This is a genomic window from Microcella sp. (genome assembly GCF_025808395.1).
GTDB lineage: Bacteria > Actinomycetota > Actinomycetes > Actinomycetales > Microbacteriaceae > Microcella.
Map to the genome: position 1 here is coordinate 1,595,108 of NZ_CP075524.1, position 56,737 is coordinate 1,651,844.

Sequence of the window (56,737 nt, forward strand, 5' to 3'; positions counted from 1 at the left end):
CAGGTCGGGTGCGTGCTGCTGGCGCCGTCGGGCGAGATCGTCGCCGAGGGCTGGCATCGCGGCGCGGGCTCCGATCACGCTGAAGTGGATGCTCTCGCGCAGCTGCCCGACGCCCGAGGCCTCACGGCTGTGGTCACGCTCGAGCCGTGCAACCACACGGGCCGCACGGGGCCGTGCGCGCAGGCGCTCATCGAGGCGGGGGTCGCTCGCGTGGTCTATGCGATCGACGACCCGAACCCGGTGGCCGGCGGCGGCGCCGACCGTCTGCGTGCCGCAGGCGTCGAGGTGCTGGGCGGGGTGCTGGCCGATGAGGCCGCCGAGCTGCTGCTGCCCTGGCTGACGAGCATGCGCTTGGGGCGCCCGTGGGTGACCGTCAAGTGGGCGTCGAGTCTTGACGGCCGCGCGGCCGCCGCCGACGGCTCGAGCCAGTGGATCACCGGCACGGCCTCGCGGCAGCACGTGCACGAGCAGCGCGCGGCCCACGACGCGATCGCCGTGGGCACGGGCACCGTGCTCGCCGACGACCCGAGCCTCACCGCGCGCGGCGACGGCGGCGAGCTGCTGCCGCACCAGCCGGTGCCGGTCGTGTTCGGCGCGACCCCGGTGCCCGAGACTGCTCGGCTGCGGCAGCACCCGGCCGGGCTCATCGAGCTCGCGCACCGCGACCTCGCGGCGGGGCTCGCCGAGCTCGACGCGCGTGAGATCCGTCGACTCTTCGTCGAGGGCGGCCCCACGCTCGCGAGCGCCTTCATCAGGGCAGGCCTCGTCGACGAAGTGCTCATCTATCTCGCACCGATGCTGCTGGGCGGGCCGCGCACCGCCCTCGACGATGTGGGGGTGACCACGATGAGCGAGGCGCTCGGGCTGAGCATCCGTCGCATCGACACTCTCGGCAACGACCTACTCGTGGTCGCTCGCCCGACCGCAGGAGGCCACTGACCATGTTCACCGGATTGATCGAAGAGCTCGGCGAGATCGTGCGCTGGCAGCAGATCGGCGACGCTGGGCGGCTGACCGTGCGCGGCCCGCTCGCCGTGAGCGATGCCGCCCACGGCGACTCGATCAGCGTCAACGGCGTGTGCCTCACCGTGACCGAGCAGGGTGACGACTGGTTCACGGCCGACGTCATGGGGCAGACGCTCGCGATGTCGACGATCGGGCAGTGGGCGGTGGGCGATGCCGTCAACCTCGAGCGGGCCGCCTCGGTGGGCGACCGGCTGGGCGGGCACATCGTGCAGGGGCACATCGACGGCACGACGACCGTGCTCGAGCGCCGTGAGCACGACGACTGGCGGGTTCTGCGGTTCTCACTCGACGCCGCGCACGCCCCGCTCGTGGTCGACAAGGGCTCGATCGCGATCGACGGCGTGAGCCTCACCGTGAGCGCGGCGGGCGACGACTGGTTCGAGGTGTCGCTCATTCCTGAAACGCTCGAGAAGACCACGCTCGGCCGCAAGCAGGTGGGCGGCACCGCCAACATCGAGACCGACATTCTTGCTCGCCATGTGGCTCGGCTGGTGCGCTTCGGCGCGGCCTCCGAGGGAAGGACAGACTCATGAGCATCGCCACCATTCCCGAGGCCCTCGAAGCCTTGCGCGCTGGCCGCCCCGTGCTCGTCGCCGATGACGAGAGCCGCGAGAACGAGGGCGATGTCATCATCTCGGCGCAGCTCGCGACCGCCGAGTGGGTGGCCTGGTCGATCCGCCACACGAGCGGCTTCTTGTGCGCCCCCATGACCGACGAGATCGCCGACGCGCTCGAACTGCCGCTCATGGTGGTCAACAATCAAGACCCCAAGAAGACGGCGTACACGGTGACGGTGGATGCTGCTGCCGGGGTCACCACAGGAATCAGCGCAGCCGATCGTGCCCGCACCCTTCGCGTGCTCGCCGACGCGCAGTCGACGCCCGACAGCCTGATCCGCCCCGGTCACATCGTGCCGCTGCGCGCCAAGCCGGGAGGCGTGCGCGAGCGCGCCGGGCACACCGAAGCGGCCGTCGAGCTCATGCGGCTGGCCGGGCTGCGCCCCGTCGCCGCGATCGGCGAGGTGATCGACGAGACGGGCGAGATGATGCGACTGCCCGAGCTGATCAGGTTCGGCGAGCACGAAGGGCTGCCCGTCATCACGATCGCCGGCCTGCTCGCCTACCTTGAGGCGGGTGCACCCGGAGCGTTCACCGACAACCCCACGACCGAGGTCGTCAGCCTGCCGTCGAAGCCGAGCAGCGTGACCTTCGAGGTCGAGACGACGGTGCCGACCTCGCATGGGCCGTTCTCGATGCGCGCCTACCGCGACCGCAAGACCGGGGCCGATCACGTGGCCATCGTGAGCGGAATGCCCCATGACGACATGATCGTGCGGGTGCACTCCGAGTGCCTGACCGGTGAGGCTTTCGGCTCGCTCAAGTGCGAGTGCGGGCCGCAGCTCGATGCCGCCCTCGACGTCATCCAGCGGCACGGCGGTGCTGTGCTCTACCTGCGCGGTCACGAGGGTCGCGGCATCGGCCTCATCAACAAGCTCAAGGCCTACCGCCTGCAGGAAGACGGCTACGACACGCTCGACGCGAACCTCGCGCTCGGGCTGCCCGCCGACGCGCGCGACTACGAGTCGGCCGTCGACATGCTGCGCGACCTGGGGGTAAGCAGCGTGCGGCTGCTCACGAACAACCCCGAGAAGCAGCGGCAGCTCGTCGCCTACGGCATGCGGGTGAGTTCGCTCGTGCCCCTCGTGGTCGGCGTCGGCGCCGACAACGAGGGCTACCTCAGCGCCAAGCGCGACCGCATGGGTCATCGGCTGCCCGATAGCATCACGAGCGCACCCGTGTATACGACTCTCGAAGGGAAGACCGCATGAGCGGCGCTGGATCACCCGAACTCTCCGTCGACGGCAAGGGCCTCACGGTGGCGATCGTCGCCGGTCAGTGGCACACCGAGATCACCGAGGGGCTCAAGGCCGGAGCCCGGCGCGTGCTCGACGCGGCCGGGGCGACGATCGTCGAGTATGCGGTGCCGGGCTCGTTTGAGCTGCCCGTGGTGAGCAAGGCCGCCCTCGAGGCGGGGGCCGATGCCGTGGTCGCGCTCGGCGTGATCATCCGGGGCGGCACGCCCCACTTCGAATACGTGAGCGCGGCCGCGACCGATGGTCTCACGAGGGTCGCGCTCGACACGGGCAAGCCCGTCGGTTTCGGCGTGCTGACCCTCGACGATGAGCAGCAGGGCCTCGACCGGGCCGGCCTGCCCGGTTCGCACGAAGACAAGGGTGCCGAAGCGGCCGAGGCGGCCATCGCGACGGCCAGGGTGTTGCAGGTGATTCGAGGGCACTAGTGTCGCACCTGTGAGCACGCTGCCGCCCCCGCCCGCCTTCACTCCGTTCGCTGATCCGACCCGGCGGGTGACCGCACGGTGGATCGCGCTGTTCGCCACCGCGTGGCTCGGCATCTGGATGGCGCAGCTGACTCCCATCCAGCTGCTGCTGCCGCAGCAGATCGAGAGCCTGCGCGAAGAGACCGACTGGGTGTCGAGCGTGGTCGCTTTCGGCGTCATCTCGGCGATCGCGGGCGCCTGTGCACTCGTCGTCTTTCCGCTCACGGGTGCGCTGAGCGACCGCACGACGTCGCGGTTCGGCCGACGCAAGCCGTGGATCGCCGGCGGCACCGCCCTCTTCGCCGTCGCGCTCGTGGTGCTCGGGCTGCAGACGACGATGCTCGGCGTCGGCATCTTCTGGTCGCTGGCGCTCAGCGGCTTCAGCATGACCTCGGCCGCGGTGACGGCGACGATCGCCGACCGCGTGCCGGTCGGTCAGCGCGGCATCGTGTCTGGCTGGGTCTCGGCCCCGCAGGCGATCGGCACTGTGCTCGGCCTCATTCTGGTGCTCGCCCTCGGCCTGACTCTCTTCGGCGGGTACGCCCTCGTCGCCGGCCTGCTCATCGTCTTCGTCATGCCGTTCTTGCTCGCCTCGCCCGACGAGACCCTGCCCCGAGTGCTGCGTCCGCCGTTTCGATTGCAGATGCTCGTCACGGGCCTCTGGGTCAGCCCGCGCCAGCACCCCGACTTCGCCTGGACCCTCGTCGGCCGCGTGCTCGTCAACATCGGCAACGCTCTCGGCACGACCCTGCTGCTCTACTTCATCGCCTTCGGGCTCGAGCGAGCCGACACCGCAGAGGTCGACCTGCTCGTGCTGACGATGATCTATCTCGTCTTCTTCACCATCTCGGCTCTCACCTTCGGGCGGCTGAGCGACTACTTCGGTCAGCGCAAGCCCTTCGTCTATGTCGCCGCCTACCTGCAGGCACTCGCGGCGCTGCTGCTCGCGATCGCTCCCGACTACACGATCGCCATGGTCGCGGCGGCCTTTCTCGGCATCGGGTACGGCAGCTTCATGTCGGTCGACCAGGCACTGGCAACGCAAGTGCTGCCCGACCGTCACACGCGCGGCAAAGACCTCGGCATCATGAACGTAGCCCTCGCGGTGCCGCAGGCGATCGGCCCGCTGCTCGGCGCGTTCGTGGTCGCCTCATTCGGCGGCTTCACCGCGCTGTTCATCGCTGCGGCGGTCGCCGCGACCCTCGGCGGGCTCGCCGTGCTGCCCATCAAGTCGGTGCGGTAGGGCTACTTCAAGAACAGCGCGCGCAATCGGCTCGTCGTGAAGACGATTCCGATGGCGATCATGACGAGGTAGTAGCCGATGTGCACGAACATCATGGCGCTGAGCGCGCCCGTCGTGAGGCCCCGCACGAGCTCGACTGCGTGCCAGAGCGGCAGCGCCTGAATCATCCACTGAATGGCCTCGGGGTAGACCGTGATGGGGTAGAAGGTCGCCGAGAACAAGAACATCGGCAGCATGATGAACGTGACCCACTCGATCTGCTGGAAGGTCTTCATGTAGCTCGTGATCGCCATGCCGAGGCTTGCGAAGCCGAAGGCGATGAGCAGCACGGCCGGCAGGGCGAGCACGGCAGTCCAGGCCAGGTTGAGGCCGAAGGCCTGCATGATCAGCATGAACCCGAGGGCGTACATCGCTCCGCGCAGCAGCGCCAAGAAGATCTCGCCCAGGGCCACGTCGAGAGGGCCGAGCGAGGTCGTGAGCATGCCCTGGTAGAGCTTCGAGTAGTTGAGCTTGAAGAAGACGTTCCAGGTCGAGTCGTAGACCGCGCCGTTCATGGCTGAGACGGCGAGCAGTGCGGGCGCGATGTAGGCCGCGTATGGCACCTCCATGCCCGTCGAGGTCTGCACCGAGCCGACGAGCGCCCCGAAGCCGATGCCGAGCGAGAGCAGGTAGAACACGGGCTCGAAGAAGCCGCTGAGCACGACCAGGTAGTTGGTGCTCTTGGTCGCCAGCAGGCCTCGACGGATGACCGCCCCGGTGTTGCCCGCGTAGAGCGCGCTTCGCCGAGGCAGCAGCGCGACCTCTGTGGTCGCCGCTGGCGTGGGCAGAGGTGCGGCGCTCACTTGTTGAGCCTCTTCGTGAAGTGCTTGCGCGTCGCCCACAGCCCGACGACGATGAGCGTCGTCAGGTAGCCCACGTGGGTCGCCGTGAGCCACATCGGCTCATCGTGGCCGTAGGTCGCCACTCTTCCGAGCTCGGTGCCGTGCCACAGCGGCGACACCCAGCCGATGGGCTGCAGGTAGACGGGCAGCTGCTCAAGCGGAAAGAACGTGCCCGAGAACAAGAACATGGGCATGATGCCGAACCGCTGCAGCATGGCCATCTGGCCCTTGTCGTCGGTGATGGTCGAGGTGTAGGTCGAGATCACGACGCCGATCGCCATGCCGGTGAGGGTCGCGGCGATGATCGCGAGCCACCCGTGGGGCGAGGGCACGGCCCCGAAGAGCACGATGATGCCGAAGTAGATCGACACTGTGACGACCACGCGCAGCGCGATGTGAATCATCATGCCGTTGACGATCTGCGCCCCCGTGATCGGCGATGCGTTCATGCCGAAGAAGATGGGGTTCCACTTGAACCCCATGAGCACCGGGTAGCTCGTCTCGTTCGCGGTGACGGTCATCGCCGCCGTGGCCATGAGGGCGGGCGCCACGAACTGCAGGTAGGTCACGTCGCCGATGCCCTGCGGCACGAGGCTCGCAAGCCCCACGCCGAGCGCGAAGAGGTAGATGAGGGGGTTGCCGAAGCTCTGGAAGATCGCGTCGCCCGCATAGCCCTTCATGGCCCGGATGCGGTGCTCGGCGATGTACCACGAGCCCCAGCGCCGGGGGGCGACGCCGGCGGCGAGTGCGCGTGCGGTCTCGGGATGCTCGGCTCCGGCATCCCGCATCGAATCGGCGGGCGGTGGCGAGATCATTCGATCAGACTCCGGCCGGTGAGCCGCAAGAAGACGTCTTCGAGGCTCGAGCGCCGCACGAGCGACGTGATCGGCTGCAGGCCGCGCTGCGTGATGCGCTCGAGCTCTGCCTCACCGTTCTCGGTGTAGATGAGGATGCGGTCTGGCAGCACCTCATGCCGCTCGCCGATGTCGGTGATGCTCGCCGCGATCTCGGCGTTCTTCTCGCTGCCGAAGCGCACTTCGAGCACTTCACGGCTCGAGTGCTCGCGAATGAGCGCAGCGGGCGACCCTTCGGCCATGATGCGCCCCTTGTCGACGACGACGAGGCGGTCGCAGAGCTGCTCGGCCTCGTCCATGTAGTGCGTGGTGAGCACGAGAGTCGTGCCCTGCTCTTTGAGCCGGAACAGGCGATCCCACAGAATGTGCCGCGCCTGCGGGTCGAGCCCCGTCGTCGGCTCGTCGAGCAGCAGGATGCGAGGTTCGTTGATGAGTGCGCGGGCGATCGTGAGTCGGCGCTTCATGCCGCCCGAAAGGTCGTCAACCTTCGACGTGCGACGGTCGGTCAATTGCGCGAACTCGAGCAGGGCATCCGCCCGCTCAGCGACGACCGCGCGCGGCAGGCCGAAGTAGCGGCCATAGACGAGCAAGTTGTCGCGCACCCGCAGCTCTTGGTCGAGATTGTCTTGCTGCGGCACAACGCCGAGCTGCGAACGGATGTCGGGGCCGTGCTGGTTCGGGTCGAGACCCAAGATCGACAGCTCGCCGCTCGTGCGCGTCGACACCGCACCGACCATGCGCATCGTGGTCGACTTGCCGGCACCGTTCGGGCCGAGCAGGCCGAACGACTCGCCGGGAGCCACCTCGAAGTCGATCGCGTCGACGGCCGTGAAGTCGCCGTACGTCTTGGTGAGCTGCGAGGCAGAGATGACGGGCTGGGACACGAGAGAAGAGCCTAGACCCGCGCACCGACGATGGCCCACCTCGAGGCGCGGACTGCGCGCACGCGCACAGCGAACACGCGGATGCCGCGGCGGCGACTCCGGCAGACTGGTGCTCACCACACTTCTGCGAAGGGCACCATGAGCGCGAGCACTCCCGCACCCCGCCGCCGCGGCAGCCAGACCGGCCGCGATGCCGAGGCCGAGGGGCCGCGCGCGTCGTTCAGTCAGCTCATGCCATTCTTGCTCGCCCACCGCGGCGTGCTCTCGATCGTCGTCGTCTTGAGCATCGTGGCCGCCGCGGCCACGCTCGCCCAGCCACTGCTCGTCGGGCAGGTCATCACCGCCGTCGAGCGGGGTGAGTCGTTCGCCCTGCTCGCCGGCGTCTTGGTGGCACTCGTCGTCGCCTCGGCCCTGCTCTCGGGCCTGCAGCACTTCCTGCTGCAGCGCACCGGAACCACCATCGTGCTCGACGCCCGGCGGCAGCTCGTCGCCCGCATACTGCGCCTGCCGATCTCCGCATTCGATCAGCGCCGCACGGGCGATCTCGTCTCACGAGTGGGCACCGACACGACGCTGCTCTACGCCGTGATGACGCAGGGTCTCGTCGACGCGGTCGGCGGAGTGCTCATCTTCGTGGGCGCACTCATCGCGATGCTGTTCATCGATGCGATTCTGCTCGCACTCACCGTGCTCATCATCAGCGTCTCCCTCGTGACGGTCGTCACCCTCTCGCGAGGCATTCGCCGGGCCAGTGCCGAGCAGCAGCGACGCGTCGGCGAACTCTCGTCGGCGGTCGAGCGGGCCATCTCGTCGATTCGCACGATCCGCGCCGCGAACGCCACGCAGCGCGAGACAGAGTCGATCGAGTCGAGTGCGCGCTCTGCGTGGAAGGCGGGGCTGCGGGTCGCGCGCATCTCGGCGCTCGTCGTGCCCGTCGCCGGCATCGCCCTGCAGCTCTCGCTGCTCGTCGTGCTCGGGGTCGGAGGGTTTCGCGTCGCCACGGGTGCGATCGAGGTCGCGAGCCTCATCATGTTCATCATCTTCCTGTTTCTGCTGATCTCTCCGCTCGGCCAGGCCTTCGGCGCCATCAGCTCGGTCAACCAGGCACTCGGCGCTCTCGGGCGCATTCAAGAGGTTCTCGACCTGCCCGAAGAGGGCGCGACCGACGATGCCGCCGCAGTCACACCCCGCTCAGATGACGCGCAGAGCGACGCTGCGGCGCTGAGCTTCGACCGGGTGACCTTCCGCTACGCCACAGCGAGCCCGACCGACGATGCGTCGCCCGACGATCAGTCGCCCGAGGCCCCGCTCGCCGAGACAGAGTCGAATCGCGACGTGCTGCGCAGCGTGAGCTTCACGGTGCCGGTCGGGTCGCGCACGGCGCTCGTCGGGCCGAGCGGCGCCGGCAAGAGCACGGTGCTGTCGCTCATCGAGCGCTTCTACGAACCGACCGAGGGCGTCATCAGAATGGGCGCAGACGACATTCGATCGATCGACCGCGAGACCCTGCGCGGGCGCATCGGCTATGTCGAGCAAGATGCACCGGTGCTCGCCGGCACCCTGCGCGAGAACCTGCTGCTGGGCACGCCAGACGCGACAGACGAGCAGTGCGCGGCCGTGCTGCGCAGCGTCAACCTCGGCGAGGTGCTCGACCGCGATGAGCGCGGGCTCGACGCTCAAGTGGGTGAAGACGGCGTCATGCTCTCGGGCGGTGAGCGTCAGCGGCTCGCGATCGCCCGAGCGCTGCTCGCGGCCCACCCGATTCTGCTGCTCGACGAGTCGACGTCATCGCTCGACGGAGTCAACGAGCAGCGCATGCGCGACGCCATCGACGCCGTCGCCGAAGACCGCACGCTCATCGTCATCGCGCACCGGTTGTCGACCGTCGTCGACAGCGATCAGATCATTGTGCTCGACCGCGGCGAGGTCGTCGGCGTCGGCACCCACAGCGAGCTCGTTCGCAGTGTGCCGCTCTACCGCGACCTCGCGAAGCACCAGCTGCTGGTCTGACCCTCAGGCGGCGGAGGGTTCGACGAGCACCCCTGCGTCGGCCAGCTCGACCAGTGCCGCTGCGCTCGACTCGGGCGCCACACCGGCGACCAGATCGCTCAGCACCCTCACCCGGCGCCCCGCCGTGATTGCGTCGAGCGCCGACGCGCGCACGCAGTAGTCGGTCGCGATGCCGACCACGTCAATGTCGGTCACACCGAGCTCGTCGAGAGCAGTCACGAGCCGTCGCCCATCGTCTGTCGTGCCCTCGAAGATCGAGTACGCGGGCACACCCTGCCCTTTGCGCACGTGAATGTCGATGAGCCCCGTATCGATCGAGGGGTGATACTCGGCGCCGTCGGTTCCCGCCATGCAGTGTTGCGGCCACGTGTTGACGAAGTCGGGATCGCCCTCGAGGGCGAAGTGCCCGCCGTTGTCGTTGTCGGGGTCGTGCCAGTCTCGAGAGGCGATCACGACGTCGTAGTCATCGGGATGCTCGCGCACGTGCTGCGTGATCGCCGCAGCCACCGCGGCGCCACCCTCGACGCCGAGCGCACCACCCTCGGTGAAGTCGTTCTGCACGTCGATGATCAACAGCGCACGAGCCATGCCGCCTCCGATGCCGAATCGAATCAGTTGTTCGAGAGGTTATCGCCACAGTTGAAGATCGCGGCAGCCAATGTGTCTTGCGCGGTCTTGGCCGACTCGGGAATGCCGTCGCGCACCGAGTAGAACGCGAAGGTCAGCGGGGTGCCGTCGGCCGCACGAATGACACCCGAGAGCGAATAGGCCGACCTCAGCCAGCCGGTCTTCGCGATGACGTTGCCTCGGGCGACGGCGTTCGACCCGGTGAAGCGGCTCGCGAGGGTGCCGCTCTGCCCGGCGACCGGAAGAGCATCCATGATGTAGCCCAGGTTGCGCTCGCGCGTGTTGATCACGGCGAAGAGCTGGGCCATGTATCGCGCAGGAACGGCGTTGTCGGTCGCGAGGCCCGAGCCGTCTTTGATGACGAGGCCCGCGGTCGAGACGCCGTAGGTGTTGAGCGAGCCGGTGATGGCCTGCGTGAGCGACGAGGTCGAGCCGTCGAGGCCGATCACCCGCGAGGTCACTCGGGCCAGCATCTCGCCGAGCGTGTTGTCGCTGTTGGGCAGCATCTGGCCGATGAGCACCGACACCGGCTGCGACTGCACCTGCCCGAGCAGGGTTCCGCCGACCGCTGCGCCCGTGCTGATGGTCGGCACCCCTGCGGGGTTTCCGGCGTCGGCGAGCGCTTGCGCGAACCACTGGCCGGCACGGGCGATCGGGTCGTTCGACCGAGCACTGGTCTGCGCACGCGGGTCGTTGCGATCACCGTCGACCATGAGGGCCGTGGCCGGTGCCTGGAACCCCGCCGAGATGCGGTCGCGGTTCCAGGTGTCGTGCCAGTTGTCTGCGGGGTTCCAGTAGGTCGAGTCGAGCACGAGGTTCGTGATGCCCGGCTCGTCTGGGTTGGCCGCTGCGTAGGCCGCCACGGTCTGCGCCGCGAGGTCTGCCAGCTTGGGGGCGCCCCGGTAGATGCTCTCTTGACCCGGCCCCACCCGGCTCAGCGTCGCGTCACCGCCGCCGATGAGCACGACCGTGCCGGGCGTCGAGCCTGCGACGACTCGAGTCGTCATGCGGTAGTCGGGGCCGAGCGTCGCGAGTGCCGCGGCCGCGGTGATGACCTTCAGCACGCTGCCCGTGCGCACGGCGGTGTCTGCCCGGCGATCCCAGAGCACTTCGCCGGTCGACGCGTTGACGACCGAGCCGTAGAACTCGACGAGGCGCTCGTCGACGGCGAGCTGCGAGATCGAGCAGGTGCGCAGGCGGCTGGGGTCTGCCATCGCCGTCGGCATCGGGCGAGGGTCGGGTTCTGCCGTCTCGATGATCGTCGGCACCGGCACCGGCGTCGCCTGGGCCGAGCCCACCGCGATTCCCGCGAAGACGGCTGCTGAGCCGAGCAGCAGGAAGGCCACCGAGAGCGCTGTCGTCAGCACTGCTCTCGGGTGCTGGCGCACGAAGGCGCCGATGCCCTTCTTGGCGGCCGGGGCTTCTGCGTCGGGTGCGGCTGCCGTGTCGCCGAGCGGGGCAGTCGCGCCGAGCACCTCGGTGGGTGCCGCGCCCAGCGCCTCGGTGGGTGCCGCACCCATGAGCTGCGTCGGGGCGGCGCCCATCAGCTGCGTCGGAACCTCGCTCGCAGGGGAATCGTCGGGCGTCGGCGTGCTCTGAGGAGAACGGCGTCGAGCTGCTGCCTCAGCTTCGCGCGCGGCGCGACGGCTCAGCGGCTGCTCCGGATCGATCATCCGGCCATGATACCCAGCCGACCTGGTGGCTACTCGCCCGGATACCGCAGCCCGATGATGCGGCGCACCTCGTCGAGCACGCCCATGATCGCGACCGACTCGTCGATCGGCAGCGCCGTCGGCGCGTGCCCGGCGACGCGACGTTCGAGCTCGAGGGCCTGGAAGTGCATGCCTCGTGTCGCGACCTCCTCATCGAAGGTCTCGAGCAGATTCCAGTCGCGGTCGTACCGCCTGATGGCAGTCGGCGTGTACCACACGCGGTCGATCTCGATGGCTCCCTCGGTGCCGATGACCACGGCTCGGTTCGAGCCCGCGGTGTCGAGAGCGCAGTGCAGCACGGCCTGGCGGCCGTCGTCGTAGCTGAAGATCATGGCTGTCTGACGATCGACTCCGGTCGGCGTCATCGCTGCGTGCGCCTGCACCCCGGTCGGCAGTCCGAGAATGTCGACCGCGAACGACACCGGGTAGATGCCGAGGTCGAGCAGTGCTCCACCGCCGAGCGCCGGGTTCTGCAGTCGGTGCTCGGGATCAGTCGGCAGCGACTGCGTGTGGTCGGCGATGACCGTGCGCACCTCGCCGAGGGCACCTTCGGCGACGAGCTGGCGCACCCGCACCATGTGCGGCAAGAATCGAGTCCACATCGCCTCCATCACCACGACGCCCTGCGAGGCCGCACGTTCGGCGATGACCTGGGCGTCTGGCTGCGACAGCGTGAACGGCTTCTCGACGAGCACGTGCTTGCCCGCATCGATGGCGAGCAGTGCCGCCTCGAGGTGCATCGGGTGCGGAGTCGCGACATAGATGGCGTCGACGTCGGGGGCGGCGACCAGGTGCTCATAGCTGCCGTGCGCTGTGGCGATGCCGAACTCGGCGGCGAACGCTGCTGCTGACTCCGACCGCCGTGACCCGACTGCGGTCATGGTGATGCCCGCATCGCGCAGGTCTCCGGCGAACGACCGCGCGATGTTGCCGGTCGCGAGAATTCCCCACCGCAGTGTCGACTGCACGTTCACGCTCCTTCTGCGGGAGCCTCGGTGCTGCCCGACTGCGGCGAACCGCTGCCGTCAAGACTAGCCAGTCGAGTGCGCTCGCCTCAGCAGGTCGTCCAGCGGGCGGCGGCGCGGGTGAACGAGTACGGCTCGTTCGGGATGCCGCCGTGAGTCATGGCGAAGAGGATGCAGACTCCGCTCGTGCTGCCGGTGAAGGTCGGCTTGTAGAGCGACGTGCGGTGCCCAGACGAGTCCCACCACTTCTGCGCGACCGTCACGCCGGTGTTGTTGCTGCCACCGGCCAGGTTGCCGTCGCAGCCCACGCTCGGCACACCGTCGCTGCGCTGCGAGCCGATGTGACCCCACGCGCTCATCGGGTCTTCTGAGGGGTCTTCAGCCATCCAGAACAGGCGGTCTTCCATGCATGCGTCGTACCGGATGTTCGCGAACGGCACGGGAGGCAAGCAGTTCGCCACCCGAATCTCGTTGTAGCGCACGGCGAACGACTGCAGGTCGCTTGAAGTCGTGCCGGGGACGCCCAGCGCCGATGAGCGACTGGGAGCGCCCGGTGTCGAGCCCGTGATTGCGGCCGGACAGGAGGGTGCCGCGGGTTCTTGGACGTCTTTGACGACAGGCAAGGTGATGACGTCGTCTTGAGTACTGGTTGTTGTTGCCCCTGCTGAGCTGGTCGAGACTGAGGACGATCCATTATTGGCGCCAGAACCCGTACTCGATACGGAGGAATCGGCGTTGGCGTCGATCGCGCCTTCTGCCGACGCGCTGGCCTGCGCCTGTTCCTCGTTAGCTGACGGCGCCTCGGTAAAGACGAGACCCGTCGTGGGCGAAGGAGTAGGTTGAACTGCTGTCGCGCTCGTTTCAGCATGCGAACTGTCGGCGTGAGCGTTGACGGCAGCGACGACTTCTGCGCCCGCGTTCGGTGAACTCAAGAAAGGTAGTGCGACAAGCATGACCGTGGTCAGTGCGGTGCCGAGATATACCGGGTGCTTCACGATGATCTCCCCCCAGAGATTCGTTGATAGCGGCCCCCCAGCCGCTGATAACACGGTATGCCTCAGTGGTCGATGCGCCAAGTGGAGATGGTCGAAAAGCGAACGATTGTGCCGCGAAAGGGGGGCATAAACGCCCGTTCTGGAGCGAATCAGAGCCGACTGCGGGCGTGACGCAGCGCGTCACGCTGGGCACGGCTCGCGCATAGAGCGAGTGAGGGGTACATGAAACAGAGCCGACTAGGGGACTCGAACCCCTAACCGCCCGATTACAAGTCGGGTGCGCTACCAGTTGCGCCAAGTCGGCATGGCCCCTGCGGGCCGACGGGCTCAGGGCCCGGCATCAGCCTACCGCCGCTACGGCGTGGGGCTCGGAGTCGGTGACGGGCTCGGGTTGGTCGAGTACTCATCACCGGCGGCCTGCAGCACGAACTGCTGAAACTCGCCTGCCTCGAACGGGTAGCGATACTCGAACACCTGCCCGTTGACGAGCACCGTCGGGGTTCCGGCGATCGAGTCGATCTCGGCGCCGCGAATCGCGAGGGGCCCGTTCGTGGCGCGGTCGGTCGCCGCCTGCACCCACGACTTGAAGGTGCGGTCGATGATGCACTGCTCGATCTGCGGAGCGGTCGCCCCAGCCGAGCGCACCGTGGCGAGCAGCTCTGCATCGTCGGGGCCCACGGTGCCTTCTTCACGCTGGATGGAGAAGAGGGCTTCGTTGACGTCGAAGAAGGAGTCGGGGTTGTAGTTCGCGACGCAGGCGGCCGCGTTCGCCGATCGCAGCGAATACTGCGAACCGGCAGACCGGTTGATGAGGATGGCGATCGGCCGGTATTCGACCGTCGCCGCCCCCGACTCGACGAGCGTGCGGATGATGGGGCCGTTGACCTCTTCGAATTCGGCGCAGATCGGGCACAGGTAGTCGATGAAGATCTGGATGTCGACGACACCTGCCGGGTTGGGCTCTGACTCGACGGGCGTCGCCTCGGGGCTCAGCGCGGGTGTGGTGAAGGCGACGAGGCCTTCACCGATCTTGATGCCGTCGCTCGCCATGTTGCGAGGCCCGGGGCCGGCGGGGCGAACAGAGTTGACGAGCACGAGCGCGATGACGGCGATGATGGCGAGCGCGGCGAGCGCCACGCCGCCCTGCAGCAGCCAGCGGTTTCGACGCTCTCGCTTCTGCTGCTCTGCACGCAGTTGACGAGCCTTCTCGCGCGCCTCTGCGCGACGTTCATTCTTCGACAAGCGCGTGCTCGCCGACCCACTGTCGTTCATACAACCCCGTTCAGATGGATGCCGCGGCTCCCCTGGCACAGACAAGGGCGCTCTCAGCGCCCCGCACGATAGTACGCGCTCGGCCTGTCTGACCGCCAAGCGAGCACCCCGAATGGGCGGTGTGCGTGAGAAGTGGCATACTGACTGCAGGTGCCCGATGGAGTGCGCCTTGCCTTTCGGCATCATCCATTCACTACGGATCGTCCGGCACGTACCTGCCGGTGAAGGAGAAGATCACTATGGCAACTGTGACCTTTGATAAGGCCACCCGCCTCTACCCGGGCTCGACCGTTCCCGCGGTCGACTCGCTCGACCTGCACGTCGGCGACGGAGAGTTTCTCGTGCTCGTCGGCCCCTCGGGGTGCGGCAAGTCGACCTCGCTGCGCATGCTCGCCGGCCTCGAAGAGGTCAACGACGGCAACATCTTCATCGGTGAGCGCAACGTCACCGATGTTCCTCCGAAAGACCGCGACATCGCGATGGTCTTCCAGAACTACGCGCTGTACCCGCACATGACCGTGGCCGAGAACATGGGCTTCGCGCTCAAGATCGCCGGCGTCAACAAAGACGAGCGCGCGAGCCGAGTGCTCGAGGCGGCGAAGCTGCTCGACCTCGAGCCCTACCTCGACCGCAAGCCGAAGGCGCTCTCGGGCGGCCAGCGTCAGCGCGTCGCCATGGGCCGCGCCATCGTGCGTCAGCCCCAGGTGTTCTTGATGGACGAGCCGCTGTCGAACCTCGACGCCAAGCTGCGCGTGCAGACGCGCACGCAGATCGCGTCGCTGCAGCGTCGACTCGGCGTCACCACCGTCTACGTCACGCACGACCAGACCGAGGCCCTCACCATGGGTGACCGCATCTGCGTTCTGAAAGACGGCGTGCTGCAGCAGGTGGGCACCCCGCGCGACCTGTATGAGACGCCGACGAACGTCTTCGTCGCCGGCTTCATCGGCTCGCCCGCGATGAACCTCTTCCCGGCGGATGTCGCAGACGGCGGCGTCAAGTTCGGCACGGCCATTGCTCCGGTGGCCCGCGATGTGCTCTCGACCACGAGCGAGAAGGTCGTCACCGTCGGCGTGCGCCCCGAAGACATGATCGTCAAGACGAGCGGCGAAGGCCTGCCGGTCACGGTCGACATCGTCGAAGAGCTCGGTGCAGACGGCTACCTCTACGGCAACACCGAGGTCGCCGGTCAGCGCGTCGACATCGTCGCGCGCGTCGACGGACGCGTGCACCCGCACAGCGGAGACACGGTCTTCATCACTCCCGAGCCGAAGCACGTGCACGTCTTCGACACCGCGTCGGGCCTGCGCCTGAACAAGGAACCCATCTCCAGCTGATCGACTGATCACGACTGACGAAGGATCCGCCGACGGGGGCGGGGTGCGCCGAGCCGGCCGCCCCGCCCCCGTCGCCCTTTCGCCCCGCCTGGCCCTCTCGGCCACCTGGTACAGGAGCCCCGTGCGATGACAGCGTCACTCACCATCACCTCAGCCGTCACCGATGCGGCCCTGCTCGACCTGCCGTGGCACCTGCCGCTCGAGGTGTGGCCCGATGACGCCATCGCCTCGCTGCCGAAGGGCATCTCGCGCCACCTCGTGCGCTTCGTGCACATGGGCGACTTCGTCGTCGCCGTGAAAGAGACCACGGAGGAGATGGCGCGCCGTGAGTACGAGATGCTGCGCACGCTGCAGCGCCTCGACATTCCGTGCGTCGAGCCTGTCGCGGTGATCACCGGCCGTGTCGACGCCGACGATGAACCCCTCTTGCCCGTGCTCGTCACGCGGCACTTGCGGTTCTCGCTGCCCTACCGCGCTCTCTACTCGCAGACGCTGCGCCCAGACACGGCGACCCGACTCGTCGACGCGCTCGCGCTGCTGCTCGTGAGGCTGCACATCATCGGCTTCTTCTGGGGTGATGTCTCGCTCTCGAACACCCTGTTCCGTCGCGACGCAGGTGCTTTCGCCGCCTACCTGGTCGACGCCGAGACCGGTCAGCTCTACGAGGGCGGTCTCTCGAACGGGCAGCGCGAGAACGACCTCGAGATCGCGCGAGTGAACATCGCCGGCGAGCTTCTCGATCTCGAGGCCGGCGGGCGTCTCGACGAGAACGTCGACGCCATCGAGACGAGCAACGGCATCATCGAGTCGTACCGCTCGCTCTGGAAAGAGCTCACCGGCTGGGAGTCTTTCGACCGCTCAGAACGGTGGCGCATCAATCAGAGAGTCGAGCGCCTCAACGCGCTCGGCTTCGACATCGAAGAGCTCGCGATCACGACTGACGGCGCCAGCACCGAAGTGCGCATCAGGCCCAAGGTCGTCGATGCGGGCCACCACACTCGCCGCCTGCTGCGCCTGACCGGCATCGACGCGCAAGAGAATCAGGCCCGCCGCCTGCTCAACGACCTCGACGCCTACACGGCATCGACGTATCCCGACAAAGAGGTCGACGACGAGGTCGTCGCGCACGAGTGGCTCGTGCGCGTGTTCGAACCGGTGGTGCGCGCGATTCCGAAAGACCTGCGCGGCAAGCTCGAGACTCCTGAGATGTACCACCAGCTGCTCGAGCACCGCTGGTATCTCTCGCAGAACGAGGGCAGGGCGATTCCGCTCGCTGAAGCATTGAGCTCGTACATCGACACGGTGCTGCGCCATCGACGCGACGAGGCGACGGTGATCACCCCGCCGACCGAGACCCTCTCGCTGCCGGCCCTGCTCACGAGCGAGATCGAGATCGTCGAGGGCGACGACGCCCCGACGGGCAGCTGGCGCGACAAGGTGTGACCCCGAGAGCTACAGGCCCTTCACCGCACTGAGCACCTTCGTGAGCGAGTCTTTCGCGTCGCCGAACAGCAGAGTGGTCTGCGGCTCGTAGAGCAGATCGTTCTCGATGCCCGCGAAACCCGGCCGCATCGACCGCTTGAGAAACACCACTTGACGTGCCGCTGCGACATCGAGAATCGGCATGCCGTAGATGGGCGAGCCCGGCGAGGTCTTCGCGGCGGGGTTGACCACGTCGTTGGCGCCGACGACGAGGGCGACGTCTGCGTTCTTGAACTGCGGGTTCACCTCGTCCATCTCGCTCAGCACCTCGTAGGGCACATTCGCCTCGGCGAGCAGCACGTTCATGTGCCCTGGCATGCGCCCCGCCACCGGGTGAATGCCGAACACCACCTCGATGCCTTTGGCTTCGAGGGTGCTGGCGAGTTCGGCCATGGTGTGTTGGGCCTGCGCGACGGCGAGCCCGTAGCCGGGCACGACGATGACGCGCTGGGCGTAGCCGAGCAGAATCGCCACGTCTTCTGCGCTCGAGCTGCGCACCGGGCGATCGCTCACCGCGGTCGATCCCGCCGTCGACCCGCCCTTGAACGCTCCGAACAGAATGCCGGTGACGCTGCGGCCCATCGCCTTCGCCATCTCGTGGGTCAGAATCGAACCGGATGCTCCGACGAGGGTGCCCGCGACGAGCAAGAGCGTGTTGCTGAGCACGAGCCCCGAGGCGGCCACGGCGAGGCCGGTGCCGGCGTTGAGCAGCGAGATGACGATGGGCACGTCGGCGCCGCCGACCGGCAGCACGAGCAGCACGCCGAGCGCGAGACCGATGACGAGCCCGGCGACGGCCGCGGCGCCCCTGGCATCAGCGAGACCGGCGTTGGCGAGCACCGCGTCGTCGAGCACGATGATCGTCGCGGCCGCCAGCCCCGCGATGAGCAGGGCGATGATGACGATGGCGTGACCGCCGAAGATGATGGGCCGAGTCGGCATGAGCTCTTGCAACTTCAAGAAGGTGACGACCGAGCCCGAGAAGGCGATGCCGCCCACGAGCACCGTGAAGGCCACCGCGATGTAGGCGCCGACAGTGGTGCTGTGCTCGAGCTCGAGCAGTGCGACGAGACCTGCGGCACCGCCACCCACGCCGTTGAAGAGGGCGACGAGCTGGGGCATCTGGGTCATCTTCACCAGGCGTGAGGCCGGCACGGCGATGATCGTGCCGACCGCGATGACTGCGAGAATCCACGCGAGGTTGTCGAGCTCGGTCGACAAGAACACGACGACCATGGCCAGCAGGGCTCCGAAGGCACCGATGAGGTTGCCCCGTCGGGCGGTCTTCGGCGACCCGAGGCCTTTGAGCGCCAGAATGAAGCAGACTGCGGCGACGAGGTAGAGCAGCGCCGTGAGTTCGGGGCTCAGCACGATCACTTCGACTCCTCCTTCGTCGCGCTCGCGCCGGTGGCGCGGCGGCCGCCGAACATCGTGAGCATGCGGTCGGTGACGACGAACCCGCCGACGAGGTTGATCGTGGCCATGAGCACGGCCACGAGGGCGACGACGAGCACGAGCGTGCTCTCGGCCTGCCCGGCGACGATCACGGCGCCGACCAGGATGATGCCGTGAATGGCATTGGCCCCCGACATGAGGGGAGTGTGCAGCGTGCTCGACACCTTCGACACGACTTCGAAGCCGATGAACACCGACAGCACGAAGAAGGTGAGCAGGGTGATGGCATCCATCAGTTCGCGCCCTTTCGTTCGGCGAGGGCCGCGGCGGTGGGCTCGTGCCGCACCTCTCCCCCGTGGGTCAGACACGACGATGCGACCACGTCGTCGTCGAAGTCGGCGACGATCGCACCGTCGACCGTCATGAGCGCGATGAGGTTCGCGATGTTCTGGGCGAGAAGACGTGAGGCGTCTGCGGGCATCGTCGAGGGGGCATCCTTCATGCCGACGATCGTGACGGTTCCGCCGGTGACCGGCACCGAGACGTCGCTGCCGGCGACAGCACCCTCGACGTTGCCGCCGGTCTCGGCGGCTAGGTCGACGATCACCGAGCCGGGCCGCATGGCGCGCACCATGTCGGCCGTCACCAGCCGAGGTGCGGGGCGGCCGGGAATCGCGGCCGTCGTGATGATCAGGTCGGCCTCGGCGATGTGCGGTGCCAGCAGTTGCCGCTGCCGGTCAGCACGGTCGGCGGCGAGCTCTTTCGCGTAGCCGCCCGCAGCGTCGGCATCAGCATCGAGCTCGAGGTGGATGAAGGTGCCGCCCATCGACTGCACTTCGTCGGCCGAGGCCGAGCGCACGTCGTAGGCAGACACCTTCGCCCCGAGCCGCTTGGCGGTGGCGATCGCCTGCAGACCGGCGACTCCGGCGCCCAGCACGAGCACTTTGGCGGGCGGAACGGTGCCGGCCGCCATCATGTAGAGGGGAAGAAACCGGTCGAATCGCATCGCGGCCTCGAGCACGCAGCGGTAGCCGGCCACGAGCGACTGCGACGTGAGGGCATCCATCGACTGCGCGCGCGAGATGCGCGGAATCAGCTCGAGCGAGAACGCCGTGATCCCGCGCTGGGCGAGCGCGGCCACCGCGTCGAGCTCACTGGCCGGCGAGGCGAAGCCGATCGTGATCGCACCCTTCGGCAGCTTCGCGATCGTGCCGGAATCGAGCGGGCGCACATGAGCGAGCACCTGCACCTTCGACAGCGGGATGCTCGCCACGAGCTGCGCGCCCGCGTCGACGTAGGCCGCATCGGCATGCCCGGCCGCGACGCCCGCGCCCTTCTCGATGGTGACCGCGAACCCCGCGGCGATGTACTGGCTGACGGTCGCAGGGGTTGCGGCGACTCGCCGTTCTCCCTCGATCGGTTCACGCCGGATGGCGATCTGCATAGCTCGCTCCTTCAGGTCATCATCGACCAGGGGAACACTATCTCCCGGCCGCGGCCGACAAGCACCAGCCGCGACCGCGAGTGGTGAAAGTTCTGCAGTTCTTCAGCGCTGCGAAGGTTGCGGCGCTCAGGCGAGAATCGACACCGGGTTCTCGATGCGGGTGACGAAGGCGGCGAGCCAGCGCGCGGCCAGAGCGCCATCCATCACCCGGTGATCGGCCGAGAGCGTCACCGTCATGACCGTGCCCACCTCGAGCGCGCCGTCGACCACGACGGGTGCCTGGCGCGCAGCGCCCACGGCGAGAATGCCGGCATGCGGCGGGTTGATGATGGCGCTGAACTCTTGCGTGCCGAACATGCCGAGATTCGAGACGGCGAAGCTGCCGCCCTCGATCTCATGCTGCTTGAGCGCGCCCGCGCGAGCTCGCGCGGCGAGGTCGGTGATCGCTGCATTCAGCGCCGTGACCGTGAGCGACTCGACGCCGCGCACGACGGGCGTCACGAGACCGTCGTCGAGCGACACGGCGATGGCGATGTCGGCCGTGCGGTGACGCAGCCGGCCCTCGTCGCTCCACGTGGTGTTGGCCTCAGGCACATCGCCGAACGCGGCGGCCACGGCCTTCACGACGAGGTCGTTGACCGAGATCTTGACCCCGTCGATCGCGTTGATCTCGGCCCGTAGCGCCAGCAGGCGATCGACGCGGCACTCTGCCGTGAGGTAGAAGTGCGGCACCGTGCTCTTGCTCTCGGTGAGCCGCCGAGCGATCGTTCGGCGCATGCGGCTGTGCGGGATCAGCTCGGGCTCAGCGGTCGTGCTGGGTGCTGTCGCGACCGTGGTGGCAGCGTTCGCCTTCGGCGCTGAGACAGAAGCCGACGGGCGCTCGCCGCTCAGCAACGCCGTGATGTCGGCCCTCACGATGCGGCCGTCGGGGCCCGAACCGCGCACTGTGCTCAAGTCGAGTTCGTGCTCACGGGCCAGTCGCCGCACGAGCGGGCTGATGAAGCGGCGGCCAGTGCTCTCACTCGACGCTTCGCTTGACCCTTCTTCAGCGCTCTCCTCACCGGTGTCAGCGAGAGCGGGCGGCTGCGGAGCCTCTGCGACGGCCTGCTCTTCGACCTCGCCTTCTGCGGGGCCCGCCGTGTCGGGCTCGGCGGCGTTCGCGGCCAGTTCGGCCGCAGGAGAGGCGGGGGCCACCTCCCCCGCCTCCCCCACGATCGCGATGGGGGCGCCGACGTCGACGTTGTCGCCCTCCTTGATGAGCAGCTCGAGCACGGTGCCCGCCGTCTCGGCGGTGTACTCGACGACGGCCTTCTCGGTCTCGATCTCAGCGAACGGCTGACCGACGGCGATCGCATCGCCGGGGGCGACGAGCCACTTCTGCACGGCCGCCTCGGTGACGTTCGCGAGCACCTCGGGCATGCGGATCGTGGTGGCCATCAGGCTGCCCCTCCCGCGTTGCGCCGCACGGCTTCGAGAGCGGCGACCACTTCTTCGGTGCGGGCGATCGCCGCCCGCTCGAGCACGCGCGAGATCGACGGCGACGACTCGGTGCCCGTCACGCGCTGCACCGGCTGATCGAGCCAGTCGAAGAACCGGCGCTGAATCTCGTCGGCGAGCCAGCCGCCGTAGCTCGTGCCGAGGGCTCCCTGCTCGACGATGAGCACCGCGTTCGTCTTCTTGACGCTCGACTCGATCGTCGCCCAGTCGATCGACGCGCGGTCGAGCCAGCGCAGGTCGATGAGCTCAGCATCCACCCCCGTCTGCTCAATCGCCTCGATGCAGTGCCGCACCATCGAGAGGTAGCTGATGACCGTCACCTCGCCGCCCTCGCGACGCACCGCCGCGGTGCCGGGCGGAATGATGTAGTCGAGGTTGTCGGCGAGAACCTCGTCTTTCTCGCCATACAGGTCGACATGCTCGATGACGAGCACAGGATCTTGCAGCGCCAGGGCCGCGTTCATGAGGCCGACGTAGTCGGCGGCGGTCGACGGGGCGACGATGCGCCAGCCCGGGCTCGTCGCGAAGATGCCAGCTGGGTCCATGAGGTGCTGCGAGCCGTAGCCAGACCCCATGGCGACTTTGGTGCGCAGCACGAGCGGCACGGGGTTGTCGCCGCCGAACATGTGCCTGGCCTTGCCCACCTGGTTGAACACCTGGTCGGCGGCCACCCACATGAAGTCGGGGTACATGAACTCGATGACGGGGCGGTAGCGGCCGTCGAGGGCGAGCCCGCCGCCGAGGCCCATGAAGGCGTTCTCGCTGATCGGGGTGCCGAGCACCCGGTCGGGAAAAGCGTCGGCAAGACCCTTCGTCGCGCCGTTCGTGCCGCCCTTGAGCCGGTGGATGTCCTCCCCCAGCACCACGATGCGGTCGTCTTGCGACATCCGGCGCTCCATGACGCCCGCGACGGCGTCGACGAACTTCGACTCCTCGCGCGCGGCGTCTGAGGTGCTCGGGTCGAGCACGGTGAGCCCCTCGAGCTCGCTTGCGTCACCCCGCACCCCGACGTCGACGAAGGTCGGGTCTGGCCAGAGCTCGGGGCGGATGCGCCGACGGCCCTGCTTCTCGGGGTCGGCCTCGAGCAGAGGCTCGGTGGCCGCATCCAACGCCGCGATCGCCTGGGCGCGCACGCTCTCGACGCCCGCCTCGTCGATGTGACCGAGCTTGATCATCTCGCGCGCGACACGGTCGAGCGGGTCGCGCTTCTTCCACTCGGCCTCTTCTTCTTTCGTGCGATAGCCGAAAGCGCTGCCCGGGTACGGCCCGTTCTGGTGGAAGAAGCGGTAGACCTCGGCCTCGACGACCGCGGGGCCGCCGCCAGAGCGCATGACCTCGGCGGCCTGCTGCATCGCGAGGTGCACGGCGAGAGGGTCCATGCCGTCGACCCGCCACGACGGAATTCCGAAGCCCTGCCCGCGCACCGACAACCGGGTGTCGGCGACGCTCTCGTCGATGCGCGTGGCGACGGCGTACTGGTTGTTCTCGACGAAGAAGCAGACCGGAAGCTTCCACGCCGCGGCAAGGTTCATCGATTCGAGCACCGAGCCGATCTGAGCGGCGCCGTCGCCGAAGTAGTTGATCGTGAGGTCGGTCGTGCCCGAGCGCTTCTGCGCCCACGCGTTGCCGGTGGCCATGGGTGCGCCGCCGCCGACGATCGCGTTCGTGCCGAGAGCACCGGCCTCGAACCACTGCAGGTGCATCGAGCCGCCGCGACCGCGGCAGTAGCCCTGCGCGAGGCCGAGAATCTCGGCGAGGGTCTTCTGCAGCACGGTCTGAATCTCGGGCGTGACGAGAGCGTCGAGCGCGAGCCCATTCTGGGCGACGTGCGTGAGAGCCTTGGCCAGAAACTGGTGGTGGCCGCGGTGCGAGCCGTTCACGGCGTCGGTCGAGCGCAGGCCCACGATCGAGCCGACCGCGCCCCCCTCTTGACCGATCGACGAGTGGGCGGGGCCGTGCACGAGGCCCTCGGCAGCGAGGTCGAGCACGCGTTCTTCGAAGGCGCGGATGAGGTGCAGCTGGCCGAGCATCGTCGCGAGCAGTGCGGGGTCGGCGGCCTTCCAATCGGCGGCCGTCGTGCTCAGCTCGACCCACGGAGCGGTGGTTTCCAAACGTCGTTGTTTCGGCATGGCGGCCACTGTACGCGTGATTGCATCCAATCTCAAGAGTTTCGCGCCGTTCACTGGCCCGCTTGTGCACGATGGGGCTAGGATTGCATCCAGTCGTCGCAAAGGAGGGATGTCGACATGGCTCTTCCCGGGTTGAGAGGAACCGAGCACATCGGGTTCACGGTGCCCGACCTCGATGAAGCGCACAGATTCTTCGTCGACGTCATCGGCTGCGAGTATGTGTACACCCTCGGCCCCTTCGAACGAGACGACGACTGGATGCGCGAGCACCTGGGCGTGCATCCGCGCTCGGTCATGCGCGAGCTGCGGTTCTTCCGCTGCGGGCACGGCCCCAACTTCGAGATCTTTCAGTGGGAGCCCGCCGACGGCCAGCTCGGTCAACCGCGCAACAGCGACATCGGCGGCCACCACCTGGCCTTCTACGTCGACGACCTCGACTCGGCCGCCGAGTACCTGCGCGAGCAGGGCGTGCGGCTGCTCGGTGAGCCCACCGCGAGCCGCAACGCGAGCGAAGGCCAGCGCTGGCTCTACTTCTTGAGCCCGTGGGGCATGCAGCTCGAGCTCGTGAGCTTTCCGAACGGCAAGGCCTACGAGCGCGAGAGTGACGTCGTACTCTGGCATCCTGCCCGACCACAGGAGTGACCATGACCCAGGCGCCCGAGCATGGTGCCGCTGCAGCGCATGTCGCCGAGGCTGTTCGCGAAGCGATCGTGCGCGGCGAGTACGCACCCGGCGCTCGCATCAGGCAAGAGGTGATTGCGGCCCAGACTGGCGCAAGCCGCGTGCCGGTGCGTGAGGCTCTGCGTATGCTCGCCGCCGACGGGCTGGTCACTCTGGTCGCGAACACCGGCGCATGGGTCTCGTCGTTGAGCCTCGCCGAGTGTCAAGAGATCTACCGGGTGCGCGAACGCGTCGAGCCGCTGCTGCTGCGCATGAGCGCGCCCTTGCTCGACGCGTCAGTCATCGACCACCTCGACGGCCTCGCCGATGCGATGTCGAGCTCGACCGACCCCGAGCAGTTTCTGGCGCTCGACCGGGAGTTTCACCTCACCACCTACTCGGGCGCGCGCACGGTCGTGCTCACTGAGCTCGTCCACCGACTGTGGAACCGCACCCAGGCCTACCGTCGCGTGTACACCCGCCTGATGGATGCCCGCTCACGTCAGACGGTGCACGATGAGCATCGCCTCATCGTCTCGGCGTTGCGCGATCACGACATCGACGCCGCCGAGTCGTTGCTCGCGACACACATCAGACGCACGCGTCGACAGCTCTCGAGTCACCCTGAAGTCTTCGCCGCGCCTCACGGTGAGCAGACCCCGCACTGACCCGTCGGCCTACGTGGTCGCCCCGGGCTTCATCGACTTCATCGCCTGCAAGACGTCGACGGCCGAGGCGATCGGCCTGGCCTCTGCGTCGTCGTCGTGACCGAGATCGGCGAGCGACTGATACGCCATCTCGCGGCGGCCGATGACGAACCAGATGCCGCGCGCGGGCTCATCGCCCTGATTCGTGTAGAGGTGCGGTCGCTGCGCGTCGAAGCAGAACGAGTCTCCGGGTGTGAGCTCGTAGGTCTCGAAGTCGATGCGCAGAGTGAGTCGACCCTCGAGCAGCACTCCGTATTCGAGTGCGGCGTGGCGCATCATCTTTCCTTCGACCGACGACGAACCGGCGGGAGCGTAGGTGACGATGAGCGGATCAGCGACCGCCGAGTCGCCGACAGCCAGGCGCTCCCAGGTGACCCCGTTCTCCATCTCGATCACGGGGTTGTCTTCACGGCGCTGCACGACCGAGTCACTCTCGCGCGAGCCCGCCCCGTGCGCACTCGCGTCGGAGTCGCCGAGCGCGAGAGATGCCGCGGTCGACCGATTGTGGCCCATGAGGCCATCGAGCGAGATGCCCAGGTAGTTGACCAGCGCGTAGAGCGTGCTGACCGAGGGCTGGGTCTTGCCGGTCTCCACTTGCGAGAGCAGGCTCGCCGAGACTCCCACGGCTGAGGCGACAGCCCGCAGACTGAGCTTGCGAGATTCACGAACGCGCCGCAACTCCGCGCCTACATCTAGCTGCATCGTCGCACCTTTCGCGTTCGTCCGCCGACCCCCGAGGGAATGTCACATCGTCAGTGTTGGTGAACAGTTCCGTGGCGCAAGCCTAGTCGAACTCCTTCGCAGTACGCGCATTTCACGTGACGAATGCTGACATCCTGGCGAGAGTGGCCCGGCTCGCTGTAAAGTATTACTGTACATTCCGCGCGCACGGCTCGACGGTGAGGACGACCCCCATGCAGAACGCAGCGACTGACACGACGCGTACCCGCGCGGTGAACTCGTGACGACCACGCGGCCTGCCGTCGGATTCATCGGCCTCGGCGCCATGGGCTCGGCGATGGCGACACGGCTGCTCGACCAAGCGTTCGCCGTCACTGCGTGGAATCGTAGTGAACGCGCGGTGCTCGAGCTCACGCAGCACGAACGGGCGACGGCGGCCGAGACTCCCGCAGCGGTCTTCGCGGCGGCACCGGTCGTTCACTCGATGCTCGCCGATGATGAGGCGCTGCTGACGCTGTTCAGCGATGAACTGCTCGCGAGCATCCCCACGGGACGGGTGCACGTCAACCACGCGACCATCAGCCCAGCGGCGGCCCGAGAGCTCGCCGATCGGCATGAGCGGCACGCCGTCGGCTATGTGCAGGCACCGGTGCTCGGTCGTTCGACGATCGCCGCCACCGGCGGCCTGCTGGTCGTCGCCTCAGGAGACCCCGAGTCGGTCGCGGCGGCGATGCCGTCTCTCGAGGCGCTCGGGCAGCGAACCTGGAATCTCGGCGCAGACGTCACGATGGCGAGCGTCGTCAAGATCGCCGTGAACTACAGCCTCATCAGCGCCATGCAGTCGATCGCCGAGTCGGTGGCGCTCGTCGAAGCCGCCGGCATCGACTCGAGCGAGTTCGTGCAGATTCTCACGCACACCGCGTTCAGCGGCGCAGCACACAAGGGCTACGCTCCGATCATCGCCGAGCAGCGCTACCAGCCCGTGGGCTTCGCCATGAGCCTCGGGCTCAAAGACCTCGGCCTCGCCGAGCAGGCAGCCGCCGATCGCGGAGTATCGCTGCCGATCGCTCCGGTGCTGCACGAGCTCTTCGAGGCAGCGGCCGCCGACCCCGAGCTGCGAGAGCTCGACTGGTCGGCCGTCGCCGAGGTCACTCGACGACGCAGCGGCCTGACCCCCGAACGCTGAGTCTGGCCGCACGCGCCGGGGTCAGGCCCCGCCGCGGCCGTCGACGGTGTTGAGGTGCGACTGCGAATCGCGCAGCGTGCTCAGCTCGCCGCCCACCGAGTAGTAGCGCTTGCCGGCGACGAGCAGTTCTTCGGCCGGAAACTTGGTGATGACCTCGCACCCGGTGGCCGTCACGACGACCTCTTCTTCGATGCGCGCGGCGCCCCAGCCGTCGGCCGCCGGCCAGTAGGTCTCGAGCGCGAACACCATGCCCTCTTCGATCACTTCGGGGTGGTCGAACGAGGTCAGCCGCGAGAAGATCGGCTTCTCCCAGATCGACAACCCGACTCCGTGACCGTACTGGAGGGCGAACGCCGCTTCTTCGTCGGCGAACCCGAACTCTTGAGCCTTCGGCCACACCGCCACGATGTCGGCCGTCGTGGCGCCGGGCTTCACGAGGGCGATCGCGCGATCCATGTACTCCCGGGCGCGCGTGTATGCGTCTTTCTGAGCCTGGCTCGCCGAGCCCACCGCGAAGGTGCGGTAGTAGCAGGTGCGGTACCCGTTGAAGCTGTGCAGAATGTCGAAGAACGCCGGGTCTCCTGGGCGAATCAGTCGGTCGCTGAACACGTGCGGGTGCGGCGAGCAGCGCTCGCCCGAGATCGCGTTGACGCCTTCGACATACTCAGAGCCGAGGTCGTAGAGGGTCTTGGCGACGAGCCCGACGGTCTCGTTCTCGCGCACACCGGGTCGCAGAAATTCGTACAGGTTCTCGTAGGCCGCATCCACCATCGAGGCGGCTTGCGTCAGCAGGCGAATCTCGTCACCGGTCTTGATGCGGCGAGCTTCCATGAACACCTGCTGGCCGTCGACGACCTGGATGCCCTCCTTCTGCAGCGCGAACAGAATGGGCAGCTCGATCACGTCGACGCCGAGCGGCTCGTTCGCGAGACCGAATTTGTCGAGCTCGCGCTTGATCTTGCGAGCCACCTCTTCAGCGATGCCGGCGTCTGGCGGAAACGCTCCGCGAAGCGTCGAGATGCCAGCACGCGAGCCGCTCTCGAGTCGAGGGCGCGTCGCACCATGGTGGGGCGCATGCGGGTCGGCGTCTGCCTCGGCGTGGGTCTGATCGAGCCACGGGTTGTAGAGCGAGTGGTGCTTCGCCGCCGAGCCGAAGTCCCACATGATCGGGTCGGTCTTGCGAGTGATGAGTGAGAAGCGAATGAGCTTGTCCATCGCCCACGTACCGATATGGGTCGACGTCATGTACCGGATGTTCGAGAAGTCGAACGCGAGCAGCGCCCCCACCTCAGACTTCTCGAGCTGCGCCTTGAGCCGCAGAAGCCGATCAGTGCGCAAGCGGTCGAAGTCGACGCGTGCCTCCCAGTCGACGGCGTTCATGCCGGTGGTTCCGGTGCTCTTCATGGTCTCTTCGTGTCCAATCGTGATGGGTCGTTGGTCGAGTCTCTGACACTGGGTGGTCGAAGCTCGGGAGGTCTACGGGAGCGCCGCTCTCTTGCGCCTCCACGTCGCGACGATGGGAATCAAGGCGGCGAGGATGACGAAGATGCCCTGCAGCCAGTACTGCCACGAGAGTCCCAGCGACAAGAAGCTCAGAGCGCTCGTGATCGTCTGCAAGAGCAATCCGGCGGCCGCCACCGCGATCGCCGAGCCCGAGCCGCCGAAGATGCTGGCGCCCGCGATGACGATCGCCGTCACCGACGTCAGGGTGAGAGCCTGGCCCGTGTTCGCGTCACCGATGCCGGTGCGCGTGTAGAGGATGAGGCCGGCGATCGATGCCAGTACGCCCGCACCGACGGCGGCGTAGAAGCGCATGCGGTCGACATTGACGCCCATTCGGTTCGCCTTGACCGGGTCAGACCCGGCGGCTCGCAGGCCGCGACCCAGGTTGGTGCGCTCGATCACGAACCAGAGCGCGACGGCGAGGATGACCGCGATCATCAGCACGACCGGAATGCCGGCGATGACTGTTCCGATGGCCGCCATGATGTCGCCAGTCGCCGAACCGCCCGGGGCACGGCGCAGCACTTGAGCGACGCCGACGACGGCGATCGATGTCACGAGTGTCGCGATCACCGGGGGCAGCCCGAGTCTCGTGACCAGCAGACCGTTCACGACGCCCACTGCGAGACCGGCGAGTATCGCCAGCAGCACCCCGAGCGCGAAGAAGCCTGGCCCGGCCTGGCCGAAGAACGAGATCACCACAGTCGACAGTGCGACGACTGAACCGATGCTGAGGTCGATGCCGCCCGTCATGACCACCAAGAGCTGAGCGAGGCCGACGAGAATGATGACCGACGACGCAGCGAGCAGCTGGCTCAGGTTGAGCGGGCTCAAGAAGGCCGAAGAGACGAGTGTGGTCGCGAGGCTCAACGTCAGGGCGAGGCCCAGCAAGACTGTCGCCTGGGTTCCCCCGGGGCCGAGCGGCGATCGCCGGCGGCGCATTCCCGTCTCTGCGGTGATGGTGGTCGACTCAGAGGTGTCGGTCGACAAGACCGCGGCACCGGTGATCGCACGCTCGGTGACGTCGTCTCCGTTGAGCACGGCCTGCACCCGCCCGCGCGAGAAGACCACGACTCTGTCGCATAGGCCCTCGAGCTCGACCGCATCGGTCGACAGCACGACCACAGCGGTGCCCGATTCGGCCATTGCTCGAAGAAAGGAGTAGATCTCGACGCGAGCACCGGCGTCGACGCCCTGAGTGGGGTCTTCTACCAGCAAGACCCGGGGGTTGCCGAGGCGCGCCCGTGCGAGCAGCACCTTCTGCTGGCTGCCGCCCGAGAGCGAGACGATCGACGTCTCGAGCGTGGGGGTCTTGACGGCAAGGCCCTCGATGGCCTGGCGGGTCAGGCGGTACTCGGCAGATCGATTCACGAAGCCGAACGGCATCGCCTCGCGCAGTGACGGCGCGACGACGTTCTCGCGAATCGTCATCTTGCCGAACATGGCTTCACCGATTCGGTCGCCGGGCAGATAGACGACTCCGGCACGTTTGGCTGAGCGCGGTGATCGCACTGAGATCTCGTGCCCGTCGAGCTCGACGACACCCGTCGTCGTGCCGTGGCCTCCGAGAGCGCGCAGCACTTCGCGCTGACCGTTGCCCTCGACTCCGGCGAGCCCGATGATCTCGCCCGGCTTGGCCGTGAAGCTCACATCGCTGAAGCCGGCCGACGAGAGCGACGCCACGGCGAGCAAGGGCTCGGCGTCGGCCGCCACGGTCGCTTTGTCGGGAAAGGTGGTCTCGAGCGATCGCCCGACGATGAGCTCGACGATCTGCTCTTCGTCGTAGTCGGCGACGAGGCCACGACCGACCACTTTGCCGTCACGAAGAACGGTGAGGTCGTCGCCGATCTCGATGACCTCGGGAATCCGGTGGGTGATGTACACGATCGCCGTGCCGTCGGCAAGAAGCTCGGCGATGCGATCGAAGAGCCACCGAGTCTCTTCAGGGCCGAGCGCTTCAGTAGGCTCGTCGAGCACGAGCACACGCGGTTCGCTCGCGAGCGCGGCGGCGATCTCGACGAGGTGCGCGTCGCGCAGCGACAGGTTCGAGACCAGTGCAGAGGGGTCGACCTTCAACCCGAGACTGGCGAAGTGCGTTGAGAGCCACGCCGCTGCCTCGCTGCGACGAGGTCGGCGAGACTCGGGCAAGAGCAAGAGCACCGAGTCGAGCACGCTCAGCGCGGGCGCGAGCGCCGGGGTCTGGTACACGATCGCGAGCCCGCTCTCGCGCGCGTCGCGCGGCTGCATGCGGGCGAGAGACTCGCCGGCAAGGCCGATCGTGCCGGAATCCGGCACGACCGACCCTGCGGCGACTCCGACGAGCGTGGACTTGCCCGCACCGTTCTCACCGAGAATCGCGTGAACCTTTCCAGGCGCGATCGACACACTGACATCGTCGAGCGCGCGAACGCCTGGGTAGGTCTTGGTGATACCCGTGAGGGTGAGGGCGGAGTCCATGGTCATCGGTGCTTTCGTGATTAGTTGAACAGCGCGGCGATCTCGTCTGCGGTCAGCAGAGTCGACGGAGTCGCGTCCGGCGGAGCGTCAGGCAGGCAGGCCTGGCCGGGCTTGATCGAACCGGGCGCGGTTCCCGTCGAGTCTTCGACGATCGCCAGGTTGTAGATCGACGGCTCAGGGTTCGAACCGCCGTAGAACGCGGCAACCGCCTTGCGGAGGGCGACGCGACCGATCCACGTGCGCGACGAGACGGTCGCCAGCTCGTAGGCCGGGTTGGTCTCTTTGAGTGCGTCGAAGTTGCAGCTCAGCGAGTTGTCATCCGTGGTCGCCAGCAGCGGAAGCGACAGGCCAGCCGCTTCGTAGGCGCGGATGACGCCAGCCGCAGCTGCACCGTAGTCAGCAATGATCGCGTCGATCTGCGGGAACTGCGAGAGCAGGCCGGCCATGGCCTGCTGCGCCTGTGCAGGGTCCCAGTTCGTCACGACGGGCTCAGGGGTGAGCAGGGTGATCTGCGGGTTCTCGGCGAGAACCTTCTCGAGGCCGTCGAACTCCTGCGTCGACACGAGCGCGCCAGCGGGGCCACCGAGGAACACCAGGTTGCCGCCCTCCGGGCCGAGCTGATCGACGATCCACTCGCCCTTCGAGATGCCCACGAACTCAGGAGACTGGTCGGCGTAGTCGAGGTAGTCGACTCCGGCCTGTCCCTGCGGGTCGGCGGCGAAGTTGACGACGATCGATCCGGCCTGGGTTGCCTGACGGATGGCGGGAAGGTGTGCCTCACCGGGACCGGCATCCGGGATCACCAGGATGATGTCGGTGCCCTTGGCCGCGAGGCTCGTGATGCCGCTCGTGGTCGCTTCGAGATCGAAGAGTCCTGCGACGAATTCAACGCTCTCGATGAGGGGGCACTGTGCCGCCTCGCTCTCGATCTCAGCCAGCACCGTCTTCGACCAGCTGTTCGTTCCGATGCCGTCGACGACGCCGACCGTGATCGGGTCGCCTTCGGTCGGGCAGACCTGGTCCATGGTGATGAACTGGTCGACCGTTCCCACTGACCCGGCGGCGATGTCTGCCACCAGGTTGTTGGGAGCTTCTCCGTCGGTTGGTGCTTCAGCATTGGTCGACGTGCAGCCGGTCAGGATCAGCGCGGCCACACCGACGGCAGACGCCGTTGATATGAGCTTCTTGCTCATCAATGTCATGCTCATTGCACAACTCCTCGTTGAGTAGGTGGTGCTAGGGATGGGTGTTTCTCGAGATCCGGAACAGGCTCTTGAGCCTTCCCGGGTTGCCGCCCAGTTGAAGCTGAGCAACGATCCCGACGCCGATGATGAGCGCCTGGACGATGTTCTGCACGGCCGTTGCCTGAGTGAAGGTCTGAACCAACTGGCTGAGCTGTGCAAGAAAGAGGGCTCCGAGGGCCGTGCCGACGATGCTGCCTCGGCCTCCCGTGAGCGCGGTGCCGCCGAGGACGACGGCAGCGATAGAGGGAAGCAGGTAGTCGTTGCCCGCCGTGAGAGTGGGCGACCGCAGCAACCCGGCGAGCAGCACGCCGCCCGCGGCGGCCAGGGCCGTCGAGAGCCAGTAGGCCGAGATGATGTAGCCGCGCGTCGCCACCCCGATGTTCGCAGCGCTGCGAGGGTTCTCGCCGACGAGCTCGAACCGGCGGCCGATGCGAGTGCCCTTGAGCACGACGTGCACCGCGATCACGATCACGAGAGCGAACCACGCCAAGACCGGCACGCCCCACACCCGAGTCAGCGCGAAGCTGCTGAGCTCATCGGTGGTCTGGGCATTGAACCCTCCTGAGATCGCCTGCACGGCGCCGATCATGAGGGCGTTGCTCGCGATTGTGACGACCAGCGGTGGAAGCCCGAAGACGGCGATGACGACGCCGCTCAGCAGCCCGAAGAGCGACGTGGCGATGACGGCGACGACGATGGCGGTGCCGAGCCCCCAGTCTTCGTCGCCACCGAACTTGGCGACGATGAGAGCGCCTAGCGTGATGGCGCCGGGCACCGAGAGGTCGAGCCCTCCCTGCTGAATCACCAGGGTCTGCCCCACCGCGACGATGGCGGTCAACGCCGCGAAGGGAAGCATCGAGACGATCGCCGTCTCGCTGACGCTTCCGATGGCGATCAGGGGGCTCACGGCGAACAGCACCGCGACGGCGACGAAGGCTCGGGTTCCGGGCCACGACCAGATCGTGCGAGCGAGCGAGGCCCGATCGATGATGTCTGGCCTGCCCTGCGGTCGTTCGTGAACGGCAGTCATGGCCGATCAGCCCTGAGACGCAAGCTCGGGGTGCCAGGTGCCGTCGAGCTTGGCCTCGGGCATCTCCCCCACGATGTAGTCGCGCGACGCTTCGGCGCGTGCCCGCAGCGCCGCGATGTCGACCCCGACGAGCGCTCCATCTTTCTTGACCTGGCGACCCTGCACGAAGACGTCTCGCACGAGACCGGGGTGGGCAGAGTAGACGACTGCTCCGATCGGGTTGTTCATCGGGGTCAGGGCCAGCGAGCGATCGTCGAGCACGACGATGTCAGCGGCCTTGCCGACCTCGAGCGAACCCGTGCGCGCGCCGAGACCGGCCGCGTTCGCACCGTCGATCGTGGCGAACTGCATGACCTCGGTGACGCTGAGCCCGATGCGCTGCAGCACTTCACCGGTGTCGACGCTCGGCGCGTTGTCGAGGGCGCGCTGCATGCCGATCGCAGTGCGCATCGTGCCGAACATGTCGCCGCCGTTCGAGCTGCACACGTCGATCGAGAAGGTCGGCCGAATGCCTGCCTTGAGCAGCCGCCCCGTGGCCGGGTAGCCGTGACCCATCTGCATCTCGACGTCGGGCGAGACGGATGCTGTGCCGCCCGATTCGGCGATCATGTCGAGCTCGTCATCACCGAGGGTGCAGCAGTGCACGTACGTGATCTTGTCTGAGAGCAGGCCCTCGTCTTTGAGCTTGCGGATCGGCCCCGATTTGCCCCAGTAGCCGTCGCCGACGTGCATCGTGACGCGGAGGTCGAGGTCTTTCGCCAGCTGGAAGTCGTGCGTGTTGACCTCGGGCACGACGAACTGCGGGCCGCGCAGCGCGAGCGCCATCGTGACGAGCTGGTCGTCCGAGCTGAAGTACTGGTCGCGCACGCGGCGGGCGTCGTCGGCCGGGTGGTTGTTCGTCGAGGGAAGCGCACCCCACTGCTGAGATCCACCGCCGTGGGCGAAGACCGCACGCATGCCGGTGTCGATGAGCGCCTGCACGGCAGCATCGGCGTGTGCCGGCGTGGCCAGGTTGTGCGACCAGTCGACGAGGGTCGTGATGCCCGAGTCGAGTGCTTCGAGAGCCCCGAGGTAGTTGCCGGTGTACGTGTCTTCTGGGCGGAAGTACTTGCTGAGGCCCGTGTGCAGGCCGGCGAGGTACTCGGTCAACGACCAGTCTGAGGCGACGTGCCTCACGACCGACTGCCACGTGTGCCGGTGCGTGTCGACGAATCCGGGGTGCACGATGCGACCGGAGACATCGACGACGACCGCGTCTGCAGCCTCGAGCCCGTGGCCGATGGCTTCGATGTTGCCGTCGGCGCCGATGAGGATGTCGGTGTTGGTGAGAACCTCGCCGGCACGGGCCGACGTGATCACGGTGCCGCCACGCAGCAGGGTTCGAGTACTCATGTCGTCTTTGACTCCTGGATCGGGCGAGACAACGCCCTGGGGCGCCGCATCGCGTCGTGGTGTACTGCGGTCATAGTAGGAGTGTGACTGAACGCTCGTCAAGCCTGACTGACGATTTTGTTCATCACAGTTGAACAACAGCGCGCGCAGCTCGCGGAGTGTTCACCCACGGCGCGTCACGCGCGCTCGCGGTACAGCGGAATGTCGATCGGAGGCTGGGGAATGAAGCCCCCGTGCTGCTCCATCTGGTCATAGAGGTACTCGTGCGACTCATCGAGCGTGCGCAGGGCCCCCGGCAGGTCGACGTGCACCAGCACACCGCCACGCTTGACGACCTTGCCGTCGACGAGCACGGTGTCGACGCAGCCGGCGTGCGCCTGCGCGATGATGGCGCCCGCGGGGTCATTGCGGTTCCACCCGGCCTGGCTGATGCCCCCCATCTCGAGCAGCACGATGTCTGCCCGCTTGCCGGGGGTCAGTGAGCCGACGAGGTCGCCGACACCCGCCGCGTGGGCCCCGTTGATGGTCAACCAGCGGAGGGCATCCCGAGTCGTCCATGCCATCGTCTGCGGGGCGACCCACTGCTGATACCCGGGCTCATCGGCGCGATACCTGCTGGCCTGCAGCACGAGACGGGCGTGCGAGATCATGTCGCCGCTGTCGCCGCTCACGCAGTCGATGCCGAGGCTCGGGCCAGGCGTGTGGCGAGTGACCTCCGCGATCGCGGGATACCCCATGCCCATCTGCATCTCGGTCTCGGCGCAGACCGACACCATCGTGCCGGTGCCCTCGAGCATGCGCCACTCTTCGTCGGTGTTGAACGTGCAGTGCACGAGCAGCAGGTCGTCGCCGAGCAGCGAGTGCTCGTGCAGCACCTCGACATCTTTGAAGAGCTGCCGCACCATGACCTGGTTGGCGTGCATCGTGATGCGCGCGCCGAGCTCGCGCGCGAGCGCGAACTCTTTCTGCACGGTCGCCACCGGCGCGATCGCCAGTTCTTGAGGAGCGATGCCGAATCGCAGCAGGCCGTCTGACGAGAAGTACTCATCACGGATGCTGCGCGCGAGTCGAGCGCGCGTCTCAAGATCTGCGGGGTCGGAGTCGGCGTCTGAGCCGCCCTTGCTCTCGCTCCAGGTGTTGGTCGTGATCGGCGTGAGCCCGTGCCCGTAGAGACCACGGATTCCCGCATCGCGCAGCCCCGTCACCGCGGCGTGCGCGCAATCGGGGTCGAGAATGTTGTGGCAGTAGTCGACGATGGAGGTCACGCCGCAGTTCAGGGCGTCCAGCGCCCCGGCGTAGTTGCCCGCGTACATGTCGTCTACTCGATAGCGCGGTGCCATCTGCAGGCGGATGCCACGGAGATAGTCGGGAATGTTGCCGTCGGCGAGGATGCCGCGCAGGGCCGTCTGCCAGGTGTGCCGGTGGGTGTCGACCATGCCGGGCATCGCGATCATCGTCGACGCGTCGATGACCTCGGCGTCAGCGGCGTCGATCGACTCACCCACGGCGACGATCACGCCGTCGTCGATCAAGATGTCTCCGCGAGACAGGTCTCCGATGCTGTCGTCCATCGAGACGATGGCGGCATTCGTGATGAGAGTGCGCATGGTTTAGCTCCTTCTGTGATCGGCTGCCCTGGCGGCCTGGATCGATGGGTCGATGAGGGTCTTGATGCGGTGGGCAGAGCCCGTGCGGATCGGCTCGATGCCCTCGGCCACTGCCTGGTCGAGGGGGAGGACGAGCGGCGCGACATCGCTCCAGTCGTCGCGCGTCGCGAGCAGACGCACGGCATCGGGAAGGTCGTCGGCGAAGACGTGCGCGTTGGTGCCGACCACGGTGTACTCGCGCACCGTCCACTGCGCCAAGGGCACGGCGACCTCGTCTCGCTGAATGCCGACCGGAACGATCGTCGAACCCGGGCGGGCCGCCGAGAGCACCGAGTCGAGCCCGGCTCGAGTGCCACTGACTTCGAACAGCACGTCGGGGTGAAGACCGAGAGCCTCGATGCGCTCTGCCAGTGAGCCTTCACGAGCGTTCATGACGTGATGAGCGCCGAGCTTCAATGCGAGGTCGAGCCGATCGGGGTCGATGTCGACGACGAGCACCCGTGCAGCGATCGCCGAGGCCGCGACGGTCAAGAACGCCCCGATGCCGCCGACACCGACGATGATCGCGTCATCGACCGCGCTCACGCCGCTGCGGCGCACTGCATGCACGGCGATCGACATCGGCTGCGCGAGCCCGAGCGTGTCGAGCGAGAGCCCAGAACTGGTCACGTCGAGAAGAGTCGTCGCCGGCACGACGGTGTACTCGGCCAATCCCCCGTTGATCTGCAGACCCGCGGTGCGGTAGTCGACGCACAGGTTGGTGCGGCCTCGACGGCAGGGCCGGCATGCACCGCATGAGATGCCGGCGCCGCTGACGACATGGTCGCCCGCCTTGAGCGTCGTGACGTCAGTGCCGACCGCCTCGACCACGCCCGAGAACTCGTGCCCGAGCACGACGGGTGCAGTCGTGAGAATCGGCCCGTGATCGAGCTCTGCCGCATCGCTGCCGCACACCCCGCAGACGGCGACACGGACGAGCACCTCGGTGGGCCCGGGTTCGGGAACCTCGAGGTTCTCGACCGTCGCATCTGCTGCACCCCGGAAGACGAGCGCCTTCACGATCGCTCGAGTCGACTGAGCCGCGATGCGGTGCGGGCGCCGTCGCCCTGCACGGGGCGATCTCGACGCACGGGCTGAAGGTCGATAGTGTTCACGCAGACTCTCCTTCGAGTTTCAGCCATACTTTACACACGGGGCATGCGGCCCCCGCAAGTGCCGCAAGTACCAGTGCTCGTCTCGCATGGGAGAGAGCGATGTGCTGCAGTATGTTTCACTGAACTGCACACGTGACGCTCCGCAGGTGGGCGTGCTGCCCAGAGCAAGGAGGCTCATCCATGACCAGACCTCGCATCGCCGTGCTCGGAACCGGCGCCCAGGGCGCCGGCATCGCGGCCGACATCATCAGGGCTGGGCACGACGTGACGCTCATCGAGCAGTGGCCCGCCAACGTCGACGCCATGCGCGAGCGCGGCATCGAAGTGCGGATGCCCCGAGAGACGGTCATCACCCCTGCGCAGCCGATCCACTTCTGCGACGTCGCCACGCTGCGCGAGCCCTTCGACATCGTGCTCGTCTTGGTCAAGGCATACGACACCCGCTGGGCAGTCGAGCTGATCTCACCCCTGCTCGCCGACGACGGCGTGGTGGTCGGGGTGCAGAACGGCATGACGATGGACGACATCGCCGCCGTCGTCGGGCCGCATCGCACGCTGGGTGCCGTCATCGAGATGGCGTCGAACCTGTTCGACCCTGGCATCGTCAACCGCCAGAACGCCCCCGCCGACTCATGGTTCGCCGTCGGAGGCGTCGACGCTCGAGCGCACTCACGGGCAGAGGTCGTGCGCGACATCATGAGCTGCACCGGCACTGTCGAGATCTCAGACGACATCCGGTCGTCGAAGTGGATGAAGCTCGTGGCCAATGCGGGCGAGCTCGTGCCCTCGGCGATTCTCGACCTGCCCCTCGCCGATGCCGTGCGGCTGCCCGGGGTGCACGAGTTCATGATCCGCGCCGGTGCGGAGGCCGCGCGAGCCGCCCTCGCAGACGGCAGTCGACTCGTCAGCATCTTCGGCCTGAGTGACGACGAGCTGACCGACCCCGAGTCGTATGCAGCGCGACTGCTCGGCGAGGTGCTCGACAAGTACTCGCTGCCCGACACCCGCACCACCGTGCTGCAAGACTGGATGAAGGGCCGCCGCTCAGAGTTCCGCGAGCTCAACGGGCTCGTCGCCGACGTACTCGCCCGAAGCGGTGAGGGCGCGCCCGTCAACGCCCACGTGGTCGACCTCGCCGAGCGCATCGAGCGCGGTGAGCTTCAGCGGGGCATCCATCTGCTCGACACGCTGCTCGCAGGCGGCGCGTGATGGCGGGTGATGGCGAGCGCAATCTGCGCATCGCCGTGCTCGGTGCCGGAGCCAACGGTGGCGGCATCGGCGCCGATCTTGCTCGCGCCGGAGTCGACGTCACGCTCATCGAGCAGTGGCCGGCGCACGTCGAGGCCATTCGCCGTGACGGACTGAGGGTCGTGATGCCCGACCGCGAGACGGTGACGCGCATTCCCGTACTGCACCTGTGCGAGGTGGCGACCCTGCGTGAGCCCTTCGACATCGTGTTCATGCTCATGAAGGCCTACGACGCTGGCTGGGCCGCCCGCCTCATCGAGCCGCACCTCGCTCACGATGGTCTACTGATCGGCGTGCAGAACGGCATGACTGCCGGCACGATCGCCGACGTCGTCGGTGTCGGTCGCACGCTCGGGTGCGTCATCGAAGTGTCGAGCGAGCTGGAGGTTCCCGGCGTCGTCATGCGCCATACCCCCGCCGAGCGGTCGTGGTTCGCCCTCGGCTCGCTCGCACCCGGCGGGCATCCGAGACTCGCGGAGGCCGCGGCCGTGCTCGGCCAGGCGGGCACGGTCGCCCTCGTCGACGACATCCTCTCGGCCAAGTGGATGAAGCTCGTCAGCAACTGCACCACGCTCGTCTCGACCGCGGCCCTCGGCCTGCCGATGATGGCGGCCCTCGACACACCGGGCATGCGCGACGTGATGGTGCGCGCGGGCAACGAAGCTCTCGAGGTGGGGTCGCGCGACGGCCGCACCATCCTGCCGATCTTCGGTCTCAGTGACGACGACATCGCCAGGGTCGACTCACTGGTCGAGGTGCTGCTGGATGCTCTCTATCGGGGTTTCGTGCTGCCGAGCACGACGACCACTGTCTTGCACGACTGGCGCAAGGGCCGCCGCAGCGAAGCTGAGCAGCTCAACGGCTTCGTGGCCCGTCGCGGAGTCGAGCTCGGGGTCGCCACCCCGGCGAACGACGCCCTCGTCGAGGTGGCTCGTCGCATCGAACGCGGCGAGCTCGCTCCCCAGCCCGGCAACGCAGAACTGCTGATGGCTCTCGCGGCACGCTGAGCCCGCGCACTTCTCCTCCCACGCGCATCGGGGGCGTGCCGACTCCGGCACGCCCCCGACAGCACGCGTCGCGACTACTTCTCGTCGTCGAGGTACAGGTAGGGGTTGGCGATGGGCTCGTCCTCGGGAAGAGCGGGGTTCATCCACTCCTTCCAGGCGTCTTCGCCCAGTTCGCCTCGCACGTGCTCGACCGAGGCCGCGACGCGGTCGGCGACGGGCTTCAGCGGCAGCCCGATGCGCTCGCCGTCGTACTTGACGACCTTGCCGTTCACGACGACCGTGTGCACGTCGGCGGTGCCGGCCTGGTAGACGACGTGGGCGTACGGGTTGAGAATCGGCGTCATCGCGGGCGACTCGTCGTTCTTCAGCAGCACGAGGTCTGCCTTCTTGCCGACCGTGATCGAGCCGAGCTTGTCGGCCATGCCCAGCGTGTGCGCACCGCCCATGGTCGCCTGCCAGACAGCGTCTTCGGCCTTCATGCGGTTGACGTTGACCGTGTCGCCGTTGTTGTGCGCCTCGAGGTGGTCGCGCGAGCGGAACGAGCTGAGGGTCGCGCGCATCGCCGAGAAGAAGTCGGCGCTCCACCACACGCTCGTGTCCATCGACAGAGAGGCGGTGATGCCGTACTTCTTGGCCACCCACGCCGAGGGATACCCCTGGCCCGCGCTCTGCTCGCTCTCGGTCGCGATCGAGATCGTTCCCCCCGTTGCCGCGATCTTGTGATAGCTGTCGGGCCCGAGCGAGCTGCCGTGCACGTAGGTGACGGTGTCGTCCATGAATCCGTTCTCGTACATGTACTCGATGTTCGGGTCTCCGTTGACGCCCCAGACGCCGGCGTGCGTCGTGACGCGCAGACCGAGTTCACGCGCGGCCTCGAAGGCGCCTTTCTCGTGGAAGTCGGGGCCCGAGTTGACATCGAAGGCCACCTGCAGACCCATCATGTCGTCGGCCTTGAAATTCTTGACCCATGACTGGAAGCCCGGTTCGTTCATCCACTCCCACGGAGCCCCGAGGTAGTTGCCGTAGGCGAGAACGAATCGACCGGGGATGCTCTTGAGCGCCTCGACCGCCGCGTCGGCGTAGTCGGGGGTGCGCAGAGCGTGAGACCAGTCGACCGTCGTCGTGACGCCCTGGTCGATCGACTCGAGGGCGCTCAGCTGGTTGCCCGCGGCGATGTCTTCGGCGCGGAACACCTGGCCCCAGGTCAGGTAGTAGAAGACGAAGTACTGGCTGAGCGCCCAGTCGCCTCCGTAGCCGCGAAGTGCTGTCTGCCACATGTGGCGGTGAGTGTCGATCATGCCGGGCATGAGAATGCCGCCCTGGGCGTCGATATCGAGAGTGCCAGCAGGCACCTCGAGGTGGTGACCGACTGCAGCGATCGTGTCGTCGGTGATGAGAACGTCGGCGTTCTCGAGCACTCCCGCCGATTCGACCGTGATCACCGTGGCGTTGCGGAAGACGACGGGTCGGCCGGGAGCGAAGTCGGCGGCGCGGGGCGCGACGGCATCGGTCATGAGTTCCTCCTCATTGAGCAATTCAGTAAAGGTACACAGCGTTGTGTAGCGTGGGTAAATCGTAGTTCGATGCGGGTGAATATATCTAGTCCCAGGAGTGATTCTCTACGTGAGTCTCCAGCCACGATCGACGTACAGACTCGTACCTGAGACGCCGCGGTTGTCGAGCAAGAAGAGGGTCGCGCCGACGATGTCGGCCATCGTGGCGAGCTTGCCGCCCGGAGTGCGCGACTCATAGCCCTGCAGCACCGCCGCAGGCTTGTCGGCCCAGAACGGGCTGTCGCCGATGATGCCGGGGTGCAGGCCGTTGACCCGCATCGGTGCGAGCTCGAGCGCCATCGAGTGCACGAGCCCCTCGACGCCGCCGTTGATCGTGGCGACCGTCGTCGATCCTGGGTACGGCGCGTCTTTCGCTCGCCCGCCGAAGAGCACGATGCCGGTGTCGACGGTCGGCTCGAGACGGTCGAGCAGCGCGTGCACGGTCTCGGTGTAGCCGACGAGCTTGAGGGTCACGAGCCGCCTCGCCCTCGCGATGTCGTACTCGCGCACGGTGTTCGCGTCACGTTCGATCGCGGCGAGCACGAGACCGTCCACCCGCCCGATCGACGCGAGACTGCCCGCGATCGTCTCGGGTTCAGAGATGTCGACGCCGATGCCCGTCGCACCCTCACCGATCGAGGCTGCGATGCCCTCGGCCCGCTCCTGCTCGCGCCCCGTCACGATCACACGATCGCCGCGGGCGACGATCTCCTTCGAGAGCTCGAGACCGATTCCGGATGTTCCGCCGATGACGACGATGGTGCGCTGAGTCACTGCTCCTCCTTGAGCGTTCGGGCGTGCGATCGGTGCTGGGCTACTCAGAGCCGAGCTTGTCGGTGAGGTAGTTCCAGTCGCGCGCGAAGCGATAGGCGTGGCGCGCAGGCATCTGGGGCGACTGGGTCTCGAGCCAGCGCACGGGTGCGCCCACGGCCCTGAACGAGTGCACGCACCCCACACCTGCCCAGGCGATGTCGCCTGGCTTCATGCGCACCTCATAGCCGTCGAACGTGGCATCGACCTCGCCGTCGAGAATGAGATAGGCCTCTTCGAGGGGGTGGTCGTGCGGCCCCGCGACACCGTCGGGCTCGTACTGCACCATGAACATCGTGTGCAGCACTGAGCCCAGGTCGCTGTCGACCATCATCTTGAGCGAGATGCCGCTGTAGACGAGCAGGGCAGTGCGCATGCTCGCCGACTGCGCGAGCAGCTCTTGCGACTGCTTGCCGGGGTTCATCTGCTCGGTCGTGATCGCGCCGAATGAGCGCGTACGAGGGTCGCGAGGGTCGACCGCGATCGGGGTTCCGGGCGCGATGTCGGGCACCCGATAGGTGTCGTAGCCGTGCTCCTCTCGCGGCGGAGGCGAATAGATGTCGCTCCACACTGCGGGCACGTCGCCGACCGACGCCCACGAGTGGGGTACACCCAGGGGGATGACGCCGTAGTCACCCGCGACCAGGTGCACGGTGGCCTCCGGCGTGACGAGCAGCACCTCACCCTCGATGAGGTGAAACGACTCCTCGACAGAGTGAACATGGGTGGGAATCGCGCCGCCGGGTTCGAGGCGCGACATGCCGAAGTCGGTGTGCGCGGCCCCGTCGTCAAAGCCGACTGCGCGCCAGCGGGTGTAGCCCTCAGAGTCGGGGGCGAGCGCTCCCGGGTGGCGGTAGTCGGCATCGTCTCCTGTGCGCACCACGTAGCGCTTCGTCACCATCGACTCCTTCTGTGTCTGCTCGAGACTCACGTCTCGTTAAGCATCAGTGAACATAGTCAATGCGACTGCATGCACTCTGTCAAGAGCGATCGAGGGTTCTGATGAGCAGCTCTGCATTGCGCGGAGACGGAGTGAGCTCACCGCGCTCGACGCTCTCGGCCAGCCGCAAGACCGCCTCGTTCACGGGGGCGCTGCCCCCGAGCTCAGCGCGCTTCTGCACGATGTAGCCGCTGAAGGCGTCTAACTCGCCACGGCGCCCCTTCTGCCAGTCTTGCAGCACCGCCACGCGGGTGTCGGGCTGCGAGAAGTGCGAGAGCACCCGATCGAGCAGGTCGAGAGCATACTGATCGTCGTGCGGCATGTCGCCGATCTCGATGCCGAGACTGGGCCGCATGGTGATGCCGAGGTCGACTGCCAGCGCATAGGCCTCGCGCGACATCGCGTCCATGACAGGGCGAACACCGCTCATGCCGGCTGCCTCGAGCAGCGGCACCCCGAGCAGCGCCGACGGCAGCATCTCAGGAATGTTGGCCATCAGCTTCATCCACTTCGCCGAGCGGATATCGCTGGTCACCTCGACCGCGGCCGCATGCGCCAGCACTCCGGCGACATCCTCGAGGCGACTGGTGCGGTCACCCGAGAGGGTGCCGATCGAGAACCACGTGTTCTCGGGCGCGACCTGGCGTCGCACGAGGCCCGGCTCTGGCATGTTCGCCGCGATTCCCATCGCGCAGCCGATCGTGCGGTCGGCGCCGACGATCTCGGCACTGTGATCGATGGTCATCCCGTTCTGCAGGCCGACAAACACCGAGTCGGGGCGCATGAGCGGGCGCATGAGTTCGGCGACCCATCGCGTGTCGTAGGTCTTGACGCCGGTAAACACCAGGTCGTAGGTCTCGCGCAGTTCGGCCACCTCGCACACGTGAAGCGCTCGAACCTCTGTCACCTGCACGTCGCCGAGCACGTCGACGGTGAGGCCATCACTGCGCATCGCCTCGACGTGGGCGGGCCATTGATCGATGAGCGTCACATCGAGGCCCGCACGCACGAGGTCGGCGCTCACCGACGCGCCGACCGCGCCGGTTCCGACGACAGCGATCGTCAGGTCTTGCAGCTCCATCGCCGACTCCTCAAGCGTTCAGTAAAGGTGAACACTGTGAGAATACACACGGGCGTCTGCCCGCTACAACGCCGAACGCCTCCGCGACACCTCATACAGCGCGACGCTCGCCGCGATGCCGGCGTTGAGCGACTCGGTCGCCGCCGAGATCGGAATCGACACGATCGCGTCGCAGGTCTCGGTGACGAGCCGAGAGAGGCCTTTGCCCTCGCTGCCCACGACGATGACCAGAGGGCGATCGGCGAGCTCGAGGTCGGGCAGCATCATGTCGCCGTCGCCGTCGAGACCGAGCACGAAGACCCCCTCGGCCTTCATCGACTTGAGGGTCTGCGTGAGGTTCGGCGCCATGGCGACGGGGGTGCGGGCCGCGGCACCCGCCGACGTCTTCCACGCCGCCGCCGTCACGCCGACCGAGCGACGCTGCGGCACGATGACGCCGTGGCCTCCGAACGCCGCCGTCGACCGGATGATCGCACCCAGATTGCGCGGATCTGTCACACCATCGAGCGCCACCAGCAGGGGCGTCTGCCCGCGGTCGATCGCGCGTGACACGAGATCGAGCGGATGCGCGTACTCGTACGCCGGCACGGTGATCGCGATGCCCTGGTTGACCGAGTTCTCACCCGTCATGCGGTCGAGCTCGGGGCGCATGATCTCGAGCACCGCGATGCCGCGCTTCGTCGCGAGCGAGAGCGACTCTTTCACGCGGTCGTCCATCTCGATGCGCGAGGCGATGTAGAGCGTGCTCGCCGGCACCTTCGCGCGCAGTGCCTCGAGCACCGAGTTGCGGCCGCTCACGACCTCTGAGTCGTTGTTCTTCTTCGGCGAGCGCGCCCGGCCCTGCTGGCCGCCGCCGCTGCTGCCCGACCCGCCGGAGCGCGAACGCGCGGCTGCGAGCCGATCGTTCGCCGCCTTGCGCTTGCCCGCCGGGTGCCACGAGCGGTCTTCGGCCTTCGGGGTCGGCCCACGACCCTCGAGCGCCTGCCTGCCTTGGCCGCCCGACCCCACCGTGGGGCCCTTCTTCTTCTTGCTGGCGCCGGGGCGCCCTGGCTTAGCCATCGATACTCCAGTCGGTTGCCGTCGGTGTGTCTTCGAGCACGATGCCGGCCGCGGCAAAGTCGTCACGAATGCGGTCTGCGGTGGCGAAGTCGCGCGACTCGCGGGCGGCGCGACGCTCGGCGAGCATCCGTTCCACCAGGTGCGCAAGGGCCCGCCTCGCCGACGCAGCTGCATCAGGATGCTCGGCCGCGTCGTCGAGACCCAGCACGTCGACCATCGCCTCGACCGCCGTGAGCGCTGCCTCGACCGCCGCGTCGTCGCCCGCATCGAGCGCCGAATTGCCCGCACGAACCGTCTCGTGCAGCACGGCGAGCGCGTGCGGCACCGCGAGGTCGTCATCGAGTGCAGCGGCGAACCCGGCGGGCACTCTGTCATCGATCGAGGCGGCCTCGGTGGTCGCTGGGGTGTCGAGCCGCTTGCGGGCCCGTGCGCGAAACGACTCGATGCGGCCGAGCGCCTCGCGCGCCTCGTCGAGCGAGGTCGGGGTGTAGTCGATCGTCGAGCGGTAGTGCGCAGACCCGAGCCAGTAGCGCACGACAGCGGGTCGATGAGTCGCGAGCAGGTCGGCCGCGAACACCGAGTTGCCGAGCGACTTCGACATCTTCTGCCCGCCGACCGTGACGAGGCCGTTGTGAACCCAGTGCCGCGCGAAGCCATGACCAGCCGCGCTCGACTGCGCGAGCTCGTTCTCGTGGTGCGGAAAACGCAGATCGAGCCCGCCGCCGTGAATGTCGAACGCCTCGCCGAGATAGCGGGCGGCCATGGCCGAGCACTCGATGTGCCACCCGGGCCGACCTCGACCCCACGGCGAGTTCCAGTGCGCGCTCGACGGCTCGTCGGGCTTGGCGCCCTTCCAGAGGGCGAAATCGCGCGGGTCGCGCTTGGCGCGCGGCGGGGCATCGCCCGCGTCTTCCATGTCGTCGGGGCTCTGCCTCGTGAGCTCGCCGTACCGCGGCCAGCTGCGCACGTCGAAGTAGACGTCGCCGCTGGCGTCGTCGGCCGGGTAGGCGTGGCCGCGCTCGATGAGCTCGGCGATGATGGCGTGCATCTGCTCGATGCTCGCCGTCGCCCTCGGCTCGTAGGTGGGCGGCAGAATGCCGAGAGCACGATACCCGGCGGTGAAGTCGAGCTCGACCCGGTATGCCACGGCGTACCACGGCTCGTCTGGCGTCTCGGCGGCCAGAATCTTGTCGTCGATGTCGGTGACGTTGCGAATGAAGGTCACCGTGTAGCCCCTGGCCGTCAACCATCGGCGCCACAGGTCGTAGGCGAGTGCGCTGCGCAGGTGGCCGATGTGGGGTGCCGACTGCACCGTCGGCCCGCACACGTACATGCCGACGTGACCGTCGACCCGTGTTTCGAGGTCGACGACGGCCTGCTGCAGGCTGTCGTAGAGGCGCACGGTCACCGGGTAAGCCTACCGGCGGGGTCTATGACCGCAGCAGCGCGGTCGCGATCGCGGCGACACCTTCGGCGCGGCCGGTGAAGCCGAGACCGTCGCTTGTCGTCGCGGCGACGCTCACGGGAGCGCCGAGCACGCGGCTGAGCAGCGCCTCGACCTCGTGCCTGCGGGCGGCGAAGCGCGGTCGCTGGGCGACCACCTGCACCGCGACGTTCACCACGTCGAACCCCGCGTCGCGCAGCAGGTCGAGGGTCGCGGTGAGAAAGACCTCACCCCGGGCATCCGTGAACCGAGGGTCGTCCACCCCGAATCGCGACCCGATGTCGCCCAGGCCGGCGGCAGACAGCAGTGCGTCGCACACCGCGTGACTGATCGCGTCGCCGTCGCTGTGGCCGGCGAGCCCGGGTTCGTCTGGCCAGTACAGCCCGCCGAGCCACAGGGGTCGCGCATCGTCGTAGGCGTGCACGTCGATGCCGACACCCGTGCGCACCGAGGGCCTGTCGTCGCTGACGAGCTGCTGCGCCCGCCTGAGATCCCACGGAGTGGTCACCTTGAACGCGCGGTCGTCACCGAGCACCGTCACAACGGGATGCCCTGCCGAGGCATACACGCTCGCATCGTCAGTGTGCTCGGCATCGGGCTGCACCGACTCGAGCGCGGCGCGGTACGCGTCGAGCGGAAAACCCTGAGGCGTCTGGATCGACGCGAGCTCGGCGCGATCGACCTGCTCGACGACCGCGCCGTCGGGGTCGCGGCGCGCAATGGTGTCGACGACGGGCAGTGCGGGAATCACTCCCCCAGCGCTGTCGCGCACTCGTGCGACCACGCGCTCGAAGACGTCGACGGGGGTGAAGGCGCGTGCCGCGTCATGAATGAGCACGGTCTCGACGCCCGGCGTGACGGCGCTGACACCCGCACGCACCGACGCGAGCCGGCTGTCGCCGCCGACGACGACGGTGACCGAGTCGCGCGCCGGGCCGGCCGAGCGCCGCGCGATGGCCGCTGCCTCGTCGCGGTGCGACGAGGGCGCCACGACGACCACGTGGGCCGGCTCGGGCATCGCGAAGACGGCATCGAGAGCGTGCTCGAGCAGTGTGCGGCCGCCGACCGGCACGAATGCCTTCGGCTCGGCACGACCGAGGCGGGTTCCGCTGCCTGCAGCGACGACGACCACGGCGAGCCGCGGCGCACCGACAGCGAGCTCGGTCACGAGCAGTGGGCTACGAGGCGAGAACCTCGTCGAGAACCGTCGAGGCCTTCTCTTCGTCGGTCTTCTCGGCGAGAGCGAGCTCACTGATCAGAATCTGACGGGCCTTCGCGAGCATGCGCTTCTCGCCCGCGCTGAGCCCGCGATCTTGGTCGCGGCGCCACAGGTCGCGCACCACTTCAGACACCTTGATGACGTCGCCCGAGGCGAGCTTCTCGAGGTTGGCCTTGTAGCGGCGCGACCAGTTGGTGGGCTCTTCGGTGAAGGGGGCGCGCAGCACCTCGAACACCTTGTCGAGGCCCTCTTGCCCGATCACGTCGCGAACGCCGACGAGGTCGACGTTCTCGGCCGGAACCTCGATCGTCAAGTCGCCTTGCGTGACGTTGAGCTTGAGGTAGAGCTTCTCTTCACCTCGGATGGTTCGGTTCTTGACTTCGATGATCGTGGCAGCCCCGTGATGGGGGTAGACGACAGTCTCGCCGACCTGGAAAAGCATGGATGGTGGTCCTTCCGCAGAACCTCCAGTCTACCACAGCGATCTCACAGCATGGAGGGCCGAGGCGGGCCCCTCGGGGCCGCCGCCGCCCTCGGGGCTGGCTAGACTAGAGGGGTACTCGGCGCGCACATCTGGAGGCTATTCGTGAAATCTCGGCTCGCGGCTTCGATCGCGCTCGCGGCAGCCCTGCTCATCGGAACGACGGGGTGCACGTTCTTCTCGCCGATCGCGACCCAGAAGGTCTACGACCCGAGCGACGGCGTCGGCGCCGAGGTGGGCGATCTGCTCATCCGCAACGCCATGCTCATCGGTGACGACCCCGAGAACCTCAGCCTCGTCGTGACCATCGTGAACCGTTCTGACAGTGATCGACGGCTCTCGGTGCAGTGGGCCTCGGGCGGCGAGCGCATTACCGAGTCGATGTTCGTGAACGCCAATGGGCGCACTGCGTTCGGCGGCCCCGACCAAGATCAGGTGCTTGTCACGGGCAGCACCGACGTGATCGGCGGGCTCGTGCCGCTCTTCTTCAGCTACGGAACGGCACCCGGCGTCGAGGTTCTCGTGCCCGTGCTCGACGGCAGCCTGCCCGAGTACGAGCTGTTCGTTCCCTGAGCCCGCGTCAGATCCAGCGACATCAGTCTTCGAAGCGGTAGCCGAGTCCGCGCACGGTGACGAGCATCTGCGGATTCGAGGGGTCGGTCTCGATCTTCGACCGGATGCGCTTGACGTGCACATCGAGCGTCTTCGTGTCACCGAAGTAGTCGGCACCCCACACGCGGTCGATGAGCTGACCGCGCGTCAGCACGCGCCCGGCGTTGCGCAGCAGCAGTTCGAGCAGCTCGAACTCTTTCAGCGGCATCGCGATCTCGCGGCCCTCGACCGTCACCTGGTGCTTGTCGACATCCATGCGCACCGTGCCCGCCGTGAGCACGCCGTCATCGATGTCGCTGTCGTCGGTCTGACGACGCAGCACCGCCCGGATGCGCGCGAGCAGTTCGCGAGTCGAGTACGGCTTCGTGACGTAGTCGTCTGCCCCCAGCTCGAGCCCCACGACGATGTCGACCTCGCTGTCTTTCGCCGTCAGCATGATGATCGGCACACTCGAGCGCTGCCGCAGCTCGCGGCACACCTCGGTGCCCGACATGCCCGGCAGCATGAGGTCGAGCAGCACGAGGTCGGCGCCCGATTGCTCGAACGTCGACACCGCGGCGAGCCCGTCGTCGACCACGGTGGTCTCGTAGCCTTCGCGGGTCAACAGGTATGAGAGCGGCTCAGACAGCGCCGGCTCGTCTTCGACAATGAGAATGCGGGTCATGTGCGTGCCTTCAGGGGAGTCGGTGCCGGCTGGTCGACGCGCGGCAGGCGGATGGTGAACGTAGAGCCACGGCCGGGTTGCGACCAGACCCGAACATCGCCGCCGTGGTTCTGCACCACGTGCTTGACGATGCTCAAGCCCAGCCCTGTGCCGCCCGTGGCGCGAGAGCGAGCCTGATCGACTCTGAAGAAGCGCTCGAAGACGCGGTCGAGCTCGTCTTCGGGAATACCGATGCCCTGGTCGGTGACGGCGATCTCGATGATGTCGTCGGTGGCGATGACCCCCACCCCCACGCGCGAGGGCGAGGGCGAGTACTGCACGGCGTTCGCGATGAGGTTGTGCACCGCGGTGATGAGCATGGTCTCATCGCCCCACACCCGCAGGCCGCGCTCGCCGCCGCTCGCGAGGGTGATGCGGTGGGCGTCTGCCAGCACGCGGTTCTGGTCGATCGCCGCCGCGACCACCGCGTCGATCTCGACCATCTCAGGATGGCTGAGGGCGTCTTTGGCCTGCAGTCGAGACAACTCGATGATCTCTTGCGTCATGCTCGCGAGCCGCTCTGACTCTTTGTGGAGCTGGTCGGCGAAGCGTCGCACCTGCACCGGATCTTCGGCGGCGTGGCCGAGCGCCTCGCTCAGCAGACCGATCGCCCCGATCGGAGTCTTCAACTCGTGGCTGATGTTGGCGACGAAGTCTCGACGCACCGCGTCGAGCCGATGAGATTCGGTGCGGTCTTCGGCGAGCAGCAGCACGAAACGGCTGCCCAGACGGGCGACCCGCACCGAGAGGTGCAGGGCCGCGTCGCCCAGGGGCCCGCGGCTCAACTCGACCTCTTCGGTGAGCGGCTCGCCGCTGCGTCGCACTCGCTCGACCAGCTCGACCAGTCGAGCGTGCACGAGCGTGCGGTGCCAGACCAGCCCGAGGGCCAGGGCGCCGGGCGAGGCCTTCACGACACTGTTGCTGTAGTCGAGCACGACCCCGGCAGACTCGAGCGCCTCGACCACTTGGTCGACCCCATCGGGCACCGTGGTCGACGCCACCTCGGCGGCCATTCGCCCCCGCCGAGCCGCCGCCACGACGGTCGCGACGGCTCCCGCCCCGATCGTCACCCCGAGGGTGAGAGCGAGGGGCACGAGCAGTGCCGAGTCCATGAGCACTAGATTAGTGACCGGGTGAGCGTCGAAAAGCCGTGATGCGACCGCAATCGGCACCGAAGACCCAGAGTTCACCTGTGGGCCACGTACCGTTCACCGCCGAACGGGACTGTGAAGGGGACTGCGACAGTGCCCCACCAGAAATGAGGATGTACTCCAATGCGCGAAGTATTCCAGCAAGAGTTGCGCGAGGTGCGCGAGCGCCTCGTCGAGATCGCGGGCCTCGTCGCCGACTCGATCGACAATGCGACCCGCGCCTTCAACGAGTCGAACGTCTCGCTCGCCGAGACCGTCATCAGCGATGACGCCAAGATCGACGCCGCCGCCGCCGAGCTCGACGAGCTGGCCATCAACATTCTCGCCCGCCAGCAGCCCGTCGCGCGCGACCTGCGCGTCGTCGTGAGCGCGCTGCGCATCAGTGCATCGCTCGAGCGCATGGGCGACATGTCAGAGCACATCGCGCAGCTCGCCCGCTACCGCTTTCCTGACAAGGTGGTGCCCAAGAGCCTGCGCGGCACCTTCAAAGAGATGGGCGCTCTCGACGTCGAGATCGCGCGCAAGCTCGTCGAGCTGCTCGAGACCGAAGACCTCTCGATCGCCGAATACATTCGCGATGAAGACGACAAGATCGACGCGCTGCACCTCAGCGTGTTCGACAAGGTGCTCGGCGAGAGCTGGAAGGGCGAAGCCGTCGACACCGTCGACGCGACGCTCGCCTCCCGCTACCACGAGCGGTTCGCCGACCACGCCGTGTCGATCGCCAAGAAGGTGCAGTACCTCGCGACCGGCGACTGGGTTCAGGCCGACGACTGAGCCCTACTTCTTGCCCTGCGCCGCCACGGCAGCCGCACCGGCCGCCGCAGCTTCTGGGTCGAGGTACTCGGCCGGCTTCACGGGCATGAAGTCGTCGCCCAGCTCGTAGACGAGCGGAATGCCCGTCGGAATGTTGAGCTCGGCGATCGCGCCATCGGCGATGCCATCGAGGTGCTTCACGAGCGCCCGCAGCGAATTGCCGTGCGCCACCACGAGCACCGTTCGGCCCTCGGCAAGATCGCGTGTGATGTCGCTCTGCCAGTAGGGGAGCATCCGGTCGATGACCAGCTTGAGGCTCTCAGTGCGCGGCACCTCGCCGTCGATGTCTGCGTAGCGCACGTCGTGCACCTGGCTGTACTCGGCGTCGTCGTCGAGCGGAGGCGGCGGCGTATCGAAGCTGCGCCGCCACGTCATGAAGAGCTCTTCGCCGTGCTGCGCGAGCGTCTCGGCCTTGTTGAGCCCCTGCAGCGAGCCGTAGTGCCGCTCGTTGAGGCGCCAGCTGCGCTTGACCGGCAGCCAGTCGAGGTCGGCCACCTCGAGCGCCAGATTCGCGGTGTGAATCGCTCGCTTCAGCAGGCTCGTGTAGAGCATCGTCGGAGCCAGGCCCGACTCGGCGATCAGCTCGCCGGCGCGCCGCGCCTCGACCCTGCCCTGCTCGGTGAGCCCCACGTCGACCCAGCCGGTGAAGATGTTCTTCTCGTTCCAGACAGAGTGGCCGTGGCGAAGCAAGATCAGCGTGTGCGTCATGCCTCCAGCCTAGCGAGCGGCGCCGCGCGAGAATGAGCGCATGGTTGAGGGGCACATCACGCGCGGCACCACCGGCGTGAACCGACTGCGCCGCATCGACCGTTTCATCGCCGCGCACCCCGCCCTGCGTCGCGCGACCGACCCGCTCGTCGTCGACCTCGGCTACGGCGCAGCGCACTGGACCCCCCTCGAACTGCTCGAACGGCTGCGCCCCGTGCGCCCCGACGTGCGCGTGGTCGGCATCGAGATCGACCCCGAGCGGGTGCGCGCTGCCGCCGCCTATGCGCAGGATGGGCTCAGTTTTCGACGCGGCGGCTTCGAGATACCCCTCGACGCGGATGCCCGGCCGGCCGTCATCCGCGCCGCCAACGTGCTGCGGCAGTACGACGAAGCCGATGTGCCCGCGGCGTGGGCGCTCATGCAGTCGCGGCTGCAGCCCGGCGGGCTGCTGCTCGACGCGACGTGCAACGAAGTCGGACGCGTCGCGAGCTGGGTGTCGCTCGACCCCGACGGCCCGCGCACGCTCACGGTGTCGCTGCACCTGGCCTCGGTCGAGCATCCCTCGATCGTGGCCGAACGGCTGCCGAAGGCGCTCATCCATCGCAATGTGCCCGGCGAGGGGGTGCACGCGCTGCTGCGCGAACTCGACGCGCAGTGGGCGCGCAACGCCCCGCTCGCCACCTTCTCGCCCCGGCAGCGGTTCATCGCCGCGGTGCGCGGGCTGCGCGATGCCGGGTGGCCCGTGCGCGGCGGCGTCGCCCGCTGGAGGCTCGGCGAGCTGACCGTCGACTGGTCTGCCGTCGCGCCCGGTGCCCGCACTCGGCAGACTCCCGAACTGTAGGAAGCCGCCGAGGTCGCGCTCGACAGGTTCCTACACTTCGGGAGTCTGGTGAAGGTGCACCGTGCGTACCGGGCAGCGGAGCCGGGCCTCACGCTCGACGGCCCCCGGGGCGGCAGTCAGCACACCTTAGAGCGGGGGCAGCAGGGCGCGCGCCTCATCGGGCGGCAGGCCAAGGTGCACGAGCGTGTCGAACACGAGGGGGCGCAGCAGCACGATGACCACCTGGTCGGCGACCCCGTCGACGGCCGCGGGAGTGCACCGGCCGGCGAGCACCGTGGCGACTCCGCGGGCGGCATACCGCGCCGCCTCGTCGTCTCGACTGCGGCCGAGCAGCCGCACCACGGCGGCCGCCGAGTCGACGAGCTCGGCCAGCAGCGGGCGGGGGCCGCCGTCGCGCACGAGCACGTCGACGCGACGCGCGATCGCGCGCACGTGCCGCGTCGTCAGGTCGGCGACGCCGAGCAGCCGTTGCTCGTCGGCCAGTCGCGCGCGGCGCGATCGCAGCCAGGGCGACACGGCGGCCACACCGCGCGCGCTCTCGAGCGAGTGACCCCACTCGTCGAGAAGCGACTGCGTGCGGCGACTGCGGGCGAGGGCCAGTTCGGCCGCCGCGGGGTCGGCCGACCGGAGGGCGTCGCGCACCCCCGTGAGCGCCTGATCGAGCAGCGAGAAGAGGGCGGTGCCTTCGCCGCGCTGGCGCACGAGGTCGAAGCGCGGGATGAGCGCGGTGACGAGCAGCGCCATGATGCCGCCGATGAGCCCGTCGAGGCTGCGAGCGAAGACTCCGCCATCGGGTGCGGGCAGCACGGCGACGAGCATCGACTGCACGGCGGCCGCGATCGCGAAGGGCGCGGAGGGCGACACCGCCCTGGCGACGATGAGGGTGACGCCGAGTATCACGGCGATCTGCCAGGCCCCTTGGCCGATCACCTGCACGAGCAGCGCGGCGACGACGATGCCGATGTTGATGCCGACGACGGTCTCGGCGACGCGCCGCGGGGTGGCGTCGCGCGCGATGCCGAGCGAGATGATCGTCACGGTGACGGCGACGAGCGGCAGCTCGTGCCCGAGCAGGCTGCGGGCGATGAGGTAGGCGGCTGTCGAGGCGACGACGATCTGCACGACGGCGGGCAGCGAGCGCACGACGCGGTCGAGCGCGTCGCGAGCATCCATTCGCCGACGGATGCTGCGCTCGAGTCGCCGCAGCGAATCACCGTGCCGGCTCATGTCGGCGGCGTCAGCTCGGGCGGGTGACGGCGCCGAGGCGCGGAAGGCGCGGAACCCCGGCGGTGGCCCCCGCGTCTGGCGGCACGATCACCTGCTGCGCTGCGGCGATCGGCACCCCGTCGACCTCGACGGTGAGGGCCGCAGAAGGGTCGAGCGAGCGCTTGACGACGGCGAGCGCAATCGGCCCGAGCTCGTGGTGCCGAGCGCTCGACGTGACAACGCCGACAGCCGCGCCCTCGAGCATGACAGGGGCGCCGTGCCCGGGCAGCAGGGCGTCTGAGCCGTCGAGGTGCAGCATGACGAGCCTGCGCGGCGGGTGCCCGAGGTTGTGCACCTTTGCGACGGTCTCTTGACCGCGGTAACAGCCTTTGGCGAGGTGCACTGCCGAGCGCAACCAGTCGAGCTCGTGCGGAATCGTGCGGTCGTCGACCTCGGTGCCGAACCGCGGGCGCCACGCTGCGATGCGCAGTGCTTCGAGAGCGAGCGCCCCCGCCACTGCGAGCGCTGCGGCCCGCACCGCGTCGGCGATCTCGGCGAGGCGTGCACGTTCGACGAGCAGCTCGACGACGTCGAACTGCGCTGCCGGATGCTCGCTCTCGGCCGCATACTGCCACCCGCCGCTCTGCACCGACACCCAGGGGTCGCGCCAGAGCAGGGGCTGCCCGTTCGGTGCGGCCGGTGCGACGAGCGGCTCGGCGTCGAGGGGCAGCAGTTGGGCGAGCGTCGCCCACTGCGGCGAGACGTCGGCGACCTCGACGCGCATCATGAACCGCATGCGGTCGAGCCACGCGGCGAGGGCGGGTGCCGCTGCGCCGTCGACGAGCAGCCAGGCGACCTCGCCGTCGTCGATGACGTGCATGGCGTGCTCGAGCCGCCCGTTCGGGTCGAGCAGCAGCGTCTCGGCCGACTGGCCGGGGGCAAGTGATGTCAGCGACTGCGAGGTGAGCGAGTCGAGCCAGGTGAGGCGGTCGGGGCCGGTGACGGTGACGACGCCGCGGTCGCTGAGGTCGACGATGGCACGGCCGGCGGCGAGCATCCGCTGCTCTGCGACGGGGTCGCCGTAGTGGTCGGCGACGATGCCGTTCGCGCCCGCGACGGCGGCCGGCAGACTCAGCAGGGCGCTACTCGGCACGATGCAGGGTTCCTGAAGCGTGGGTGCGCAGGTCGTTGCCGAGGGCGGCGATATCCCAAGCCCACAGCAGCTTGCCGTCGACGAGCCCGTAGAGGCGCGTGGCGGCCGAGTAGTCTTTGGCGCTCGCCGAGCGCATGACGGCGTCGGTCTGCAGATCGATGCGGGCGTCGCCGACGTGGCCGAGGTAGAGCTCGCTGACCCCGCCGGGGTGGATGAGCGCCACCTCGACCTCGAAGCCGCCCTGCGGCGAGCGCAGCGTCTCGACCTCGTCGGCGGTGGCGAAGGGCCGAGCGCCCTCCCCCGGCAGCATGCCGGGGCCGGGGTCGCCGGGCTGCGACGGCCTGTGCAGACGCCAGTAGCCGGCTTCGGCGTTGAGGGGCGTGTTGTCGTCGTCGAGCAGCCACGTCGTCGACGCGTAGTTCAGGTAGTTGAGCCCGTCGTGACTGAAGCTGACCCGCTGGCCGAACTCGTGCTCGCGAACGCGGTCGCCGTCACGGTAGTGCACCACTCCGGTGCCGTCCCAGACGCCGACGAGCCACGCGAGGGGCGCGAGCTCGGCTGGCAGGCTCGTGTCGAGTGAGAACACGGCGCCGTGCGCGCTCAGCGCTGGCCGCGATACAGGTTGACGAGCACCACTGCCGAAACGAATCCGATCGCGAGCGTCGCCAGCCCGAGCAGGCCGAGGAAGAAGATCTCTAGGGCGAGAAGCATGCCGCCAGTCTACGATGCCGAGCCGAATGACGCCTGCACGAGCAGAGTGGCCGCCGAGGCGATGATCATGAGCACCATGACGCCCGAGATGGTGACGAGCATGCGCATCACGAGGCCGTCTTTCGACTGCAGGCTCACCTGGATGACGAAGGTCAGCAGCACCGACCCGGCGGCGATGGCGGGCAGCAGCGGCCACCACCCGGTCGGCGAGACCAGCAGGGCGACCACCACGAGCGCCGCGATCACGGCGAGCCAGACCGGCAGGGCGGTCGCGACGGTGCGA

General features: G+C 67.9%; 52 protein-coding genes and 1 tRNA gene (2 of these 53 cut by a window edge). 16 read left to right on the forward strand and 37 right to left on the reverse strand.

The window, feature by feature from the left end; translation table 11 throughout:
* The 5 genes in view from ribD to KIT89_RS07780 are tightly spaced (at most 10 nt apart) and all read left to right on the forward strand, a layout consistent with a single transcriptional unit that may run on beyond the window.
* Positions 1 to 939: the 3' portion of a bifunctional diaminohydroxyphosphoribosylaminopyrimidine deaminase/5-amino-6-(5-phosphoribosylamino)uracil reductase RibD gene (gene ribD, locus KIT89_RS07760; protein ID WP_297599936.1), read on the forward strand. It extends 102 nt beyond the left edge of the window; the window shows 939 of its 1,041 coding nt (coding positions 103-1,041); the start codon falls outside the window, past its left edge; its stop codon occupies positions 937 to 939.
* A 2-nt stretch (positions 940 to 941) separates the two neighbouring features.
* On the forward strand, positions 942 to 1,559 hold the full coding sequence (locus KIT89_RS07765) for a riboflavin synthase (RefSeq protein WP_297599942.1): 618 nt from the start codon (positions 942 to 944) through the stop codon (positions 1,557 to 1,559).
* Positions 1,556 to 2,854, forward strand: a complete 1,299-nt coding sequence (gene ribB, locus KIT89_RS07770; RefSeq protein WP_297599944.1) for a 3,4-dihydroxy-2-butanone-4-phosphate synthase — start codon at positions 1,556 to 1,558, stop codon at positions 2,852 to 2,854. Before KIT89_RS07765 ends, ribB begins: the two co-directional genes overlap by 4 nt.
* On the forward strand, positions 2,851 to 3,324 hold the full coding sequence (gene ribH, locus KIT89_RS07775) for a 6,7-dimethyl-8-ribityllumazine synthase (RefSeq protein ID WP_297599947.1): 474 nt from the start codon (positions 2,851 to 2,853) through the stop codon (positions 3,322 to 3,324). The genes ribB and ribH overlap by 4 nt, the downstream gene beginning before the upstream one ends.
* Positions 3,325 to 3,334: 10 nt before the next feature.
* Positions 3,335 to 4,606, forward strand: coding sequence for an MFS transporter (locus KIT89_RS07780; RefSeq protein ID WP_297599951.1), 1,272 nt, complete (start codon positions 3,335 to 3,337; stop codon positions 4,604 to 4,606).
* Between the two features lie 2 nt (positions 4,607 to 4,608).
* Here the strand turns inward: KIT89_RS07780 and KIT89_RS07785 are convergent, their stop codons facing one another.
* The 3 genes from KIT89_RS07785 to KIT89_RS07795 are packed head-to-tail and all read right to left on the reverse strand — an operon-like array spanning position 4,609 to position 7,225.
* Positions 4,609 to 5,433 carry an ABC transporter permease gene (locus tag KIT89_RS07785; protein WP_297603938.1) on the reverse strand — a complete coding sequence of 275 codons (825 nt, stop codon included), beginning with the start codon at positions 5,431 to 5,433 and terminating at the stop codon, positions 4,609 to 4,611.
* Between the two features lie 11 nt (positions 5,434 to 5,444).
* Positions 5,445 to 6,302, reverse strand: a complete 858-nt coding sequence (locus tag KIT89_RS07790; RefSeq protein WP_297599952.1) for an ABC transporter permease — start codon at positions 6,300 to 6,302, stop codon at positions 5,445 to 5,447.
* Complete coding sequence (locus KIT89_RS07795; protein ID WP_297599954.1) at positions 6,299 to 7,225, reverse strand: ABC transporter ATP-binding protein; 927 nt, start codon at positions 7,223 to 7,225, stop codon at positions 6,299 to 6,301. Before KIT89_RS07795 ends, KIT89_RS07790 begins: the two co-directional genes overlap by 4 nt.
* A gap of 138 nt (positions 7,226 to 7,363) precedes the next feature.
* Here KIT89_RS07795 and KIT89_RS07800 point away from each other — a divergent pair, with 138 nt between their 5' ends.
* Positions 7,364 to 9,235 (forward strand): ABC transporter ATP-binding protein, encoded by a 1,872-nt coding sequence (locus KIT89_RS07800; RefSeq protein ID WP_297599956.1) that lies wholly within the window; start codon positions 7,364 to 7,366, stop codon positions 9,233 to 9,235.
* Positions 9,236 to 9,238: 3 nt separating this feature from the next.
* Here the strand turns inward: KIT89_RS07800 and KIT89_RS07805 are convergent, their stop codons facing one another.
* The 6 genes from KIT89_RS07805 to KIT89_RS07830 all read right to left on the reverse strand — a co-directional run bounded on the left by KIT89_RS07805 (position 9,239) and on the right by KIT89_RS07830 (position 14,806).
* The gene (locus KIT89_RS07805; protein WP_297599958.1) at positions 9,239 to 9,823 is read right to left on the reverse strand and encodes an isochorismatase family protein; all 585 of its coding nucleotides are present in this window, start codon (positions 9,821 to 9,823) and stop codon (positions 9,239 to 9,241) included.
* A 23-nt stretch (positions 9,824 to 9,846) separates the two neighbouring features.
* Positions 9,847 to 11,535: a D-alanyl-D-alanine carboxypeptidase/D-alanyl-D-alanine-endopeptidase gene (gene dacB / locus KIT89_RS07810; RefSeq protein ID WP_297599960.1), complete on the reverse strand. Its 1,689-nt coding sequence runs from the start codon at positions 11,533 to 11,535 to the stop codon at positions 9,847 to 9,849.
* 29 nt (positions 11,536 to 11,564) lie between these two features.
* Positions 11,565 to 12,548 (reverse strand): Gfo/Idh/MocA family oxidoreductase, encoded by a 984-nt coding sequence (locus KIT89_RS07815; protein ID WP_297599962.1) that lies wholly within the window; start codon positions 12,546 to 12,548, stop codon positions 11,565 to 11,567.
* 80 nt (positions 12,549 to 12,628) lie between these two features.
* Positions 12,629 to 12,946 carry a hypothetical protein gene (locus KIT89_RS07820; protein WP_297599964.1) on the reverse strand — a complete coding sequence of 106 codons (318 nt, stop codon included), beginning with the start codon at positions 12,944 to 12,946 and terminating at the stop codon, positions 12,629 to 12,631.
* Positions 12,947 to 13,765: 819 nt separating this feature from the next.
* Positions 13,766 to 13,838: transfer RNA gene (locus KIT89_RS07825), tRNA-Thr, on the reverse strand.
* 50 nt (positions 13,839 to 13,888) lie between these two features.
* On the reverse strand, positions 13,889 to 14,806 hold the full coding sequence (locus tag KIT89_RS07830; protein WP_297599966.1) for a thioredoxin domain-containing protein: 918 nt from the start codon (positions 14,804 to 14,806) through the stop codon (positions 13,889 to 13,891).
* A 239-nt stretch (positions 14,807 to 15,045) separates the two neighbouring features.
* Between KIT89_RS07830 and KIT89_RS07835 the strand changes: the two genes are divergently transcribed.
* Both KIT89_RS07835 and KIT89_RS07840 read left to right on the forward strand, forming a co-directional pair.
* Complete coding sequence (locus tag KIT89_RS07835) at positions 15,046 to 16,143, forward strand: ABC transporter ATP-binding protein (RefSeq protein WP_297599967.1); 1,098 nt, start codon at positions 15,046 to 15,048, stop codon at positions 16,141 to 16,143.
* Between the two features lie 126 nt (positions 16,144 to 16,269).
* Positions 16,270 to 17,586 (forward strand): DUF4032 domain-containing protein, encoded by a 1,317-nt coding sequence (locus KIT89_RS07840; RefSeq protein WP_297599968.1) that lies wholly within the window; start codon positions 16,270 to 16,272, stop codon positions 17,584 to 17,586.
* Positions 17,587 to 17,595: 9 nt separating this feature from the next.
* On the opposite strand, the gene KIT89_RS07845 is transcribed toward KIT89_RS07840, so the two are convergent.
* The 5 genes from KIT89_RS07845 to KIT89_RS07865 form a co-directional block, all read right to left on the reverse strand.
* Complete coding sequence (locus tag KIT89_RS07845) at positions 17,596 to 19,002, reverse strand: NAD(P)(+) transhydrogenase (Re/Si-specific) subunit beta (protein WP_297599969.1); 1,407 nt, start codon at positions 19,000 to 19,002, stop codon at positions 17,596 to 17,598.
* Positions 18,999 to 19,313: an NAD(P) transhydrogenase subunit alpha gene (locus tag KIT89_RS07850; RefSeq protein WP_297599971.1), complete on the reverse strand. Its 315-nt coding sequence runs from the start codon at positions 19,311 to 19,313 to the stop codon at positions 18,999 to 19,001. The genes KIT89_RS07845 and KIT89_RS07850 overlap by 4 nt, the downstream gene beginning before the upstream one ends.
* A complete protein-coding gene (locus KIT89_RS07855; RefSeq protein WP_297599973.1) occupies positions 19,313 to 20,464 on the reverse strand; it encodes a Re/Si-specific NAD(P)(+) transhydrogenase subunit alpha in 1,152 nt (383 codons plus the stop codon). The genes KIT89_RS07850 and KIT89_RS07855 overlap by 1 nt, the downstream gene beginning before the upstream one ends.
* Positions 20,465 to 20,590: 126 nt before the next feature.
* Positions 20,591 to 21,901 (reverse strand): dihydrolipoamide acetyltransferase family protein, encoded by a 1,311-nt coding sequence (locus KIT89_RS07860; RefSeq protein WP_297599976.1) that lies wholly within the window; start codon positions 21,899 to 21,901, stop codon positions 20,591 to 20,593.
* Positions 21,901 to 24,090: a thiamine pyrophosphate-dependent enzyme gene (locus KIT89_RS07865; RefSeq protein ID WP_297599978.1), complete on the reverse strand. Its 2,190-nt coding sequence runs from the start codon at positions 24,088 to 24,090 to the stop codon at positions 21,901 to 21,903. Before KIT89_RS07865 ends, KIT89_RS07860 begins: the two co-directional genes overlap by 1 nt.
* 117 nt (positions 24,091 to 24,207) lie before the next feature.
* Between KIT89_RS07865 and KIT89_RS07870 the strand changes: the two genes are divergently transcribed.
* Both KIT89_RS07870 and KIT89_RS07875 read left to right on the forward strand, forming a co-directional pair.
* Positions 24,208 to 24,732 carry a VOC family protein gene (locus tag KIT89_RS07870; RefSeq protein ID WP_297599980.1) on the forward strand — a complete coding sequence of 175 codons (525 nt, stop codon included), beginning with the start codon at positions 24,208 to 24,210 and terminating at the stop codon, positions 24,730 to 24,732.
* 2 nt (positions 24,733 to 24,734) lie between these two features.
* Positions 24,735 to 25,418, forward strand: coding sequence for a GntR family transcriptional regulator (locus tag KIT89_RS07875; RefSeq protein ID WP_297599983.1), 684 nt, complete (start codon positions 24,735 to 24,737; stop codon positions 25,416 to 25,418).
* Positions 25,419 to 25,427: 9 nt separating this feature from the next.
* Here KIT89_RS07875 and KIT89_RS07880 read toward each other — a convergent pair whose 3' ends face one another.
* Positions 25,428 to 26,159, reverse strand: coding sequence for a cupin domain-containing protein (locus tag KIT89_RS07880; protein WP_297599986.1), 732 nt, complete (start codon positions 26,157 to 26,159; stop codon positions 25,428 to 25,430).
* A 259-nt stretch (positions 26,160 to 26,418) separates the two neighbouring features.
* Here KIT89_RS07880 and KIT89_RS07885 point away from each other — a divergent pair, with 259 nt between their 5' ends.
* Positions 26,419 to 27,324: an NAD(P)-dependent oxidoreductase gene (locus tag KIT89_RS07885; RefSeq protein WP_297599988.1), complete on the forward strand. Its 906-nt coding sequence runs from the start codon at positions 26,419 to 26,421 to the stop codon at positions 27,322 to 27,324.
* A gap of 21 nt (positions 27,325 to 27,345) precedes the next feature.
* Here KIT89_RS07885 and KIT89_RS07890 read toward each other — a convergent pair whose 3' ends face one another.
* The 7 genes from KIT89_RS07890 to KIT89_RS07920 form a co-directional block, all read right to left on the reverse strand.
* On the reverse strand, positions 27,346 to 28,728 hold the full coding sequence (locus tag KIT89_RS07890; protein ID WP_297599991.1) for a Xaa-Pro peptidase family protein: 1,383 nt from the start codon (positions 28,726 to 28,728) through the stop codon (positions 27,346 to 27,348).
* 72 nt (positions 28,729 to 28,800) lie between these two features.
* Positions 28,801 to 31,290, reverse strand: coding sequence for an ATP-binding cassette domain-containing protein (locus tag KIT89_RS07895; protein WP_297599994.1), 2,490 nt, complete (start codon positions 31,288 to 31,290; stop codon positions 28,801 to 28,803).
* Between the two features lie 14 nt (positions 31,291 to 31,304).
* Positions 31,305 to 32,492 (reverse strand): substrate-binding domain-containing protein, encoded by a 1,188-nt coding sequence (locus tag KIT89_RS07900; RefSeq protein ID WP_297599996.1) that lies wholly within the window; start codon positions 32,490 to 32,492, stop codon positions 31,305 to 31,307.
* Between the two features lie 28 nt (positions 32,493 to 32,520).
* Entirely contained in the window at positions 32,521 to 33,558 is a 1,038-nt protein-coding gene (locus tag KIT89_RS07905) for an ABC transporter permease (RefSeq protein WP_297599999.1), read from the reverse strand.
* A gap of 6 nt (positions 33,559 to 33,564) precedes the next feature.
* The gene (locus tag KIT89_RS07910) at positions 33,565 to 34,950 is read right to left on the reverse strand and encodes an amidohydrolase family protein (protein WP_297600002.1); all 1,386 of its coding nucleotides are present in this window, start codon (positions 34,948 to 34,950) and stop codon (positions 33,565 to 33,567) included.
* Positions 34,951 to 35,126: 176 nt separating this feature from the next.
* Complete coding sequence (locus tag KIT89_RS07915; protein WP_297600005.1) at positions 35,127 to 36,557, reverse strand: amidohydrolase family protein; 1,431 nt, start codon at positions 36,555 to 36,557, stop codon at positions 35,127 to 35,129.
* Positions 36,558 to 36,560: 3 nt separating this feature from the next.
* The gene (locus tag KIT89_RS07920; RefSeq protein ID WP_297600008.1) at positions 36,561 to 37,616 is read right to left on the reverse strand and encodes an alcohol dehydrogenase catalytic domain-containing protein; all 1,056 of its coding nucleotides are present in this window, start codon (positions 37,614 to 37,616) and stop codon (positions 36,561 to 36,563) included.
* Between the two features lie 275 nt (positions 37,617 to 37,891).
* On the opposite strand from KIT89_RS07920, the gene KIT89_RS07925 reads away from it, so the two are divergent.
* Positions 37,892 to 38,920, forward strand: a complete 1,029-nt coding sequence (locus tag KIT89_RS07925) for a ketopantoate reductase family protein (RefSeq protein ID WP_297600011.1) — start codon at positions 37,892 to 37,894, stop codon at positions 38,918 to 38,920.
* Positions 38,920 to 39,966 (forward strand): ketopantoate reductase family protein, encoded by a 1,047-nt coding sequence (locus KIT89_RS07930; RefSeq protein ID WP_297603939.1) that lies wholly within the window; start codon positions 38,920 to 38,922, stop codon positions 39,964 to 39,966. The genes KIT89_RS07925 and KIT89_RS07930 overlap by 1 nt, the downstream gene beginning before the upstream one ends.
* A gap of 74 nt (positions 39,967 to 40,040) precedes the next feature.
* On the opposite strand, the gene KIT89_RS07935 is transcribed toward KIT89_RS07930, so the two are convergent.
* The 8 genes from KIT89_RS07935 to KIT89_RS07970 all read right to left on the reverse strand — a co-directional run bounded on the left by KIT89_RS07935 (position 40,041) and on the right by KIT89_RS07970 (position 48,514).
* Positions 40,041 to 41,480 carry an amidohydrolase family protein gene (locus tag KIT89_RS07935; protein WP_297600014.1) on the reverse strand — a complete coding sequence of 480 codons (1,440 nt, stop codon included), beginning with the start codon at positions 41,478 to 41,480 and terminating at the stop codon, positions 40,041 to 40,043.
* A gap of 105 nt (positions 41,481 to 41,585) precedes the next feature.
* Complete coding sequence (locus KIT89_RS07940; RefSeq protein ID WP_297600017.1) at positions 41,586 to 42,293, reverse strand: SDR family NAD(P)-dependent oxidoreductase; 708 nt, start codon at positions 42,291 to 42,293, stop codon at positions 41,586 to 41,588.
* Positions 42,294 to 42,333: 40 nt separating this feature from the next.
* Positions 42,334 to 43,230, reverse strand: a complete 897-nt coding sequence (locus KIT89_RS07945) for a cupin domain-containing protein (RefSeq protein WP_297600020.1) — start codon at positions 43,228 to 43,230, stop codon at positions 42,334 to 42,336.
* A gap of 79 nt (positions 43,231 to 43,309) precedes the next feature.
* Positions 43,310 to 44,350, reverse strand: a complete 1,041-nt coding sequence (locus tag KIT89_RS07950) for a ketopantoate reductase family protein (RefSeq protein ID WP_297600022.1) — start codon at positions 44,348 to 44,350, stop codon at positions 43,310 to 43,312.
* A gap of 63 nt (positions 44,351 to 44,413) precedes the next feature.
* On the reverse strand, positions 44,414 to 45,409 hold the full coding sequence (rlmB, locus tag KIT89_RS07955) for a 23S rRNA (guanosine(2251)-2'-O)-methyltransferase RlmB (RefSeq protein WP_297600024.1): 996 nt from the start codon (positions 45,407 to 45,409) through the stop codon (positions 44,414 to 44,416).
* On the reverse strand, positions 45,402 to 46,817 hold the full coding sequence (gene cysS / locus KIT89_RS07960; RefSeq protein WP_297600026.1) for a cysteine--tRNA ligase: 1,416 nt from the start codon (positions 46,815 to 46,817) through the stop codon (positions 45,402 to 45,404). Before cysS ends, rlmB begins: the two co-directional genes overlap by 8 nt.
* A 22-nt stretch (positions 46,818 to 46,839) precedes the next feature.
* Positions 46,840 to 48,021, reverse strand: a complete 1,182-nt coding sequence (gene ispD / locus KIT89_RS07965; protein WP_297600028.1) for a 2-C-methyl-D-erythritol 4-phosphate cytidylyltransferase — start codon at positions 48,019 to 48,021, stop codon at positions 46,840 to 46,842.
* A gap of 10 nt (positions 48,022 to 48,031) precedes the next feature.
* Positions 48,032 to 48,514 (reverse strand): CarD family transcriptional regulator, encoded by a 483-nt coding sequence (locus KIT89_RS07970; protein ID WP_293171654.1) that lies wholly within the window; start codon positions 48,512 to 48,514, stop codon positions 48,032 to 48,034.
* A 144-nt stretch (positions 48,515 to 48,658) separates the two neighbouring features.
* Between KIT89_RS07970 and KIT89_RS07975 the strand changes: the two genes are divergently transcribed.
* A complete protein-coding gene (locus tag KIT89_RS07975; RefSeq protein WP_297600033.1) occupies positions 48,659 to 49,126 on the forward strand; it encodes a hypothetical protein in 468 nt (155 codons plus the stop codon).
* Between the two features lie 22 nt (positions 49,127 to 49,148).
* Here the strand turns inward: KIT89_RS07975 and KIT89_RS07980 are convergent, their stop codons facing one another.
* The gene (locus KIT89_RS07980; protein WP_297600036.1) at positions 49,149 to 49,829 is read right to left on the reverse strand and encodes a response regulator transcription factor; all 681 of its coding nucleotides are present in this window, start codon (positions 49,827 to 49,829) and stop codon (positions 49,149 to 49,151) included.
* On the reverse strand, positions 49,826 to 50,980 hold the full coding sequence (locus tag KIT89_RS07985; protein WP_297600039.1) for an ATP-binding protein: 1,155 nt from the start codon (positions 50,978 to 50,980) through the stop codon (positions 49,826 to 49,828). The genes KIT89_RS07980 and KIT89_RS07985 overlap by 4 nt, the downstream gene beginning before the upstream one ends.
* A gap of 162 nt (positions 50,981 to 51,142) precedes the next feature.
* Between KIT89_RS07985 and phoU the strand changes: the two genes are divergently transcribed.
* Complete coding sequence (phoU, locus tag KIT89_RS07990) at positions 51,143 to 51,796, forward strand: phosphate signaling complex protein PhoU (RefSeq protein ID WP_297600041.1); 654 nt, start codon at positions 51,143 to 51,145, stop codon at positions 51,794 to 51,796.
* Between the two features lie 3 nt (positions 51,797 to 51,799).
* On the opposite strand, the gene KIT89_RS07995 is transcribed toward phoU, so the two are convergent.
* A complete protein-coding gene (locus KIT89_RS07995; RefSeq protein WP_297600044.1) occupies positions 51,800 to 52,543 on the reverse strand; it encodes a phosphoglyceromutase in 744 nt (247 codons plus the stop codon).
* 40 nt (positions 52,544 to 52,583) lie between these two features.
* On the opposite strand from KIT89_RS07995, the gene KIT89_RS08000 reads away from it, so the two are divergent.
* The gene (locus KIT89_RS08000) at positions 52,584 to 53,384 is read left to right on the forward strand and encodes a class I SAM-dependent methyltransferase (RefSeq protein ID WP_297600046.1); all 801 of its coding nucleotides are present in this window, start codon (positions 52,584 to 52,586) and stop codon (positions 53,382 to 53,384) included.
* A 126-nt stretch (positions 53,385 to 53,510) separates the two neighbouring features.
* Here KIT89_RS08000 and KIT89_RS08005 read toward each other — a convergent pair whose 3' ends face one another.
* The 4 genes from KIT89_RS08005 to KIT89_RS08020 form a co-directional block, all read right to left on the reverse strand.
* Positions 53,511 to 54,611, reverse strand: a complete 1,101-nt coding sequence (locus KIT89_RS08005) for an aromatic acid exporter family protein (RefSeq protein ID WP_297600049.1) — start codon at positions 54,609 to 54,611, stop codon at positions 53,511 to 53,513.
* A 10-nt stretch (positions 54,612 to 54,621) separates the two neighbouring features.
* The gene (locus KIT89_RS08010) at positions 54,622 to 55,719 is read right to left on the reverse strand and encodes a glycine cleavage T C-terminal barrel domain-containing protein (protein WP_297603940.1); all 1,098 of its coding nucleotides are present in this window, start codon (positions 55,717 to 55,719) and stop codon (positions 54,622 to 54,624) included.
* Between the two features lie 13 nt (positions 55,720 to 55,732).
* On the reverse strand, positions 55,733 to 56,329 hold the full coding sequence (locus KIT89_RS08015) for an FABP family protein (RefSeq protein WP_297600053.1): 597 nt from the start codon (positions 56,327 to 56,329) through the stop codon (positions 55,733 to 55,735).
* Positions 56,330 to 56,463: 134 nt separating this feature from the next.
* Positions 56,464 to 56,737, reverse strand: partial view of a hypothetical protein gene (locus KIT89_RS08020; protein WP_297600055.1) — the 3' portion only. Its footprint extends 5 nt past the window's final position; only the last 274 of its 279 coding nucleotides appear in the window; the start codon falls outside the window, past its right edge; it ends in the stop codon at positions 56,464 to 56,466.

Coding starts and splice junctions, on each gene's coding strand:
- KIT89_RS07890 (WP_297599991.1), bottom strand. CDS start 28,728: ATGAAGAGCACCGGAACCACCGGCATGAACGCCGTCGACTGGGAGGCA.
- KIT89_RS07865 (WP_297599978.1), bottom strand. CDS start 24,090: ATGCCGAAACAACGACGTTTGGAAACCACCGCTCCGTGGGTCGAGCTG.
- KIT89_RS07995 (WP_297600044.1), bottom strand. CDS start 52,543: ATGACGCACACGCTGATCTTGCTTCGCCACGGCCACTCTGTCTGGAAC.
- KIT89_RS07850 (WP_297599971.1), bottom strand. CDS start 19,313: ATGGATGCCATCACCCTGCTCACCTTCTTCGTGCTGTCGGTGTTCATC.
- rlmB (WP_297600024.1), bottom strand. CDS start 45,409: ATGGCTAAGCCAGGGCGCCCCGGCGCCAGCAAGAAGAAGAAGGGCCCC.
- KIT89_RS07870 (WP_297599980.1), top strand. CDS start 24,208: ATGGCTCTTCCCGGGTTGAGAGGAACCGAGCACATCGGGTTCACGGTG.
- KIT89_RS07915 (WP_297600005.1), bottom strand. CDS start 36,557: ATGCGCACTCTCATCACGAATGCCGCCATCGTCTCGATGGACGACAGC.
- KIT89_RS07980 (WP_297600036.1), bottom strand. CDS start 49,829: ATGACCCGCATTCTCATTGTCGAAGACGAGCCGGCGCTGTCTGAGCCG.
- KIT89_RS07900 (WP_297599996.1), bottom strand. CDS start 32,492: ATGAGCATGACATTGATGAGCAAGAAGCTCATATCAACGGCGTCTGCC.
- KIT89_RS07925 (WP_297600011.1), top strand. CDS start 37,892: ATGACCAGACCTCGCATCGCCGTGCTCGGAACCGGCGCCCAGGGCGCC.
- KIT89_RS07910 (WP_297600002.1), bottom strand. CDS start 34,950: ATGAGTACTCGAACCCTGCTGCGTGGCGGCACCGTGATCACGTCGGCC.
- ribB (WP_297599944.1), top strand. CDS start 1,556: ATGAGCATCGCCACCATTCCCGAGGCCCTCGAAGCCTTGCGCGCTGGC.
- KIT89_RS07840 (WP_297599968.1), top strand. CDS start 16,270: ATGACAGCGTCACTCACCATCACCTCAGCCGTCACCGATGCGGCCCTG.
- KIT89_RS08005 (WP_297600049.1), bottom strand. CDS start 54,611: ATGAGCCGGCACGGTGATTCGCTGCGGCGACTCGAGCGCAGCATCCGT.
- KIT89_RS07860 (WP_297599976.1), bottom strand. CDS start 21,901: ATGGCCACCACGATCCGCATGCCCGAGGTGCTCGCGAACGTCACCGAG.
- KIT89_RS07930 (WP_297603939.1), top strand. CDS start 38,920: ATGGCGGGTGATGGCGAGCGCAATCTGCGCATCGCCGTGCTCGGTGCC.
- KIT89_RS07790 (WP_297599952.1), bottom strand. CDS start 6,302: ATGATCTCGCCACCGCCCGCCGATTCGATGCGGGATGCCGGAGCCGAG.
- KIT89_RS07855 (WP_297599973.1), bottom strand. CDS start 20,464: ATGCAGATCGCCATCCGGCGTGAACCGATCGAGGGAGAACGGCGAGTC.
- KIT89_RS07905 (WP_297599999.1), bottom strand. CDS start 33,558: ATGACTGCCGTTCACGAACGACCGCAGGGCAGGCCAGACATCATCGAT.
- KIT89_RS07765 (WP_297599942.1), top strand. CDS start 942: ATGTTCACCGGATTGATCGAAGAGCTCGGCGAGATCGTGCGCTGGCAG.
- KIT89_RS07805 (WP_297599958.1), bottom strand. CDS start 9,823: ATGGCTCGTGCGCTGTTGATCATCGACGTGCAGAACGACTTCACCGAG.
- KIT89_RS07800 (WP_297599956.1), top strand. CDS start 7,364: ATGAGCGCGAGCACTCCCGCACCCCGCCGCCGCGGCAGCCAGACCGGC.
- KIT89_RS07835 (WP_297599967.1), top strand. CDS start 15,046: ATGGCAACTGTGACCTTTGATAAGGCCACCCGCCTCTACCCGGGCTCG.
- KIT89_RS07985 (WP_297600039.1), bottom strand. CDS start 50,980: ATGGACTCGGCACTGCTCGTGCCCCTCGCTCTCACCCTCGGGGTGACG.
- KIT89_RS07950 (WP_297600022.1), bottom strand. CDS start 44,350: ATGGAGCTGCAAGACCTGACGATCGCTGTCGTCGGAACCGGCGCGGTC.
- KIT89_RS08000 (WP_297600046.1), top strand. CDS start 52,584: ATGGTTGAGGGGCACATCACGCGCGGCACCACCGGCGTGAACCGACTG.
- KIT89_RS07880 (WP_297599986.1), bottom strand. CDS start 26,159: ATGCAGCTAGATGTAGGCGCGGAGTTGCGGCGCGTTCGTGAATCTCGC.
- ribH (WP_297599947.1), top strand. CDS start 2,851: ATGAGCGGCGCTGGATCACCCGAACTCTCCGTCGACGGCAAGGGCCTC.
- KIT89_RS07830 (WP_297599966.1), bottom strand. CDS start 14,806: ATGAACGACAGTGGGTCGGCGAGCACGCGCTTGTCGAAGAATGAACGT.
- phoU (WP_297600041.1), top strand. CDS start 51,143: ATGCGCGAAGTATTCCAGCAAGAGTTGCGCGAGGTGCGCGAGCGCCTC.
- KIT89_RS07895 (WP_297599994.1), bottom strand. CDS start 31,290: ATGACCATGGACTCCGCCCTCACCCTCACGGGTATCACCAAGACCTAC.
- dacB (WP_297599960.1), bottom strand. CDS start 11,535: ATGATCGATCCGGAGCAGCCGCTGAGCCGTCGCGCCGCGCGCGAAGCT.
- KIT89_RS07970 (WP_293171654.1), bottom strand. CDS start 48,514: ATGCTTTTCCAGGTCGGCGAGACTGTCGTCTACCCCCATCACGGGGCT.
- KIT89_RS07945 (WP_297600020.1), bottom strand. CDS start 43,230: ATGGTGACGAAGCGCTACGTGGTGCGCACAGGAGACGATGCCGACTAC.
- KIT89_RS07875 (WP_297599983.1), top strand. CDS start 24,735: ATGACCCAGGCGCCCGAGCATGGTGCCGCTGCAGCGCATGTCGCCGAG.
- KIT89_RS07820 (WP_297599964.1), bottom strand. CDS start 12,946: ATGGAAGACCGCCTGTTCTGGATGGCTGAAGACCCCTCAGAAGACCCG.
- KIT89_RS07935 (WP_297600014.1), bottom strand. CDS start 41,480: ATGACCGATGCCGTCGCGCCCCGCGCCGCCGACTTCGCTCCCGGCCGA.